At 71.8% G+C, this 57,671-nt stretch carries 42 protein-coding genes and 2 pseudogenes (1 of these 44 running past the window's edge); 18 read left to right on the top strand and 26 right to left on the bottom strand.

Going from position 1 to position 57,671, the window contains the following annotated elements; all coding sequences use genetic code 11:
* Positions 1–197: 197 nt before the first annotated feature.
* Positions 198–986: an enoyl-CoA hydratase/isomerase family protein gene (locus A5481_RS09495; RefSeq protein WP_064503910.1), complete on the bottom strand. Its 789-nt coding sequence runs from the start codon at positions 984–986 to the stop codon at positions 198–200.
* A gap of 141 nt (positions 987–1,127) precedes the next feature.
* Between A5481_RS09495 and A5481_RS09500 the strand changes: the two genes are divergently transcribed.
* Together A5481_RS09500 and A5481_RS09505 are read left to right on the top strand one after the other, a co-directional pair.
* Positions 1,128–1,493 (top strand): DUF3140 domain-containing protein, encoded by a 366-nt coding sequence (locus A5481_RS09500; RefSeq protein ID WP_048437436.1) that lies wholly within the window; start codon positions 1,128–1,130, stop codon positions 1,491–1,493.
* A 378-nt stretch (positions 1,494–1,871) separates the two neighbouring features.
* Positions 1,872–3,083, top strand: a complete 1,212-nt coding sequence (locus tag A5481_RS09505) for a COG3904 family protein (protein ID WP_048437435.1) — start codon at positions 1,872–1,874, stop codon at positions 3,081–3,083.
* Between the two features lie 50 nt (positions 3,084–3,133).
* On the opposite strand, the gene A5481_RS33390 is transcribed toward A5481_RS09505, so the two are convergent.
* From A5481_RS33390 to A5481_RS09525, 4 genes and pseudogenes are all read right to left on the bottom strand, one after another.
* Positions 3,134–3,667, bottom strand: a complete 534-nt coding sequence (locus tag A5481_RS33390; RefSeq protein WP_048437434.1) for a hypothetical protein — start codon at positions 3,665–3,667, stop codon at positions 3,134–3,136.
* Positions 3,668–3,874: 207 nt separating this feature from the next.
* Positions 3,875–4,201, bottom strand: a pseudogene (gene rpsF / locus A5481_RS09515) (30S ribosomal protein S6); the annotation flags it as partial.
* Positions 4,202–4,564: 363 nt separating this feature from the next.
* Positions 4,565–7,699, bottom strand: coding sequence for an efflux RND transporter permease subunit (locus A5481_RS09520; protein WP_048437433.1), 3,135 nt, complete (start codon positions 7,697–7,699; stop codon positions 4,565–4,567).
* Positions 7,700–7,706: 7 nt separating this feature from the next.
* Positions 7,707–9,056 carry an efflux RND transporter periplasmic adaptor subunit gene (locus tag A5481_RS09525; protein ID WP_245239237.1) on the bottom strand — a complete coding sequence of 450 codons (1,350 nt, stop codon included), beginning with the start codon at positions 9,054–9,056 and terminating at the stop codon, positions 7,707–7,709.
* A 151-nt stretch (positions 9,057–9,207) separates the two neighbouring features.
* Here A5481_RS09525 and A5481_RS09530 point away from each other — a divergent pair, with 151 nt between their 5' ends.
* Positions 9,208–9,894, top strand: coding sequence for a response regulator transcription factor (locus tag A5481_RS09530; protein ID WP_064503911.1), 687 nt, complete (start codon positions 9,208–9,210; stop codon positions 9,892–9,894).
* Positions 9,895–9,902: 8 nt separating this feature from the next.
* Positions 9,903–11,330: a sensor histidine kinase gene (locus A5481_RS09535; protein ID WP_082172921.1), complete on the top strand. Its 1,428-nt coding sequence runs from the start codon at positions 9,903–9,905 to the stop codon at positions 11,328–11,330.
* A 181-nt stretch (positions 11,331–11,511) separates the two neighbouring features.
* On the opposite strand, the gene mqo is transcribed toward A5481_RS09535, so the two are convergent.
* The 3 genes from mqo to A5481_RS09550 form a co-directional block, all read right to left on the bottom strand.
* Positions 11,512–13,212: a malate dehydrogenase (quinone) gene (gene mqo, locus A5481_RS09540; protein ID WP_048432017.1), complete on the bottom strand. Its 1,701-nt coding sequence runs from the start codon at positions 13,210–13,212 to the stop codon at positions 11,512–11,514.
* Between the two features lie 351 nt (positions 13,213–13,563).
* Positions 13,564–14,070, bottom strand: coding sequence for a CYTH domain-containing protein (locus A5481_RS09545; protein WP_048432016.1), 507 nt, complete (start codon positions 14,068–14,070; stop codon positions 13,564–13,566).
* Between the two features lie 267 nt (positions 14,071–14,337).
* Positions 14,338–15,696 carry a formimidoylglutamate deiminase gene (locus tag A5481_RS09550; protein WP_048432015.1) on the bottom strand — a complete coding sequence of 453 codons (1,359 nt, stop codon included), beginning with the start codon at positions 15,694–15,696 and terminating at the stop codon, positions 14,338–14,340.
* Between the two features lie 144 nt (positions 15,697–15,840).
* Between A5481_RS09550 and hutI the strand changes: the two genes are divergently transcribed.
* From hutI to hutU, 3 genes are all read left to right on the top strand, one after another.
* Entirely contained in the window at positions 15,841–17,064 is a 1,224-nt protein-coding gene (gene hutI, locus A5481_RS09555; protein ID WP_048432014.1) for an imidazolonepropionase, read from the top strand.
* Complete coding sequence (gene hutH / locus A5481_RS09560; protein ID WP_048432013.1) at positions 17,061–18,596, top strand: histidine ammonia-lyase; 1,536 nt, start codon at positions 17,061–17,063, stop codon at positions 18,594–18,596. The genes hutI and hutH overlap by 4 nt, the downstream gene beginning before the upstream one ends.
* A gap of 78 nt (positions 18,597–18,674) precedes the next feature.
* Complete coding sequence (gene hutU / locus A5481_RS09565) at positions 18,675–20,339, top strand: urocanate hydratase (RefSeq protein WP_048432012.1); 1,665 nt, start codon at positions 18,675–18,677, stop codon at positions 20,337–20,339.
* 1,373 nt (positions 20,340–21,712) lie between these two features.
* Here hutU and A5481_RS09570 read toward each other — a convergent pair.
* Positions 21,713–22,792, bottom strand: coding sequence for a replication initiator protein A (locus A5481_RS09570; RefSeq protein WP_156655616.1), 1,080 nt, complete (start codon positions 22,790–22,792; stop codon positions 21,713–21,715).
* Positions 22,793–23,092: 300 nt separating this feature from the next.
* Between A5481_RS09570 and A5481_RS09575 the strand changes: the two genes are divergently transcribed.
* Together A5481_RS09575 and A5481_RS09580 are read left to right on the top strand one after the other, a co-directional pair.
* Positions 23,093–23,497 (top strand): DUF1236 domain-containing protein, encoded by a 405-nt coding sequence (locus A5481_RS09575; RefSeq protein WP_048434095.1) that lies wholly within the window; start codon positions 23,093–23,095, stop codon positions 23,495–23,497.
* 81 nt (positions 23,498–23,578) lie between these two features.
* Positions 23,579–25,975, top strand: a complete 2,397-nt coding sequence (locus A5481_RS09580) for a PAS domain-containing protein (RefSeq protein ID WP_048434096.1) — start codon at positions 23,579–23,581, stop codon at positions 25,973–25,975.
* A gap of 387 nt (positions 25,976–26,362) precedes the next feature.
* Here A5481_RS09580 and A5481_RS09585 read toward each other — a convergent pair whose 3' ends face one another.
* From A5481_RS09585 to A5481_RS09615, 7 genes are all read right to left on the bottom strand, one after another.
* Positions 26,363–27,997 (bottom strand): porin, encoded by a 1,635-nt coding sequence (locus A5481_RS09585; RefSeq protein ID WP_048434097.1) that lies wholly within the window; start codon positions 27,995–27,997, stop codon positions 26,363–26,365.
* Between the two features lie 1,034 nt (positions 27,998–29,031).
* Positions 29,032–29,220: a CBS domain-containing protein gene (locus A5481_RS09590; RefSeq protein WP_048434098.1), complete on the bottom strand. Its 189-nt coding sequence runs from the start codon at positions 29,218–29,220 to the stop codon at positions 29,032–29,034.
* 234 nt (positions 29,221–29,454) lie between these two features.
* Entirely contained in the window at positions 29,455–31,884 is a 2,430-nt protein-coding gene (locus tag A5481_RS09595; protein ID WP_048434099.1) for a glycosyl hydrolase 2 galactose-binding domain-containing protein, read from the bottom strand.
* A 229-nt stretch (positions 31,885–32,113) separates the two neighbouring features.
* A complete protein-coding gene (locus tag A5481_RS09600; protein WP_048434100.1) occupies positions 32,114–33,103 on the bottom strand; it encodes a DUF1839 family protein in 990 nt (329 codons plus the stop codon).
* 7 nt (positions 33,104–33,110) lie between these two features.
* Positions 33,111–34,079 (bottom strand): amino acid--[acyl-carrier-protein] ligase, encoded by a 969-nt coding sequence (locus tag A5481_RS09605; RefSeq protein WP_082173129.1) that lies wholly within the window; start codon positions 34,077–34,079, stop codon positions 33,111–33,113.
* On the bottom strand, positions 34,079–35,284 hold the full coding sequence (locus tag A5481_RS09610; RefSeq protein WP_048434120.1) for an acyl-CoA dehydrogenase family protein: 1,206 nt from the start codon (positions 35,282–35,284) through the stop codon (positions 34,079–34,081). The genes A5481_RS09605 and A5481_RS09610 overlap by 1 nt, the downstream gene beginning before the upstream one ends.
* Positions 35,285–35,286: 2 nt before the next feature.
* Positions 35,287–35,541, bottom strand: coding sequence for an acyl carrier protein (locus tag A5481_RS09615; RefSeq protein WP_048434101.1), 255 nt, complete (start codon positions 35,539–35,541; stop codon positions 35,287–35,289).
* Between the two features lie 683 nt (positions 35,542–36,224).
* Between A5481_RS09615 and repA the strand changes: the two genes are divergently transcribed.
* From repA to A5481_RS09640, 5 genes are all read left to right on the top strand, one after another.
* The gene (repA, locus tag A5481_RS09620) at positions 36,225–37,421 is read left to right on the top strand and encodes a plasmid partitioning protein RepA (RefSeq protein WP_245238839.1); all 1,197 of its coding nucleotides are present in this window, start codon (positions 36,225–36,227) and stop codon (positions 37,419–37,421) included.
* Complete coding sequence (gene repB, locus A5481_RS09625; protein ID WP_048434103.1) at positions 37,418–38,464, top strand: plasmid partitioning protein RepB; 1,047 nt, start codon at positions 37,418–37,420, stop codon at positions 38,462–38,464. Before repA ends, repB begins: the two co-directional genes overlap by 4 nt.
* A gap of 74 nt (positions 38,465–38,538) precedes the next feature.
* Complete coding sequence (locus A5481_RS09630) at positions 38,539–38,742, top strand: hypothetical protein (RefSeq protein ID WP_048434104.1); 204 nt, start codon at positions 38,539–38,541, stop codon at positions 38,740–38,742.
* 61 nt (positions 38,743–38,803) lie between these two features.
* On the top strand, positions 38,804–39,028 hold the full coding sequence (locus tag A5481_RS09635; RefSeq protein WP_048434121.1) for a DUF551 domain-containing protein: 225 nt from the start codon (positions 38,804–38,806) through the stop codon (positions 39,026–39,028).
* 8 nt (positions 39,029–39,036) lie between these two features.
* Positions 39,037–39,510, top strand: a complete 474-nt coding sequence (locus A5481_RS09640) for an MgtC/SapB family protein (protein WP_048434105.1) — start codon at positions 39,037–39,039, stop codon at positions 39,508–39,510.
* Positions 39,511–39,759: 249 nt separating this feature from the next.
* Here A5481_RS09640 and A5481_RS09645 read toward each other — a convergent pair whose 3' ends face one another.
* The 4 genes from A5481_RS09645 to A5481_RS09660 all read right to left on the bottom strand — a co-directional run bounded on the left by A5481_RS09645 (position 39,760) and on the right by A5481_RS09660 (position 43,856).
* Positions 39,760–42,093, bottom strand: coding sequence for an FdhF/YdeP family oxidoreductase (locus tag A5481_RS09645; protein WP_048434106.1), 2,334 nt, complete (start codon positions 42,091–42,093; stop codon positions 39,760–39,762).
* An 81-nt stretch (positions 42,094–42,174) separates the two neighbouring features.
* Positions 42,175–42,642 (bottom strand): YaiI/YqxD family protein, encoded by a 468-nt coding sequence (locus A5481_RS09650; RefSeq protein ID WP_425339736.1) that lies wholly within the window; start codon positions 42,640–42,642, stop codon positions 42,175–42,177.
* A gap of 5 nt (positions 42,643–42,647) precedes the next feature.
* Positions 42,648–42,839, bottom strand: coding sequence for a hypothetical protein (locus A5481_RS09655; protein ID WP_048434108.1), 192 nt, complete (start codon positions 42,837–42,839; stop codon positions 42,648–42,650).
* A gap of 384 nt (positions 42,840–43,223) precedes the next feature.
* On the bottom strand, positions 43,224–43,856 hold the full coding sequence (locus tag A5481_RS09660; protein ID WP_048434109.1) for a methyltransferase domain-containing protein: 633 nt from the start codon (positions 43,854–43,856) through the stop codon (positions 43,224–43,226).
* Positions 43,857–44,289: 433 nt separating this feature from the next.
* Here A5481_RS09660 and A5481_RS09665 point away from each other — a divergent pair.
* Positions 44,290–44,508, top strand: a pseudogene (locus A5481_RS09665) (heavy metal translocating P-type ATPase); the annotation flags it as partial.
* Positions 44,509–44,627: 119 nt separating this feature from the next.
* Here the strand turns inward: A5481_RS09665 and A5481_RS09670 are convergent.
* Genes A5481_RS09670 through A5481_RS09680 form a run of 3 tightly spaced genes read right to left on the bottom strand, consistent with a single transcriptional unit; the run spans position 44,628 to position 48,172 of the window.
* Complete coding sequence (locus A5481_RS09670; RefSeq protein ID WP_048434111.1) at positions 44,628–45,782, bottom strand: glycosyltransferase family 4 protein; 1,155 nt, start codon at positions 45,780–45,782, stop codon at positions 44,628–44,630.
* A gap of 4 nt (positions 45,783–45,786) precedes the next feature.
* Positions 45,787–46,818, bottom strand: a complete 1,032-nt coding sequence (locus A5481_RS09675) for a glycoside hydrolase family 5 protein (RefSeq protein ID WP_048434112.1) — start codon at positions 46,816–46,818, stop codon at positions 45,787–45,789.
* A 1-nt stretch (position 46,819) separates the two neighbouring features.
* The gene (locus tag A5481_RS09680) at positions 46,820–48,172 is read right to left on the bottom strand and encodes a lipopolysaccharide biosynthesis protein (protein ID WP_048434113.1); all 1,353 of its coding nucleotides are present in this window, start codon (positions 48,170–48,172) and stop codon (positions 46,820–46,822) included.
* Between the two features lie 362 nt (positions 48,173–48,534).
* Here A5481_RS09680 and A5481_RS09685 point away from each other — a divergent pair, with 362 nt between their 5' ends.
* The 3 genes from A5481_RS09685 to A5481_RS09695 all read left to right on the top strand — a co-directional run bounded on the left by A5481_RS09685 (position 48,535) and on the right by A5481_RS09695 (position 52,373).
* Entirely contained in the window at positions 48,535–49,344 is an 810-nt protein-coding gene (locus A5481_RS09685) for a WecB/TagA/CpsF family glycosyltransferase (RefSeq protein WP_048434114.1), read from the top strand.
* Between the two features lie 265 nt (positions 49,345–49,609).
* Positions 49,610–51,481 (top strand): alpha/beta fold hydrolase, encoded by a 1,872-nt coding sequence (locus A5481_RS09690; RefSeq protein WP_156311850.1) that lies wholly within the window; start codon positions 49,610–49,612, stop codon positions 51,479–51,481.
* A gap of 10 nt (positions 51,482–51,491) precedes the next feature.
* Positions 51,492–52,373 carry a glycosyltransferase family 2 protein gene (locus A5481_RS09695; RefSeq protein ID WP_245238842.1) on the top strand — a complete coding sequence of 294 codons (882 nt, stop codon included), beginning with the start codon at positions 51,492–51,494 and terminating at the stop codon, positions 52,371–52,373.
* A gap of 332 nt (positions 52,374–52,705) precedes the next feature.
* On the opposite strand, the gene A5481_RS09700 is transcribed toward A5481_RS09695, so the two are convergent.
* The 3 genes from A5481_RS09700 to A5481_RS09710 form a co-directional block, all read right to left on the bottom strand.
* The gene (locus A5481_RS09700) at positions 52,706–54,577 is read right to left on the bottom strand and encodes a coiled-coil domain-containing protein (RefSeq protein ID WP_048434116.1); all 1,872 of its coding nucleotides are present in this window, start codon (positions 54,575–54,577) and stop codon (positions 52,706–52,708) included.
* A gap of 47 nt (positions 54,578–54,624) precedes the next feature.
* Complete coding sequence (locus A5481_RS09705; protein WP_156311851.1) at positions 54,625–55,524, bottom strand: hypothetical protein; 900 nt, start codon at positions 55,522–55,524, stop codon at positions 54,625–54,627.
* 765 nt (positions 55,525–56,289) lie between these two features.
* Positions 56,290–57,671 carry the 3' portion of an SDR family NAD(P)-dependent oxidoreductase gene (locus A5481_RS09710; protein ID WP_048434118.1) on the bottom strand. 553 nt of this gene lie beyond the right edge of the window, so only the last 1,382 of its 1,935 coding nucleotides appear in the window; the start codon falls outside the window, past its right edge; it ends in the stop codon at positions 56,290–56,292.

Consider the following 57,671-nt stretch of genomic DNA (forward strand, 5'->3'; position numbering starts at 1 on the left):
GTCGTCCGGGAAAGGGGGTCGGCCAACGATGGGCCGCGAGGCCGACCGCAGGGCGACGGAGATCGTGTCGTGCACCGTGGGCGAGGTGGAACGGGAGGAAGATCCTGCTCGCCTCGCCTCGCCCCGACCGACGATCGTCGATCGCATCGGGAGGGGGGCGGATCGGGAGGGAATGCGGGCGGGAACGGCCGGTCCCGTCACCGCCCGGTCCAGCGCGGCGGCCGCTTGCCGAGGAACGCCTCCATGCCCTCGCGGAAATCCGCGCTGGTGTAGCATTGCAGGATCAGGTCGTCCCCGGCCTCGGACGGCGCCGCGTCGCGGACGCGGCGCAGGCCCTCCTTGGTGGCGGCGAGGGTGAGCGGCGCGTGGCCGGCGACCAGGCGGGCGAGGTCGGTCGCCCGCGCCTGCAGGGCCGCGTCGTCCGCCACCACATCGCTCACCAGCCCGATCGCCCGCGCCTCCTCGGCCTCGACCAGACGGGCGGTGAAGATCATCTCCTTGACCCGGGCGGCGCCGACCAGGGCCGAGAGGCGGCGCAGGTTGGCGACCGAGAGGCAGTTGCCGAGGGTGCGGGCGATCGGGAAGCCGAACCGGGCGTCGCGCGTGGCGATGCGCAGGTCGCACGCCGCGGCGATCGCCGCGCCCCCGCCGGTGCAGGCCCCGGCGATCGCCGCGATGGTCGGCTTCCGGCACTGTTCGAGCGCGCCGAGCACCCGGTCCATGAAGCGCTCGTAGCCCAGCGCGTCCTCGGGCGTGGCGAAGGCGCGGAACTGCGCGATGTCGGTGCCGGCCGCGAAGGCGCGCTCCCCCGCCCCCCGGATCACCACCGCGCGGATCGCCGGATCGGCGTCGATGGCGAGGCTGAGATCGTGCAGGCGCTCGTACATCGCGAAGGTCAGGGCGTTGCGTGCCTGCGGCCGGTTGAGGGTGAGGCGGGCGATGCCCTCGGCATCGACCTCGTAGAGCAGCTCGTCGGTGTCGGTCATGGTGCGGAAGTCCGGATGCGGCGTGCGGCCCGGAGCCTAGCGCCTGCCCTGCTTCCCGTCTCCCGGTGACGCACCGTCGCGCACCGGAGCGCGGCGCCCGCCCCGACGTTGATGCGCGACCATCCGGAACGGAGACGACGCATGAGCAAGGCAGCCGAATCGCACGACGAGACGTACGCGGCCTTCCGCGAGGCGGTGAACATGGCGCCGGGCGAGCTGGAAAAATGGCTCGACAGCGAGGAGAGCCGGTCGGTCGGCTGGAGCGACGGCGCCAAGAAGGAGAGCGCGAAGGGGGCCGAATCGGTCGGCCACCATCAGGGGCGCCGGATCGTCGAGATCAAGCACACCAAGAAGGCCGACCTCACCGACGAGGACTACGCCGACATGCGCAAGGTGGTGGGGTACGTGAAGCGCCACCTCGCGCAGGGCGGGCCGGGGGAGGACATGAAGACCTCGCGCTGGCGCTACTCCCTGATGAACTGGGGCCACGATCCGCTGAAGGATTGAGGCAAACCGGCCACAGCGACATGGTGGCGCGGGCGAGAGTTCAAGTTTCTCCCGCGCCGCCCCCCTTTCGAGAACTGTTTTGCGTCACCGGACCCATTGCCGGAACGAACCATGCTCCGGCCCCAGTTCGGCCCGGATCTTGCTCATCCTCGCAGGTACCTCAACGTCTTCGCATCGCCGCGGCGGTGTGGCTGAGTGGGGGTCAAGCAGACACGGCCGGGCACGAGCGGCCGGAAGCGGGCAGCATGGGGGTCCGGGATGGCGGGAGCGGGCGTGCGGCGTGGCCGGGCATGGCGTGCTCGGTCGTGGCGGATTCAGTCTTCGCGGGTTCGATCTTGGCGGGGTCGATCTTGGCGCGGCCGCGCCTGGGGAGCCGGCATGGGCGTCGTGCTGGCCGGCCTCGGTCTCGCCGGGGTGGCGGGCGGCCTCACCCCGGCCCTCGGGGGGCTGTCGCGCGACGTCGCGACGGCGCTCGACCCGGATTCCGACGGGCCGCCGGCCCGCGTCACCCTCGGCCCCGGCGGGCGCGACGTGCGGCTGTGGGGCGATCTCAACGACGGCACCGCCGCGCGCCTGGCGCGCCTGCTGGACGCGAATCCGGGCGTGACCCGGCTGCACCTGACCAGCGACGGCGGCCTCGTCGACGAGGGCGCGGCGATCGGCGCGCTCGTGGCCGAGCGGGGCCTGTCCACCTACGTGCCGGATTACTGCGTCTCGGCCTGCACCCTGGCCTTCGTGCGCGGGCGCGAGCGGATCATCCTGGCCGACAGCCGGCTCGGCTTCCACGCCCCCTACGAGCCGGGCGCGTTCGGCGCCATGATCCAGGTCGATGCGAGCGAGGAGCGCGGCCGCTATCTCGCCGCCGGCCTCGAGCCCGCCTTCGTCGACCAGGCCCTCGCCACCCCCTCCCGAGACATCTGGATGCCCGATGCCGGCCGCCTGCGCGCCGCCGGGGTCGTCACCCGGGTGGTCGATCCGGGCGCGTTGCCGGATTCGACCCTCGACGACGACGACAGCCTGGCCGGCGCCCGGGCGGCGGCCCTGCGCGCCGTCGGCCTGCTCTCCGCCTTCGCGGGCCGCCGGCCGGAGCTGCTCGACGGTATCGCCGCCCGCTACCGCGAGAGCTACCGGCAGGGTCGCAGCGAGAGCGAGGGCCTCGACCTCCTGCGGTCCGAGGCGGCGGGCGCGGTGCGCACGGCCTTCGCGGGCGCCGACGACGCGACCCTCGCCGCCCTCGGCCGCCTCGTCCTCGACGCCATGGCGGCGAGCGACGGCGAGGAGACCTGCCGCGCCATCGGCCGGGACGGCGACTTCGTGACCGCGGCCGAGACGCTGCGCGAGGGCCGGGACGCCGGCCGGATGCGGGCCCTCCTCGACCGGGCGCTCGCCGGGCCGGCGCCGGTCCTGCCCGCGCCCGTCGCATTCCGGCCCGGGCATGGCCGGGGCTGCGCCGATCTGCGCCGGCGCCTCGCCGCGACCCTGGCCAGGGGCGGCGGCCCGCGCCTGCGCGAGGCGCTGCTCGGCCGCGCCGCCCGGCGCCAGGAAGCCTCGGCCCTTCCGGAAGCCCCGGCCCTGCCGGAGGAGCCCTGAGCGTCGAGAAGCGGCGACGGGCCTTCGCCGGCACGATCCGGCGAACGCGATCACGCCGACAACGTGAGAGCGTCGCCGACCACCGGACTGCCCCGATGATCCTCCGCGGCACGCTTACGCCGACCGGGCCGGCCCTCGCGCTCCTCGCCCTGGCGCGCCGTCTCGCGGGTCATGCGGCGGGTGGCCGGCGCGCTCCAGGCGCTGCATGGCGGGCTGGTCGGCGATGACGTGACCTGGATGGCGCTGGGCCTGGCGCTGTTCGCGGTGGGGTGAGCCGGCTCATCCGGCCGGGCGGGCGGCGGCAGGCTTGCACCGTTCGCCGATTTTCCGTTCTCCAGGCCGATCTCGAGCCGCGTCAGGCGATCGGACAGCTTGGCGGACGCCTCCACCACGGCGACCCGGGTCGCCGCCTCGATCTTCGCCACCAAGGCCTCGTCGCGGGCTGCACCGACGGCCCGGTCTTGATCGTCCTGCGTCAACCGCCGCTCGATCGCATCGACGCGGTCGGTCAGCTTCTGAATGTTCGTATCGAGCCGCTTGACCTCGTCGAGGATCAGGACGGCATCCTTCAGGGCACCCAGCACGGTCCTGCTCACGATCCGTCTGCCTCAGGACTGGTGTTCGAGGCGATCGTTGATCGCGCGCAGCTCGTTCAGGATCGCCTCTGAATAGGCATCGAGCTTCGTTTCGGCGTCGTAGATCTCGTGAGGCTCGCGATGCATCGCGGGCTCGGGCGCAGGCTGGCTCTCGGCGCGCACCGGATGGCCGGTCACGGTAGCGTCGAGAGGAGCATCCCGACGCCGGCCGCGCTCGCGGTCCTTGCGCTCGTCGCGATCACGCTTCTGCATCATCGCGGACGGCTCGGACTCGAGCTCCTCGACGCGCACGGTCATGACGCGCAGCACGTCCTCGGAGATGCGCATCTGGCGCTCCATCTCGGCGAGGGCCGCCGGGGGAGCGTCGATGTTGAGGAGGGCGAAGTGCGCCTTGCGGTTCTTGCGGATGCGGTAGGCGAGGGACTTCACGCCCCACATCTCGGTCTTCTCGACCTTGCCGCCGTTCTGCTCGATGACGGACTTGTACGCATCGATGAGCGATTCGACTTTCTCGGTCGGCATATCGCCGGGCACGTTCACCAAGCTGCGATAATGAGTCATTGCGCGAAATCATCAGAACGCCTTGAGCAAATATATATACCTTCATCGACGCATGGCAATGCATCTGCAAAGACATATCCCATAAATCTTTCCGATCTTATACAGGCCATCACATCAATAAATCGCAATATTTTCATCAATCTTCAGACTATAACAAAATCGCCCGCACGAATTCCGATACATAAGTTTCTTGAAAAATTCAGATTTTCATGACATGTTCGATCGACAAATAGGGCATCCGATCGCGAATCACGTTCGCAACCGCGCAGTGATGACGAGGGAACGGCCGGTCCATGGCATCGGACGGTCTGCAAGCCGGTGGCGTCACGCCTCGGACCTTTCCCGCTCCTCGGCCCGCATCGTCCCTCCCCCACCCCCGGACGGCCAGCGCAGCCGGGCCACGTAGGGGTACAGGGCCGGCAGCACCACCAGCGTCAGGAGGGTCGCGGTGACGAGGCCGCCGATGACCACGGTGGCCAGCGGGCGCTGGACCTCGGCGCCGGCGCTGGTCGAGAGCGCCATCGGCAGGAAGCCGAGCGTCGCGACGAGCGCCGTCGTCATCACCGGGCGCAGGCGGCGCTCGGCCGCCTCGGTGGCGGCGGCGCGGGGCGAGAGGCCGGCGCGCTCGAGGTCGCGCAGCAGGCTCATCAGCACCACGCCGTTGAGCACCGCGATGCCGAAGGTGGCGATGAAGCCGATCGCCGCCGAGACCGAGAACGGCAGGCCACGGGCGTAGAGCGCCAGGATGCCGCCCGTCGCCGCCACCGGCACGTTGAGGAAGATCAGGCCGGCGACGCGGATGTCGGAGAACAGCACCACCAGCAGCACCAGGATCGCCGCCAGCGCCGCCGGCACCACCACGGAGAGCCGGGCGGTCGCCTCCTGCAGGTTCTGGAACTGGCCGCTCCAGACCAGCGAGTAGCGCGGCGGCAGGCCGACCTGCGCCGCCACGGCGGCTTGCGCCTCGGCGACGAAACCCTGCACGTCGCGCCCGCGCACGTTGGCCTGGACCGAGATGCGCCGCTGCAGCCGCTCGCGGCTGATCTGGGCCGGGCCGGTGGCGACCTCGACCGAGGCGACGAGGGAGAGCGGCATGCTGCCCGTCCCGGTCCCCCTGCCGCCGCGCCCGACCGGCAGGGCGCGCACGCGCTCGATGTCGGCGCGGTCGGCCGCGGCGAGCCGCACCACGATGTCGGTGATGGCGTTGTCGTCGCGATAGACCTGGCCCGACGGCCGGCCGCCGATCGCCTCGACCACGTCGAGGACGTCGCTGGCGCTGACGCCGTAGCGGGCGGCCGCCGCCCGGTCGATCGTGACCGACAGGGCCGGCATGCCGGCCTGGGCCTCGGCCTTCACGTCGCTCGCGCCCGGCACGGCGGAGACCGCCCGCACGATGGCGTCGGCCTTGTCCTTCAGGACCGCGAGGTCGTCGCCGTAGAGGCTGATCGCGACGTCGCCGCGCACGCCCTCCAGCAGGTCGTCCATCCGCATCTGGATCGGCTGCGAGAAGGCGTAGGCGACCCCCGGCACCTCCCGGCGCAGGCGCTCGCCGAACGCCGCGACGAGGCCGTCCTGGCTCGTCGCCGTGGTCCAGGTCGCGGGGTCCGACAGGGTGATGAAGCTGTCGGTCGATTCCACGCCCATCGGGTCGGTCGGGATCTCGGCGCTGCCGGTGAGCGAGACCACCCGCTTCACCTCCGGGAAGGATGTCAGCACCGACTCGATCCGGCGCATGACGGCGAGCGAGGCGTCGAGGTTGATGCCCGGCAGCTTCTCCGAGGTGACGACGATCGAGCCCTCGGAGAGCTTCGGCAGGAACTCGCCGCCGAGCCGGGTGGCGAGACAACAGCTCCCGGCGAACAGCGCCAGCGTGACGAGACCGGTCGCCCCCGCCCGCCGCTCGGCGCCGAGCAGGACGGGCGTGTAGACCGCCCGCATCCCGCGCACGAGGCGCGTCTCGCGCTCGCCGACCCCGCGACCGGCCAGGACCAGGGCGGCGAGCGCCGGCATCAGGGTCAGGGTGACGAGGAGCGAGCCGGCGAGCGCCAGGATCACGGTCAGCGCCATCGGCCGGAACATCTTGCCGGCCACTCCTTCGAGCGCCAGCACCGGCAGGTAGACCAGGATGATGATCGCCACCGCGACCATCACGGGCTTGGCCACCTCCGCCGCCGCGTCGCGGATGACCGCCCGGGCCGGCCGCTCCGGGTGCTCGCCGCCGGCGCGCAGCACGTTCTCGATCATCACCACCGCGCCGTCGACGATCAGGCCGAAATCGATGGCGCCCAGGCTCATCAGGTTGCCCGACAGGCCGAGCACCCGCATCCCCGCGAAGGCCAGGAGCATCGAGAGCGGGATCGCGGCCGCCACCACGAGGCCGGCCCGCAGGTTGCCGAGCAGCAGGAGCAGCACGACGATCACCAGCACCGCCCCCTCGACGAGGTTGTGGGCCACGGTGCGGATCGTGCGCGCGACGAGGGCGGAGCGGTCGTAATACGGCCGGATCGCGATGCCGGGCGGCAGTTGCGGGCGCAATTCCTCGATCGTCGCCTTCACCCGCTCGACGACGGCGCTGGCATTCTCGCCCTGCTGCATCATGGCGATGCCCACCACGGTCTCGCCGGCAGCGTCGTGGGTCACGGCGCCGAGGCGCACCTTGGGCGCCTCCACCACCTCGCCGAGGCTCGCGACCGTCACCGGCACGCCGCCGGGCTTCGTCGCCACGACGATCCGGGCGATGTCCTCCGGGCCGGTCGCGAGGCCGAGGCCCCGGATCACCTCCTGCTGGTCGTTGTGCTCGAGATAGGCCCCGCCCCGGGCGAGGTTGTTCGCGGACAAGGCCGCGTAGACCCGGCTCAGGGAGACGCCGTAGCGCTGCAGGCTCTCGGCCGAGACCCGGACCTCGTAGGTCGGCAGCTGCCCGCCGTAGATGTTCACGTCGGCGATGCCCGGCGTGAGCTTCAACCGCGGCGCGATCGTCCATTGCAGGATGCGCTTCAGCTCCATCGGCGAGGTGGCCGGCCCGCGCAGCTCGAACTGGTAGATCTCGCCCAACCCCGTCGCCATCGGCCCCATCTGCGGGTCGCCGATGCCGGCCGGCATCATCGCCTTGGCCTGGGGCAGGCGCTGGAAGACCTGGGACCGGGCCTCGGTGATCGGCATCGCCTCGTCGAAGGTGACGTAGACCGCCGAGACGCCGAAGCGCGAGGTCGAGCGGATGCCGGTGAGCCCCGGGGCGCCGGCCATCGCGCTCTCCACGGGAAAGCTCACCAGCCGCTCGACCTCGAGCGGCCCGAGCCCGGGCGAGAGCGTCAGGACCATCACCTGCTTGGGCGAGATGTCCGGCACCGCGTCGATCGACAGGCCCCGCAAGGAGACGATGCCGCCGGCGGCAGCCGCGAGCGCCACGACGAGGACGAGCCAGCGGCGGCGGATCAGGAGGGCGAACCAGGCCGTCATCGCGCCCTCAATCCGTCGCGCCGAGGAGGCTGCGCAGCAGGATCGCCTTGAGGCCGAAGCTGCCTTGCGTCGCCACCGTCTCGCCGACGGCGACACCCTTCGTCACCTCGACCCAGTCGGCCCGCTGCACCCCGAGGGCCAGCGCCCGCTTCTCGAACCGGTCGTCGCCCGTCCGCACGAAGGCGACCGGCCCGTCCTCGGTCTGCTGCACGGCGCTCGCGGGGATCGTCGTGCCCTCCCGCCCGAGATCGGCGGCGATCTCGACCGACACGAACATGTTGGCGCGTAACGACCCGCCCGGATTGGCGATCTCGATGCGGGCCGGCGCGGTGTCGGTGGCGGGGTCGATCGCGGCGTTGACCGAGCGGACCCGGCCCTCGAAGACCGGGTGATCGGGCACCGGGGCCCGGATCGTGGCGGCATCGCCGGCCTTCACCGCAGCGATGTCGCGGCCGTAGAGGTTGGCCAGCACCTGGATCCGCGACGGGTCGGCCACCGTGAAGGCGTCGCGCCCGGTATCGACCACCTCGCCGAGCGTGATGCCGCTCGTCGTCACCACGCCGTCGATCGGCGACACGATGGCGCTGGTGCCGGCCGGCGCCCCGGGCTCGGGGGCGAGCCGCGCATATTGCGCCGAGTACAGGTCGACCCTGGCCTTCGCGGCGAGCGTCGCGGCATGCGCCTTGGCGAGGTCGACCTGGCGGCGGTCGACCTCGGCCTGGGCGACGCCCATCACCTTGAGGAGGTCCTGGCCGCGCTTCAGGTTGAGCCCGGCCACCGTCTCGGTGGCCTGGGCCTCGGCGAGGCTGGCCTGCGCCTCGGCGAGGCCGTTGCGGGCCTCGAGCAGGCCGGCGGCGTCGAGGGTCGCGAGGGTCTGGCCGGCCCGTACGGCATCGCCCGGCTGGACCGCGAGCGCGAGCACCCGCCCGGCGGTGCGGGGCTTGAGATGGGTGACCCGGCGCTCGTCGAAGGCGACCGTGCCGGGCGTGCGCACCGGCAGGACGATGCGGCGGATCTCGGCCGTGCCGAGGCCGAGCCCGATGCGCACCTGACCGGCCGCGTCGAGGGTCACGCGGTTCGGATCGGCCGGGGCCGCCTTCTCCTCGGCCTCCGGGGCGGCGGCGGGCGTCGACAGGCCGAGCGTGGCCAGGACGGGCGCCAGCGCCGCCTCGAGCGTGTCGCGGGACCACCAGCCGGCGCCCGCGAGGCCGGCCAGCACGACGAGGAGCGCGAGGCCGCGCCACGGCGGCCGCCCGCCCGGGCGCGACGGTCGCACGCCCGGCGTCTCGTTCGTCCGCTGCCTCGGACGCGCCTCGCTCTCGGCGACGCGCGCGACGGTCTCGACGGCCAGGAGCACGGCCTCTCTCACCCTGCTGGATTGGAATGATTCCAACACCTAGATGCGGGGCGGGGCCTCGCCATTAAATTCGCGTTCATCCGGCGGTTTCCGCGGGGACGCCGCGGGCGTTCCGCGGCAGAACCCCATGTCGAAGGCCAGAGGTGGAGTCGTGGCTAGACTGCTCTTGATCGAGGACGACGCCGCGACCGCGGAGGAGATCCTGGGCGACCTGCGGGGGCGCGGGCACGACGTCGCCTGGGCGGCGACCGGGCCGGAGGGAGCGGAGCGCGCGCGGGGCGCTCCCGTCGACGCGATCGTCCTCGACCGGATGCTGCCGGGGCTCGACGGCCTGAGCCTGCTGCAGGCCCTGCGCGGTGCCGGCGACCGGACGCCGGCCCTGGTGCTCTCGGCGCTCTCCGACGTCGACGAGCGCATCCGGGGCCTGCGGGCCGGGGGCGACGACTACCTCGCCAAGCCCTTCGTTCTGGCCGAGCTCGCCGCGCGGATCGAGGCGCTCCTGCGCCGCCCGGCCGATACCCGCGAGACGCTCCTGCGGGTCGGCAGCCTGGAGATCGACCTGATCGCCGGGACCGGCCGGCGCGGCAGCCGCGACCTCGACCTGCTGCCGCGCGAACTCACCCTGCTCGAATACCTGATGCGCCGCCCCGGCCAGGTCGTGACCCGGGCGCTGCTGTTCGAGGAGGTGTGGAACTACCGCTTCACCCCGAGATCGAACCTCATCGACGTGCATCTCGGCCGCCTGCGCCGCAAGCTCGAGGCCGCCGGCGAGCCGCCGGTGATCCACAGCGTGCGCGGCATCGGCTTCACGCTCGTTCCCGACGATCCCGCGCCATGACGAGCCGGATGACGGATCTGGTGCGCTCCACCACGTTCCGCTGGGCGCTCGGCATCGCCCTGTGGTCGGCCCTGCTCGCGCTCGCGATGTTCGGCTTCGTCTACTGGCAGACGGCGGCGTTCCTGCGGGAGGAGCTGGCCGAGACGCTGCGGCTCGAGGTGCGGGCCGCCGCCGAGGATCCGGCCGGCGCGGCGGGCCGCGTCGAGACCTGGATCGCCATGGACCGCCACGCCACCCATTACGGCGGCGTGTTCGCGCGCGACGGCGCGCGGCGGGCCGGCAACCTCGTCGCGCGGCCCCCGGGCCTTGCCCGCGACGGCGACGCCGCCCGGGTCGGCGCGACGATCGAGACCACGGACGGCCCGGTCGCCGACGAGATCTGGGCGACGGCGCTGGCGCTCCCCGACGGCGGCACCGTGGTGATCGGCCACGACACCGACGAGATCGACCGGGTGCGCGCGACGACCCTGCGGGCGATGGGCCTCGGGCTGGCGCCGGCCCTCGTGCTGTCGGGCCTCGGCGGCCTGGTGCTGGCGAGCCGGGCGCGCCGGCGCCTCGCCGCGACGGAGGCCGCGCTCGCCGGGATCCGGCGCGGCGACCTGCGCCGGCGCCTGCCGGTCGGTACCCGGGACGACGAGTTCGATCGCCTCGCCCGCGACGTCAACCGGATGCTCGACGAGATCGAGCGCCTGCTGGAGGAGGTCCGCAGCGTCGGCGACGCGGTGGCGCACGACCTGCGCACGCCGCTGACCCGGCTGCGGGCGCGCCTGGAGCGCAGCCGCGAGCAGGCGACGAGCGTCGAGGAACTCCGCGCGGCGATCGACCAGGGCCTCGCCTGGATCGACCAGACCCTCGCGATGGTCACCGCCATCCTGCGCATCGGCGAGATCGAGCACGGCCGCCGCGCCGCCGGCTTCGCGGGCTTCGACCTCGCCACCGTGGTGCGCGAGGCGGCCGAGCTGTTCGCGCCCCTGGCCGAGGATGGCGGGATCTCGCTCGCGGTCGCGGTCGCGGACGGTGCGGTCCCGATCCGGGGCGACCGCGACCTCGTCTTCGAGGCGCTGGCGAATCTCATCGACAACGCGGTGAAGTTCACGCCCCCGGGCGGCACGGTGCGGGTCGGCCTCGCCGAGACCGGGCGCGGCGCCCTCGTCACCGTCGAGGATACCGGCCCGGGGATCCCGCCCCCGGAGCGCGCGCGGGTCTTCCGCCGCTTCTACCGCGCCGAGCCCGCCCGGGGGACGCCCGGCAACGGCCTCGGCCTCGGCCTCGTCGCGGCGATCGCCGGGCTGCACGGCTTTTCCGTCGAGGTCGGGGAGGCGGAGGGCGGCGGCGCCCGGTTCGCGATGCTGTGCCCGCGGGAGGCGGGACCGTCGAGGGATGCTCCTTTCAAGACAAAGGCGCGCGATCCCCTCTCCCGAGTGGGCGAGGGGTAGGGGCGATCGGAGCGCGCGCGAGGGTGCTACGGTTCCGCAGACAGCGCCGAGCGTCGAGCTGCCGGCACGAGGCTCGGCGTTCATACCGAACCGTAGCCCCCTCACCCCCTGGTCCCTCTCCCGAACGGGAGAGGGGAGACCTGCGCCCTGTTCTTGTGCCGGAGAGGTCTTCAGCCGGCCCTCACGGTGCCAGGTCGTGGACCGGCGCCTTGACCGGGGTGTCGGCGCTGTCGAGCACGGTGTCGCTCACCGGGGTGGGCGTGAGCGGGCCGCGATCGATCGCCGGCGGGGTCGGCAGCTGCAGCTGCTCGCTGGTATAGGCCCAACCTTGGGCGACCTTCTCGGGATCGTCGTTCAGCCGCTCGCCGTAGCTCGGGACGATCCGGCGGATCTTCGCCTGCCACTCGGGCGTGGCGACGTTCTTGGCGAAGACCTTCTCCAGCACCTGCAGCATGATCGGCGCCGCCGTCGAGGCGCCCGGCGAGGCGCCGAGCAGGGCCGCGATGCTGCCGTCCTTGGCATTGACGATCTCGGTGCCGAGCTTCAGCACGCCGCCCTTGTCCGCGTCGCGCTTGATGATCTGCACCCGCTGGCCGGCCTGCCACAGGCGCCACTCGCCCTTCCTGGCCTTGGGGAAGTACTCGCGCAGGGCCGCCAGGCGGTCGTCGTCGGAGAGCATCAGCTGGCCGGCCAGGTATTCGACCAGCGGGAACTCGTCGAGCCCGACCTTCATCATCGGCCAGACGTTGCTGGTCGTGGTCGAGGTGAGCAGGTCGAGATACGAGCCCTCCTTCAGGAACTTGGTCGAGAAGGTCGCGAACGGCCCGAACAGGATGACGCGCTTGCCCCCCAGCACCCGGGTGTCGAGGTGGGGCACCGACATCGGCGGCGAGCCGACCGAGGCCTTGCCGTAGGCCTTGGCGAGGTGGAGCGTCGCGACGTCCGGATTCTCGTTGATCAGGAACGAGCCGCCGACCGGGAAGCCGGCATAGTCCTGGCCCTCCGGGATGCCGGAGGCCTGCAGCAGGTGCAGCGCCCCGCCGCCGGCGCCGATGAACACGAACTTCGCGTCGATGGCGCGGCGCGACCCGTCCTTGAGGTTGCGGGCGGTGACCCGCCAGGACCCGTCCGGGTTCTTCGCGATGCCCTGGACCTCGGTCGAGAGGTCGAGGCCGAAGCTCTTCTGGCCCTTCAGGTGGGCGACGTACTGGCGCGTGACCTCGCCCCACTCGACGTCGGTGCCGAGCGGCGACCAGGTGGCGGCGACCTTCTGGTTCGGATCGCGCCCCTCCATCATCAGGGGCACCCACTTCCCGAGCTGCTCGGGATCGGTCGAGAACTCCATCCCGGCAAACAGCGGGCTCGCCTTCAGCGCCTCGTAGCGCTTCCTGAGATAGGCGATGTTGTCGTCACCCCAGACGAAGCTCATATGGGGCGTGTAGTTGATGAAGGACTTCGGATCCTTCAGGACGCCGTTCTTGACCTGCCAGGCCAGGAACTGGCGGGTGACCTGGAACGCCTCGTTGATCTCGACCGCCTTGGCGATCTCGACCTTGCCCTTCTTCTCAGGGGTGTAGTTCAGCTCGGCGAGCGCCGAGTGGCCGGTGCCGGCGTTGTTCCAGCCGTTCGAGCTCTCCATCGCCACCTGGTCGAGGCGCTCGAGCATCCGGATCGACCAGCCGGGCTCGAGCTCGTTCAGCCACACGCCGAGCGTCGCGCTCATGATGCCGCCGCCGATCAGCAGCACGTCGACCTTGTCGGCCCCTTGCGCCAGGACGGGCGCGCCGGGCAGCGCCGCGGCCGCGAGCCCGGCGGCGGCGCCGCCGAGGATCTGGCGCCGGTTCATGCCGGTCGGGCAGGTGGTCGTGTCGTCGGCGCGCATGGCCCAATCCCGTTCTCGTGCGGGCCGGCAGGCGCGCGACGCACCCCCGGCCGTGACAGGCGTCGAAGCGCGAGGCGAGCGGGAGCGCTCGTCGCGAGGCCTTTTTCGGGTGGTTTCCTCGAGGACGGCCGCGGCACCCCGACCGGGATCGGTCGGTTTCCTCGCGACGCATGGCCCCGCTTCCGCGCGCGGACGGGGGAAGAGTCGCCTGCCCGGGATGCGAGGCGGCACGGCGCGGACGAACCGCGGGCCGGCCTCAGTTGGCGGCGGCGACGATGGCCGGTTCGGCTCGATGCTGTTGCGGCCGGCTCATAGACGATGCGCGCGGCCAGGACAATCGCCGCCCCGCCCTCACAGCCGCGCGGCGATCACCTCGGGCAGGGTGACCGGCCGGCCGGCCTCGCGGGCGAGGCGCAGCAGGGTCGACTGGCGGAAGCGCAGGTCCGCCGTGACCTCGCGGCCGATCCAGTCCGGCAGGACGACGTCCTGCGCCTCGTGCTCCAGCTCGATCTCGGCCAGCACCATGCCGGCGAGCGCGCCGCGATACTCGTCCACGACCCAGACCGCGCCGTCATGCGGCACGCAGTGGCGGGTCTTCTCGATCAGGCAGGTCTCGCAGACCAGGTGCAGCATCGCCTCGGCGTCGGCGCGCGGGATCTCGTACTCGAATTCCGGCCGCGCCAGGCCGTCGCGCCGGCCCTTGACGGTCAGCCACGCCGTCTCCTCGTCGAGCCGCACCCGCACCTTGCCGCCGCCGAACTCGCCCACCAACCCGTCGGTGAGGCGGTGCCGGCTCACGGCATGCTCGCGCCACCCCGCATGGGCCACCAGGAACTTCCGCTCGACCTCGTACCGCATCGCCCTCGACCGTCCATGCCCCGCCCGGGGGGACGCGGCCATGACCTTGCGAACGCCCGGCAGGCTCGGCCGTTGCCGGGGCGGCGGGGCTGATAACCGATCGTGCCCGCGAGGACCAGGGCGAAGCCTCCCCCCGGACGGCGGGGAACGGGATGATTCCGCTTGGGTTTTCGGTCCTGCAGCATTTTTGCCGCAGGGTCATGCCTCGGTGACGGCGAGGCGCGAGCCGAGCGGGACGCGGCCCTGCTGCGGGACGGGGCCGTCCCGTCACTCCGCCATCAGGCGCTTCAGCACCCCCGCATACCGGGCCGCCACCGCCGCCCGGGCGACGTGGCGCCCGCCCGCCACGACCTGGCGGCCCGCCACCCAGACCGCGTCCACCGCCCGCGATCCCGCGGCGAAGATCCAGCCGTCGAGGAGGGCATCGCCCCGCCGTTCGATCAGCGCCGGATCCGCCCCGTCGAGGGCGACGCAATCGGCCGGCGCCCCGACGGCGAGGCCGCCCCCGTCCGCCGCGAGCGCCTGCCCGCCGCCGGCGAGCGCGGCGTCGAACAGGGCCCGCCCGGTCGAGGCGCCGGGGGCGGCCAGCACGTTGCGCTGCCGCTGCCCCAGGCGCTGGGCGTATTCGAGCTGGCGCAGCTCGTCGGCGGCGCCGACCAGCACGTTCGAATCGGTGCCGACCCCGTAGCGCCCGCCCGCCGCGACGAAGCCGGGGGCGGGGAAGATGCCGTCGCCGAGGCTCGCCTCGGTCACCGGGCATAGGCCCGCGACGGCGCCGCTCGCGGCGAGGCGCGCCGTCTCGCCCGGATTCATGTGGGTGGCGTGGATCAGGCACCAGCGCGCATCGAGCCCGGCCCGGTCGAGGAGCCAGTCCACCGGCCGCGCGCCGGACCAGCCCACGCATTCCTCCACCTCGCGCACCTGCTCGGCGGCGTGGATGTGGACCGGCCCGCCCGCCGCCAGGGCGACCGCGGCCGAGAGATCGTCCGGCGCCACCGCCCGCAGGCTGTGGGGCGCGACGCCGAGGGTGGCGCCGGGGAGATCGGCCACCGCGGCGCGGGAGGCCTCGACCAGGCGGGCGAACAGGTCGAGGTCGCTGACGAAGCGGCGCTGGCCCTCCGTCGGGGCAGCGCCGCCGAAATTCGACCAGCGGTAGAGCACCGGCAGCAGGGTGAGGCGCAGGCCGGTCAGCGAGGCCGCCGCGGCGATCCGCTCGGCCATCTCGGCGACCTGGGCATAGGGCCGGCCGTCGGGCGCGTGGTGCAGGTAATGGAACTCGCCGACCCGGGTGAAGCCGGATTCGAGCATCTCGACATAGGCCTGCGCCGCCACCGCCTCGGCCTCGTCGGGCGTCATCCGCAGGGCGAAGCGGTACATCGTCTCGCGCCAGGTCCAGAACGTGTCGGCGGAGGGCCCGCGCCGCTCGGCGAGCCCCGCCATGCCGCGCTGGAAGGCGTGGCTGTGGAGGTTGGGCAGGCCCGGCACCAGCACGGCCACCCGCTCGTCCCCCGGTCGCGGCCCGGCACCGGCCTCGACGCCCGAGAACCGCCCCTCCGCCACGGTCAGCCTGACATCGGCCTGCCAGCCCGTCGGCGTCAGGGCGTGGGCGGCGTGCAGCACGGTCATCGGCGCATCTCCTGCAAGGCGTCGGGAGCCAGGAACGGGAGCCAGGGATGGGCGCGAGGCCCGGACGGCCCGCTCCCCTCGCTTCATGTCTATACAAAGCCGCTCTATCATGTCTATACATATAGGCGAATCAGGAGGGCCCGCATGAGCGAGAGTGAAGGACCGCCGCAGGTCTGGCGCAACGTCCGGCTCGCCACCTTCGCGCCCGGTCTTCCCGGCCTCGGTGCGGTGGAGGACGGCGCGCTGGCGCTCCGCGACGGCCGCATCGCCTACGCGGGGGCGGAGGCCGACCTGCCGGGGGCGGCGCTCGCCGGGGCCGAGATCGTCGACGGCGAGGGCCGCTGGATCACCCCGGGGCTGATCGACTGCCACACCCACCTCGTCTGGGCCGGCGACCGGGCGCACGAGTTCGAGCTGCGCCTGCGCGGCGCCTCCTACGAGGAGGTGGCGCGGGCCGGCGGCGGCATCGTCTCGTCGGTCGGCGCCCTGCGCGCCGCGAGCGAGGACGACCTGGTGCGACAGACCCTGCCGCGGCTCGACGCGCTGATGGCGGAGGGCGTCACCACGCTCGAGGTGAAGTCGGGCTACGGCCTCGATCTTTCCAGCGAGCGCAAGGCGCTCGGCGCCGCGCGCCGGCTCGGCGAGCTGCGCCCGGTCGGGATCCGCACCACGTTCCTCGGCGCCCACGCCCTGCCGCCGGAAGCCGGCGGCGACAAGGATGCCTACATCGCGCAGGTCGCCGACACGATGCTGCCGGCGCTCGCCGCGGAAGGGCTCGTCGATGCGGTCGACGCATTCTGCGAGGGCATCGCCTTCTCGCCCGATCAGGTCGCGCGGGTGTTCGACCGGGCGCAGGCCCTCGGGCTTCCGGTGAAGCTCCACGCCGACCAGCTCTCGAATCTCGGCGGCGCGGCGCTCGCCGCCCGCTACCGCGCCCTCTCGGCCGACCACCTGGAGCATACCGACGAGGCCGGGGCGATCGCCATGGCGCGGAGCGGCACCGTCGCGGTGCTCCTGCCCGGCGCCTACTACTTCATCCGCGAGACGACGCTGCCGCCGGTCGACCTGTTCCGCCGCCACGGCGTGCCGCTGGCGGTCGCGACCGACGCCAATCCCGGCACCTCGCCGCTGACCTCGCTGCTGCTCGCCATGAACATGGCGGCGACGCTGTTCCGCCTCACCGTCGAGGAATGCCTGGCCGGGGTCACCCGCGAGGCCGCCCGCGCCCTCGGCCTCCTGCCGGAGGTGGGCACGCTCGAGGCGGGCAAGCGCGCCGACCTCGCGGTGTGGTCGGTCGAGCGGCCGGCCGAGCTCGTCTACCGCATGGGCTTCAACCCGCTCCACGCCCGCATCCGGGGGACACGATGACCGAGACGATCACCCTGGTGCCGGGCGCGGTGCCCCTCGCCCACTGGCGCGCGATCTACCGCGGGGCCCCCGCCGTCCTCGATCCGTCCTGCGCCCCGGCGGTGGCCGAGAGCGCGGCGGCGGTCGCCCGCATCCTCGCCCGGGGCGAGCCGGTCTACGGGATCAATACCGGGTTCGGGAAGCTCGCGAGCGTGCGCATCGACGCCGCCGACCTCGCGACGCTCCAGCGCAACATCGTGCTCTCCCACGCCGCCGGCGTCGGCGAGCCGAGCCCGGTGCCGGTGGTGCGGCTGATGCTGGCGCTCAAGCTCGCGAGCCTGGCTCAAGGCGCGTCCGGCGTGCAGCCCGCCACCCTCGACCTGCTCTCCGCGATGCTCGCCCGCGACGTGATCCCGGTCGTGCCGTGCCAGGGCTCGGTGGGAGCGTCGGGCGATCTCGCGCCGCTCGCCCACATGGCCGCGGTGATGATCGGGGTCGGCGAGGCGACGACGCCGGAGGGCCGGATGCCGGCCGCCGAGGCCCTGGCCTCCGTCGGGCTCTCGCCCGCCGCCCTCGGGCCGAAGGAGGGCCTGGCGCTCCTCAACGGCACCCAGTTCTCGACCGCCAACGCGCTCGCCGGCCTGTTCGAGGCCGAGGGGCTGATGCAGGCGGCGCTCGTCGTGGGTGCGCTCGCGACCGATGCGGCGCGGGGCTCCGACGCGCCGTTCGATCCGCGCATCCACGCATTGCGCCGGCATCGCGGCCAGATCGAGACCGCCTCCGCCCTGCGGGCGCTCATGGCCGGCAGCGCCATCCGGGCTTCGCACCTTGTCGGCGACGAGCGGGTGCAGGATCCCTATTGCCTGCGCTGCCAGCCGCAGGTGATGGGCGCCTGCCTCGACCTCCTGCGCCAGGCCGCCGAGACCCTGGCCACGGAGGCGAACGGCGTCTCCGACAACCCGCTGATCTTCCCCGAGTCCGACGAGGCCCTGTCCGGCGGCAACTTCCACGCCGAGCCGGTGGCCTTCGCGGCCGACACGATCGCCATGGCGCTGTGCGAGATCGGCTCCCTGTCCGAGCGGCGCATCGCCATGCTGGTCGATCCGGCGCTGTCCGGCCTGCCGGCCTTCCTGACGCCGAAGCCGGGGCTGAATTCCGGCTTCATGATCCCGCAGGTGACGGCGGCGGCGCTGGTCTCCGAGAACAAGCAGCGGGCGATGCCGGCGAGCGTCGATTCGATTCCGACCTCGGCCAACCAGGAGGACCACGTCTCGATGGCTGCCCACGGCGCCCGCCGCCTCCTGCCGATGGCCGAGAACGCCGCCGCCGTGGTGGCGATCGAGGCGCTGGCGGCGGCGCAGGGCTGCGACTTCCACGCCCCGCTCACCTCGAGCCCGGCGCTCGAGGCGGTGCGGGCGCGGCTGCGATCGGACGTGCCGCATCTCGACGACGACCGGCACTTCCATCCCGACATCGCGGCCGCGCTCGCGCTGGTGCGCGACGGCAGCCTTGTCGCGGCGGCGGACGGGGTCTCGCTGCCGGTCCTGGGCTGAGATCCGTTCCGGTATTCCGACACCATCGTCTTTCCGAAACGAAGACGTCCCCGAACCTCTTCATCCGGAGTCCCGCCCATGACCCGCATCGACAACGCCCGCACCATCCGCGCGCCCCACGGCTCCACCCTCACCGCCAAGAGCTGGCTGACCGAGGCGCCGCTCCGGATGCTGATGAACAACCTCGATCCCGACGTCGCCGAGCGGCCGGGCGAGCTGGTGGTCTATGGCGGCATCGGCCGGGCGGCGCGGGACTGGGCGAGCTTCGACCGCATCGTCGCGGCGTTGCGCGACCTCGACGACGACCAGACCCTGCTGGTGCAATCGGGCAAGCCGGTGGGCGTGTTCCGCACCCATGCGGATGCCCCGCGGGTTCTGATCGCCAACTCGAATCTCGTGCCGCACTGGGCGACCTGGGAGCATTTCCACGAGCTCGATCGCAAGGGTCTGATGATGTACGGCCAGATGACGGCCGGCTCCTGGATCTACATCGGCAGCCAGGGCATCGTGCAGGGCACCTACGAGACCTTCGTGGAGATGGGGCGCCAGCATTACGCCGGCGACCTGTCCGGCCGCTGGATCCTCACCGCCGGCCTCGGCGGCATGGGCGGTGCGCAGACGCTCGCCGCCACCATGGCGGGAGCCTCGTGCCTCGCCGTCGAGGCGCAGGCCTCGCGCATCGAGTTTCGCCTGCGCACCGGCTACGTCGACGTCCAGGCCCGCGACCTCGACCACGCCCTGGCGCTGATCGCGGAATCCTGCCGGACCAAGACCCCGCGCTCGGTGGCGCTGCTCGGCAACGCCGCGGAGGTGTTCGGCGAGCTCTACGCCCGCGGCGTGCGGCCCGACTGCGTCACCGACCAGACCTCGGCCCACGATCCGGTCAACGGCTACCTGCCGGCGGGCTGGACCGTGGCCGAGTGGGAGGCCAGGCGCGAGAGCGACCCGGCCGCGGTCGCCGCGGCGGCGAAGCGCTCGATGGCGGTGCACGTCCGGGCGATGCTCGATTTCCACCGCGCCGGGGTGCCGGTGGTCGATTACGGCAACAACATCCGGCAGATGGCCCTGGAGGAGGGCGTCGAGGACGCCTTCGCCTTCCCGGGCTTCGTGCCGGCCTATATCCGCCCGCTGTTCTGCCGCGGCATCGGGCCGTTCCGGTGGTGCGCGCTCTCGGGCGACCCGGAGGACATCTACCGCACCGACGCCAAGGTGAAGGAGCTGCTGCCCGACAACCACCACCTCCACCGCTGGCTCGACATGGCGCGGGAGAAGATCCGGTTCCAGGGCCTGCCGGCGCGGATCTGCTGGGTCGGCCTCGGCGACCGCCACCGCCTCGGCCTCGCCTTCAACGAGATGGTGCGCAACGGCGACGTGAAGGCCCCGATCGTCATCGGCCGCGACCACCTCGATTCCGGCTCGGTCGCCTCGCCGAACCGCGAGACGGAGGCCATGCGCGACGGCTCGGACGCGGTCTCGGACTGGCCGCTCCTCAACGCGCTCCTCAACACCGCGTCGGGCGCGACCTGGGTCTCGCTGCACCATGGCGGCGGCGTCGGGATGGGGTTTTCACAGCATGCCGGCATGGTGATCGTCTGCGACGGCAGCGAGGCCGCCGACCGGCGCCTGGAGCGGGTGCTGTGGAACGATCCCGCCACCGGCGTGATGCGCCACGCCGATGCCGGCTACGACGACGCGGTGGCCTGCGCCCGCGAGCATGGGCTGGATCTGCCGAGCCTGGGGTGAGGGCCGGCCTCCACCGCGCACCGGTCCTCCCGTGGGACCGGTCTTGCGGAGGATTTCCTAATCCAGCGCACAACCTCGTCCAGAGGGCCTGTTCGAGCGGGATCGTCTTTCATGAAGCGGGAAACGGCAGGAGATATCCTGACCCCGACCTCATCTTGGGGTGGGAGCGTAGGATATTCCTGGTTATCCGGGTCCAACCGATAGAAAAACCGCTCGAACAGGCGCGGAGGTGGAAGGGCAGGCTGTCACATTCATTCTCAGGATGTGGAATAACGCCCGAACACGTTCTCCGGATGAGGTGAAGGGCTGGAAGAGCCACCCATCACATCGGACAGGCGCCGAGCCCGGACCGTCCGGATGCCGCCCGACGTATTTCGGGAACCGCGCCATGTCCGGCCCCGACCCCCCGCGCCGAGCGTCGGACAGGGCGAAACCGCCCCGGCTTCGACGGGCCGCATCCGATCCCCAGGCCGGCCGTCCCGCGCCCGCTCCGTCCACTGCCGGAATCTTCGGGATTGTGGGGATACTGTCCCGGACCCGGTCCCCGACCGGGTGCTCGTCCCCGCTGTCCCCGATGTACGTCGTCCCGCCGATCCTCGCGGGGACCACCGCCCGCAAAAGCCACTTGTTAGGAGCGACCGTCACCATTCCGCCGTCCGGTCCAGGTCCGACGGCCGTTCCCGGGCAGCGATGGCCGTCGGGGCGTACTTCACGAACGGTTCGCCATACGCCTCGCCCTGGCGAAAACCCGGATCTGCCGCCCTCGCGCATCGTCGCCCGACTCCTTCGGCCGTCGTGAATCCGCTCGTACGATGCGAGGTCCGGCGAGTCGAGAACGTGATCCTCCATCCCGGAGAGTCCCACAGGAAAGCTGATCGGAGTCGAGTCCAGTCGGCTCCTCCCCGTTCGACAGATGCCGTGACGACGTGATTCGTTCCGATGCGTGCCGTGGACTCCTGTGGGTGCCCTGTGGACCCTGTCTCGACTCGCGATTGCGGGTGGCGACTCGGCCGGTGAGCCGTCATCCGCCTTTTCCCCAGAATGCACCGCTTAGAGTGTTACAGGAATCTTTATGGATTTAGGCGCTTCGGCGGCGGCGATTCCTGGAACCCGCCCAAATGCTTAATACCGGGGGGCCGTTCCCGAAGTGCCGAGGATCCGTCCCCGTTGTACCGGCAATCCCGTCCCCGAAGTGCCGTGCCGGCGTTCCCGATCGCACGGTGACCGTTCCCGAAGTGCCGATCCGACCCCCGGGCGTTCCCGAAGTGCCGAGTCCACCCGACTCGTTCACAGGGATTCCGGGGATTTCCCCTCGGGGCCGTCCCCGTTCTCCCCGCTCCGACCCGTACATCGGGAACGGGGCGGCCTGTGGATCAGCGGGCGTCGCGCACGAAGCGCTCGGCGAAGCCCAGGAAGGCGCTCTCGTAGTTCTTCGGCTCGCGGTCGGAATCGCCCTCGAGCCAGTGGTCGAACTCGGTCTTCAGGCCGTAGACGTCCCAGCCCGGATGGGCCTTGCGGCACAAGGCGATCGTCTCGTCCGAGAGGTGGCGGAACAGCGGCAGCTCGGCGGACGCCTTCGGCTTGCGGGTGCGCTTCGGCTTCGGGGCCGGCTCGATCAGCACCGCCTCGGTGGCGAGGTCGCGGCGGATCATCCGCAGGTGCGGCTCGCCGCGCTCCTTCTCCTCGAGCCGCAGCACGAAGCCCGGCAGCTCGTCGGCCTTGGCGATCTTGGCGATCTCGAACTTGAACCGGCGATAGGTGCCCTCGGCCCCCGACTTCTCGAACAGGGTCGGCAGGCTGATGGCGAACCCCCCCTCCCCCGCTCCCCCGGCATGCTTGCGGGCGATGCGGTAGAGCCAGCGCTCGCGCCCGCCGGTGATGCCGAAATAGGCCGGGTCGATGGCGAGCACCCCGCCATCCATCAGCACGCCCTCGTAGAACCAGTCCGACAGGGTGATCGACATGCCGCGGCTGGCATTGGTCTCCTCGTCGATCGTGTCGTCGAAGGCGTCGATCCAGCTGAACTGGCGCTCCTTGCGCTTGGCCTTCTCGGCCCGGATGTTGGTGCGCACCGAGGTCGATTGCAGGCGAAACAGCGCGTCGCGCAGGAGCTTGTACTGCCGCCCGCCGGTCTCGCGGCCGATGCCCTTCAGGAGGTCGTAGGGCATGAAGTTGAGCTTGCGCGGGATGTCGTTGCGGCCGCGCTTCTTCATCTCGCAGATCGTCGAGGCGGCCCAGATCAGGATGTCGGCATCCCAGATCGTCGCCATGCCGTAGGCCTGGTTCGGCAGCACCCGCACCCAGACCGAGCCGTCGGGGCTCGTATAGTCGATCTCCTTCAGGCGCTTCTGCTTGGCGATCGAGAAGAACGGCCGCTCCATCGTCTCCCGCTGGTCGCGGAAGTGCACGAAGGGCACCACCATGTCGATCTGGTCGTTGCGCCGATGGCTCATCGTCACGCCCGTGTTGGTCCCGCAGCCGGCAGCCCCGGCCCTCGCCGCGCCGTGCCCGCCCCTGCCGCCCTGCCGTCCGGAATCCCGTTCATAGGCTCGACGCTACGGCCCGCCCGGCTTCCAAATCGTGGACGCCAATGGGTTTTCGGATGCCGTCCCCGATCCTCTTCAATCGCGGTTAACGTCGATTCCGGGTTGTCCCGCCATCCCCGCCGGCCGGCGGGGCCCCCGATCCGGCCGGAACCGCCGCCGCTTCCCGGCCGTTCTCCCGCCACAGCCAAGCTCGCTCCGGGACCTGCCATGCGCCTCGCCGCCGCCGCCGTTCTTCTCGCCGCCGGACTGACCCCGGCCCACGCCCAGGGCGCCGCCCGGGGCGCCCAGGACGGCGCCGCGCGGGGCGAGGCGATCGCCGGCCCGGTGGGCGCGGTGGTGGGGAGCGCGATCGGGGCCGCCGTCGGCACCGCCAACAGCGTCCTGGGCATCGACCGGCGCGAGCGCTTCCGCATCTACGCCGCCGGCGAGCACCGGCCGTCCTTCCGCACCGAGGGCCCGGTGCGAGTCGGCGCGGTGCTGCCGCCCGAGGGCGTGATCTACTACGACGTGCCGCCGGAATTCGCCCTGAAGGGCTACAACTACACCATCGTCAACGACCACCCGGTCCTGGTCGAGCCCGGCACCCGCCGGATCGTCGAGGTGATCGACTGACGGGGACGGGCGAGCGATCGACGGTGACGCGGGCGCCGGGTTCGGGGTAAGAGCCTGCGGGACAAGAAACCCACACCCGGCATGTCACGAGCCTCCGATCCCCCGCGCGCCGTCCACGATCCCGACCGGCTCGCCGCGCTCGAGGCCCATGCCGTGCTCGATACCCTGCCCGAGCAGGGTTTCGACGACGTCGTGCGGCTCGCCGGCCGCCTGTGCGACACGCCGATCGCGCTGGTGAGCCTCGTCGCCGGCACCCGGCAATGGTTCAAGGCCCGCACCGGCTTTCCCCTGCCCCAGACCGATCTCGGCCGCTCGGTCTGCGCCCATGCCCTCGCGCATCCCGATTCGCTCCTCGTCATCCCGGACCTGACCCAGGATCCCCGCACCCGCGCCAATCCCCTCGTCACCGCCTCGCCCGGCATCCGGTTCTATGCCGGGGCGCCTTTGCGCACGCCGGAGGGGCACGTGCTCGGCACGCTCTGCGTGATCGACTACGTGTCGCGGCCCGGCGGCCTGACCGCGACCGAGGCGGACGACTTGCGGGCGCTGGCGCGCCAGGTGACGGGCCATCTGGCGATGCGCCGGGCGGCCGCCGAGCGCGAGGCGGCCTTGCGGGCGGCGCAGGCCACCGAGGAGCGCTACCGCCTGGCGGCGCGGGCCACCCGCGACGCGATCTGGGACTGGGATTTCGCCACCGACCACGTGCTGTGGAACGAGGCGCTCGAGGCCGCCTACGGCCATCCCCTGGCGGCGGTCGCGCCGACCGGCGCGTGGTGGATCGACCACATCCACCCCGACGACCGCGCCCGGATCGACGCCTCGATCCACGCCGTCATCGACGGCACCGGAACGACCTGGAGCGACGAGTACCGCTTCCGCCGCGCCGACGGCTCCTACGCCGACGTCTTCGACCGCGGCTCGGTGATCCGCGACGCGACGGGCCGCGCGGTCCGGATGATCGGCGCCATGCTCGATCTCAGCGAGCGCAAGCGCGCCGAGGCCGCCCGGCGCGAATCCGAGCGCCGGCTCGACCTCGAGCGCGGCCTGCTCGAATCGGTCTTCCGGCAGGCGCCGGTCGGCATCTCGGTCGCCGGCCTGGGCCCGGGCGCGCCGAACCTCATCAACGCCCGGGCCGAGGAGATCCTCGGCCACGGCCTCGGCGAGCCCGCGCTCGCGCGCTACGATTCCTTCCGCGCCGTGCATGCCGACGGACGCCCCTACGCTCCGGACGACTACCCGTCCTTGCGCGCGCTGCGCGACGGCGCGGTGGTGACCGGCGAGGTGATGCGCTACCGCAACGCCGCGACCGGGGACCTGCGCATGCTCGAGGTCTCGAGCGCGCCGGTGCGCGACGAGGACGGGGCGATCCGGGCGGCGGTCACGGTCTTCCTCGACGTGACCGAGCAGCGCCGGGCCGAGGCGCAGCTGCGCCGCCTCGCCCTCGTCGCCGAGCAGTCGAGCGACCTCATCGCCATCGCGGATGCCGACGGGCGGATCGACTACGTCAACCCGGCCGGTCGCGCCCTGGTGGGGCTGGAGCGCGAGGCGGCGTGGGACGGCCGCCTGACCGACCTCTTCGCGCCCGAGGACCTGCCCTTCGCCGAAGGCACGATCCTGCCGGCGGTCCGGGCCGGCGGAAGCTGGAGCGGCGAGTACCGCCTGCGCCACGTCGCGACCGGGGCCGTGGTGCCGGTGCGCTACAACCTCTTCGCCCTACGGGGGCCGGCAGGAGCCTCGAGCGGGCCCGGCGGGGCCTTGCCTGGGCCCGGCGGGGCCTTGCATTCGCCCGGCGGGGCCTCGCATTCGCCCGGCGGGGGCCTGGAGGGCTTCGCGGCGGTGAGCCACGACATCTCGGCGCGCAAGGCGGCGGAGGCGCAGCAGGAGATCCTCAACCGCGAGCTGAGCCACCGGCTCAAGAACACCTTGGCGATGGTGCAGGCGATCGCCATGCAGACCCTGCGCGACGCCACCGACCCGGCCACCGCCCGCGAGGCGCTGGTGGCCCGGCTGGTGGCGCTCGGCAAGGCGCACGACCTGCTGCTGACCGGCGAGGGCGAGAGCGCCTCCCTGCGCGCGGTGCTCGAAGGGGCGCTGGCGATCCACGACGACGGCCGGTCCGGCCGCTTCCGGCTCGCCGGACCGCCGGTGGCCTGCGGGGCGCGGGCGGCGCTCTCGCTCGCCCTGATGGCGCACGAGCTCGCCACCAACGCGGTCAAGTACGGCGCCCTCAGCGTGCCCGAGGGCTACGTCGCCCTCGACTGGACGATCGCCGACCCGGCCGCGCCGGTCCTCTCCCTGCGCTGGCAGGAGCATGGCGGGCCCCGGGTGACGTCGCCCGCCCGCAGGGGCTTCGGCTCGCGCCTGATCGCCCGGGGGCTCGCCGGCACCGTCGACGGCGAGGTCGCCACGCTCTACCCGCCCGAGGGCGTGGTCTGCACCCTCACCGCTCCCCTGGCGGAGCTCCTGGCCGGGGAGTGACGGCCGCCCGGTCGGCGCGCCCGCTCAAGGTTCTCGATTGCCGCATTTTCTTGCGACGAACCGGTATCGGCCTCGTCGAAAAAGGCTCCGGCCGACCTCGCGGGGAAAGACCCACACTCGCCGGAGGACGGCAAATCCACGCCGCCCACGGCCAGGGTTGAAACGTCGTAGAATCCAAAAAACAACGATGTCATCCGCAAAAGGTGGTGCGGGATCCGATATTCGATGCTAAAACCGTTAGACCTTCTGAGTTTCGAGACCCAGAAGTTTCCTTCACGCGCTCTTCGGGGCGCGTTTTTTTTGACCTATGTTATAGTTTGTCATCAGGGCACGAAAAAAGGGCCACGATGCATGCATCGTGGCCCCCGCTCGAGACTGGCTCGTGGCTTAGAAGTCGCGCTGGACGCGCATGCGGACCTGGAACGTGTCCGCGTAGTTGGTGGTGGGCAGCAGCGCACCGTTGGCGGCCACCGGCAGGCCGGCGGCGTTCACACCGGCCGCGACGCCGCCCGGAGCCTTGTTGGTGTCGATGACACGGCCGTTCTTGATGTCGACGCGGTTGTAGAGACCCTCGACGCCGATATCGAGGTCCTTCACCGGCGACCAGATCAGGCTCGCGCCGGCGACGATCTGGCTCGTGTCGCGCAGGGCGGCACTGAACAGGAAGTTGCCGGGGCTGTTGACCGGGTTGCCGAGGCCGTTGAAGTTCAGGCCGCCGAGCAGGTTGCGGCTGGTCTTGCCGAACGACATCTCGCCGTAGCTGCCGATGATCGCCGACCGCCACTCGGGCGCCCAGTAGTGCAGGTACGAACCGACGACCGTCCAGCTGGTCGACAGCTCCATCTTGCCGGTCAGCGGGTTGACGGCGGCATCGGTGAAGTAGGTCGCGAAGGGCGAGCCCTGGGTGTTGCCGGCGCTGGCGGTGTAGGTGCCGATATACTGGGAGTAGCCGGTATAGATCTGGGCGCCTTCACCGTACGAACCCTGCAGGTACAGGGCGTCGCCCGGGGCGATGAACGGCAGGTTGAACTTCACGCCACCCTGCACGGCCCAGCCGTACTCGGTGTTGACGCGCGGGGTGAGGACCGAGCCGGCCGCGATGGTGGCGCCGCCGAAGGTCAGGACGGTGGCGGCGTTGCCGGCGTTCAGCTCGTGCACGGCGGCCGAGAGCTGGGCCGAGCCCCAGGCGGCGTCGTAGCGCAGGGCGCCGACGAAGTCGGGCATGCGGTTGGTCTGGCGCAGGTCGTAGAACGCCTCGCCGATCGGCACGCCGGCCGCGTTGGTGGCGATGACCGGGCTCAGGTTGGCGGCCGCGGCGGTGAAGACCGCGAACTGGCTCGCCGTGTTGCCGGCGGTGGCGGTGCCGAACAGCGGGTTCTTGCGGAACGTCGGATCTTCGATCGACAGGGTCGCCGAGAAGCCGTCGCCGAAGGTGGCGGTGTAGGCGAGCAGGTTGGTGGAGGCGACGTCCGAGCCCAGCGAGGTGCCGATGATCTCGAAGTCGTGGGCGTAGAAGTCGTAGAACGAGGCCGCGCGACCGGCGGTGAGGCCGGCGAACTGGATGAAGGCCTTGTCGACGTTCACGTATTGCTGGGCGCGGCCGAACGTGTCGACGCCGAGCGCCGGGAAGGCGTTGGCGATGCGCTGCTGCGTGCCCGAGTTCAGGTAGGCGCCGGTGCGGGAGGCGAGCTCGAACCGGACGAAGGCGCGCAGGGTGCCGTAGGCGGTCTGCGTGCGGGCGTCGAGGTTGAGGCGGCCGAGGCCGCGGTAACCCATCAGGTCGCCGTTGTTGCCCGAGCGCGAGTAGCCCTGCGAGTAGCCGGCCTCGAAGCGGGCGCGGCCGGAGACGCGCAGGCAGGTATCGGTGCCCGGGACGAAGAAGAAGCCGGCCCCGTAGGCCGAGCAGACACGAACGAACTCGACAGGCGCCGCCTTCTTGATCGGCAGATCGGCAGCCTGCGCCCCCGCAACGACGGTCAGGCCGGCGGCCGACCCGAGCAGAAGGCTCTTCACGAGCTTCATAGAGACCTCCAAAGATTTCGGACCCGGGGTTGAACGACTGCGGTTCCTCGCCTTGCGGCTGATCTGAAACACGTCGTCCTTGACCCCTGATGGTTCAGGCATCTCCCCGCGGGGGGCGCCTGCCCAACCGCACCGGGTTGCTCCCGATGCAGGCGTAGCATGTGCGAGCCGTCTGTCTTCATCAATACGAGTCGCGTCTCGTTTGGTATAAATGGCCCGGTTTCGAAAGTCGTGTTGCCAAACGGCCACGTTGTCGACGCAGTTGCGGATATTACAATACAAAATCAGTTCGTAAATGCCTTATTTGACCCGGTTCTGCGGAAGACGTGAGTTGTGTTAGCGCATGTGATGATGGGGATACGGTTTGGTGCGCGCACTTGCTGCGTCAACGAAGTCTTCATGACTGAGACGGTTCGAAAAAACGAACGATGAGGCACGCCGTTCATCCCGCGCCCGACGTCACGACGGATCGTCGAGATCACGACGCGCGGGATGAATTCGTAGAAAGATCGTGACGAGATGCGTGTCGCTGGTGTCGCCGGGCGCATTTCACCGGTGATCATCGCGTGGCGGGCCGATCTACAAGGTCACGCGAAGAGCTAACAAGCCGGACGCTTCGGTGCGTCTGGGCCGTGACCGGTCTCGGCTGCGACCGTCAGGGCCCGGAGGGCGGGGTGACGGGGCCGGCCGGCCCTGCCGCGTCGCGCCCGGGCTTTCCATCGCCCTGCGGCGCGCTTCCCGGATGACGGCGGGACTGGGCCCGGCGCGTGTCGCCGCGTCGTGCGGCCCGGTGGTGATTCGGGCGATGAGGGGACCGGTCCGCGGATGCGGGCGGCCGGCGCCGCTACCGCTTGCGGGGCAGGTGGAGCTGCCAAGGTAAGCATCATGCTGGCGATCGTCACGGCGGCGTGCAGGAGGTGCAGGACCAGGGAAGAATCGGGCATGCGGGAATCGGGCCTGGGCGTCGTCCCTGCGGACGGGCCGTGCGCAGCCGGGATCTCGCCATGCAGCAAACAGGCCCCCGGCCGGGGAGCTCAGGACGGCAGCAGCGCTTGCGCGGTCGCGGCCCGGGCCAGGGTGGCGAGCGTGTCGGGCTGCGTCACGATTCCGACGACGCGGCGATCCGGCCCGGTCACGACGACGGCGTGGGTGCGGCCGTCGGCGAGGGCCGGGACCAGCGCCGTGGCGGGCCCGTCGGGCGCCGCGATCCTGGCCGGGGACATCCCTTGCGCGACGTCGTCGGCCCGCCGATCGCCCGAGTCCGACGATCCGGGACAGGCGCGACATCCCCGTCATGCTGGCTCGGGTTCCCTCGGGTCTGCGGGGCGTGACGGCGCGTGCCTCCAGGGAATGAGCTTCGGCTTGCAAGCGGGCGAGGCACCAGGCCCGCCATGACGGCAGCCGATGGCTCGCCCGGTCCGGGGCGGGCGACAGCCGGTGGAGGGCCGTCCGGCCGCTCAGAACCGGATCGCCCCGCTCCCGTTCACCGCCCGCACCGTGCCGCTCGGCCGTCCGCTCGTCCCGACGAGGGCGAGGCGGCGCTCGGCCCCGGGCGCCAGGTGGAACCAGTTGTCCGCCGGGCGCCCCGGCCCGTCGAGCGCGACATGGACGCCGAGGGCGTGCCGCTCCGACGCGACGCGCAGGGCGATGCCGTCCCGCTCCGCGACGAGCGCGGCCGACAGGCCGATCTCGCGCGGCGTCGCGTCCCGGCCGGAAGGGAAGTGGAACGCCTCGGCGAGGAGCGTCCCGTCGGGAGCGCTCAGGCGCAGGTGGGCCAGATTGTGCGCCGCCGGGCCGAAGCGGTAGGCGTTCGCCGCGTCGAAGAAGCGGCCGAGCAGCGCGGCCGAGGTCAGGCTGACGGCCCCGCGGGGGGGAAGCGAGACCGGCCGTTCCGCCCGGGCCGCGACCTTGCCGGCCGCGCTCGCGAAGGTGAGCGCGACGACGAGGTCGAGGGCGGCGGCGGTCTCGTTCAGCAGGTGGGCGCGCAGGCCGTTCAGGCCCTCGTCGGAGAGCACGGCCTGCACCGGCCGGAAGGCGCGCCGGAGGGCGTACCAGGCCGATTTCGGCCGCCCGGCGACGTCGACCACGCCCCAGCCGGCCCCCGGCGCGAGGTCGCGCCAGAGCCAGACCAGCCCGCCGGCGGTGACCGAGCCCGGCCGGCGCCACTCCGCGAAGGTCGCCTCCATCACCTCGGCGGTCGCCGCGCGCCCGAGCGTCAGGTAGCGCGCGGGATCGTCGCGGCGCAAAGCCTCCGGATCGACGCCGTAGAGGGCTCCGACATAGTGGTCGCGCACGCCCTCGAAATCCCAGTCGGCGCCCCGGTCGCGCGGCACGCCGGCGGCCCAGCCGGGCGCGCGCGGATCGGTCAGGCCGGCCTCGGCGAGCGAGGCCGGCTCCGGCACGTTGGCGAAGGCCAGGCACTCGGAGGCGAAGCGCACCTCGGCCCGGCGGGCATCCTCGAACGGCCGGCGATAGGCGCCGACGCCGTAGTAATGGGTCACGCCGGCATCGGTGGAGAACGGCAGGTCGCCGCCCGAGGGCGAGTTCGGCACCACGACGAGGTCGGGCCGGCGCGCGGCCGCCGCCTCGCGCAAGCGCGCCTCCACCGCGGCCGCGCGCCAGACGGAGTCGGGGAATCCCAGCATCGCGGCCTGCTGCTCGACCTCGCTGCCGCCGCCGACGACGCAGAGCGAGGGCGACGCCTGGAGCCGGTCGAGGAGCTGGGCGATCTCGGCGTCGAGCGCCGCCCGGAAGGCCGGATCGTCGGTCGGATAGTCGAAATTGGCCAGCATCAGGTCCTGCCAGACCAGGATGCCGAGCTCGTCGCACAGGTCGTGGAAGGCCTGGCCCTCGTAGAGCATCGTGCCGCCGACCCGCAGCATGGTCATGCCGGCCTCGACGGCGAGGCCCAACAGCGGGGCGTAGGCGTCCCGGTCGCCCGGCAGCCCGACGAGGTCGGCCGGAGTCCAGCAGGCGCCGCGGCAGAAGACCGGCACGCCGTTGACCGCGAGGCTCAGGCCCTCCGCGAAGGGCCGCAGCATCGTCACGGTGCGGAAGCCGACCCGGCCGAGATCGAAAGTTTGGCCCCCGATCTCGACCGCGGCGGCGTGCAGCCGCGGCTCGCCGTGGGTGTGGGGCCACCACAGCGCGACCTCGGGAAGCTCCAGCCGCCCCTCGAACCGGCCGGGCGCGGTCTCGGGCAGCACCGCCTCGCGGCCGTCGCACCGGAGGATCGCCGGGCCGACGGCCTCCGGGATTGTCAGGCGGAGCGTGAGGATCCCGGTCCCGTCCGCGACGGCGCTGCGCAGGTCGATGCCGGTGGGCCGGCCCCCCTCCCCTCTCCGGGTGATCGGCCGGTACGGGCCGACCGCGTCGACGCTGGGGCACCAGCCCGGCATGAAGCCGAGGAGCGTCGTGCGGGCGTGGCGCAGCGATCCCGGCGTGGCGAGCTGAGGCCGCCAGCGCCCGCGCTTGTGCGGCCGGGCGAGATCCTGCGCCAGCGAGCGGAACGCGAGGGCGAGGCTGTGGGTGCCGTCGAGGTCGACCGCGACCTCGTGGGCGAGGAACATCGAGCGGCCGGCGAGCAGGAGCGTTCCGTCGAGCCAGACCTCGCAGAGCGTCGCGAGCCCCTCGAAGCGCAGGATCTCGCGGCCCCGGCCGGTGATCGCCGTGCGGTACCAGACGTCGGAGCCGTGCAGCGGCGTCGGCTCGGCCTCCGACCAGCGCCCGGCCGCGCGCAGCGCCCCCGCGGCGGTGCCGGGCACCGGGGCGGGGATGAAGCCGGTGAGCGCCCCGAGGTCGCCGGGGCCGGCGCAGGCGCCGGGCGCGGTGACGATCATCTCCCACGGCCCGTCGAGGGTCCGGTCGACGTTGCGTAGAAGGGCCATGGCGTCCTTGGAGGCTGTCTCGAGGGCTCGGCGAACCCTCGTATCCTCCACTTCACCCCGGGGCCGCGCAGCGGAACCCGGGATCCATGACCGCTGGCGATTCAGGACAAGGCGGACGGCATTCCGTCTCATCCGGCATCGTCAGCGGTCATGGATCCCGGGTTGTCGCCTGCGGCGAGCCCCGGGATGACGCGAAGGGCTGTCACGGTGTGTCCGGTCGACCGGCGCCTCACCCCGCCGCCAGCGCCCGGTCGAGGGCATCGAACACGGCCGCGTAGCTCGCCTCGGCGGCGGCGAGCCGCTCGGGCAGGCCTGCGAGCTTGCCGCGGGCATAGGCGCGGGCGAGCTGGAACTGGAACGCCTTGGCCTCCTGCGCGAGCCGCGTCGCCGCTTCGGCCGCCGCGCCGAACCGCCCCGCGCCCTCGGCCTCCAGCCATGCGAGGTGGCTGCCGAGCAGCTCGAAATTGGCCCCGAGCTGGCGCGTGGTGTTGAAGGCGTAGGTGTGGAAGGCCGAGAGCGGCCGCTGCACGAAGGCGTCGTCCTTCGCGGCGAGCGCCGCGCGGAAGGCCGTGACCGGGTTGGCCCCCGGCGCCTGGGCCCGGTGCCGGCGCAGCAGCGCGAGCGCCGCTCCGGCGAGCGCCGGACCCGCGAGGCCCGGGCCGCACGGCTTCACGAACTCGGCATAGGGCAGCAGCTCGCCGCGGGCGAAGATCCCGGCGTAATCCTCGCCTTCGAGCGTGAAGCGGCCGGCATTGTGGACGTAGTCGAGCCGTCGCCGCGCGGGGTCGAGGGCCAGGATCGCGATCGTGGTCTTCGAGGCCTCGCGCCGGTAGGTGGTCCCGGCGGTGTCGGGCAGGAAGAAGGCGTTGACCTCGACCAGCACCGGGAGCCCGCGGGCCGCCTGGATCAGGCTGTGGCTCTCCAGGTCCTCGTAGAGCGCGAGCTCGAGGATCTCGAGGCCGTAGAGCGCCTCGAGGTCGGCGGCCTTCGGCTTGAAGAAGGTGAACTGGTCGCCCTCGAAATCCTGGCGCAGGGTGAAGCCCAGCATCGCCTGGGGGCTGAGCCCCCGCAGGTGCAGGAGCTCGATCCAGAGGTCGACGTAGCAGTTCGTCTCCGGCCAGGTCCGGTCGGGGGCGTGGAGCGCGTGCGGGGTGTAGCGGGGGGCCGCGGGCGTCTCCGTCCGCGGCGCCTCGACGACGTGAGCGAGGGCGGCCGACATCGCGGCCTCAGCCGAAGAGCTGGGCGCGGACCTCCGCCGGCCAGGCGTCGAGGTCGAGGCCGTGGTGGCGCAGGAGCGCGAGGGTGATCCGCTCCAGCCCGAACCCGACGCAGGCCGTGTGGGCGGTGGTGCCGTCGGCCTGCTGGATGCCCCAGGTCGTGCCGAAATGGTCCTGGTGGTAGTTGAAGCTGAGGCAGGCGGTCGGCTTGTCCTCGCTGTTGACCGGCACGTTCAGCTCGAACTTCAGCGCCTGGGCGCGCTGGTTGTTGGCCAGCATCTTGCCGGCGCGGCCGAAGAACGGGTCGTTGGCCGGATCGATGGCGAGCGGCAGGCCGAGGTCGCTCATCATCTTGGTGCCGCGGGCCAGCCACAGCTCGCGGAAGGCCAGCACCTGCTCCGGCGTACCCATGCGGACGTATTCGCGCATCCGGAACAGCTGCATCCGGGTCGGCTCCAGCGAGGGCTCGTGCCGGAAGCAGTAGGATTGCAGGTCGAACAGGAGCCCGCCTTCGGGCAGCCGGCCGCGGGCGGCGGCGACCGGATAGAGCGGGTAGCAGGCGGCGGGCGTCAGGACGATGTCGGTGGCGGCTTGGCTGGCGGTCCAGTCCTCGTCGGCATCGAGGCAGGCGAGCAGCCGCGCGTGGTCGGCCTCGTTGCCGCAGAAGCTGTGCACCGTGCCGGCGAGGTGCGGGAAGCCCTTGAGGTAGCCGCTGCGCTCGAAGCTGGAGCGGGCCATGCCGGGCGGGAAGCGCAGGGCCTCGGCGCCGTCGGCCCCGCCGATGCGCGAGACCAGCCGGTCCAGGGCCTCGACCACGCTCTCGAAGGCGCCGGAGCGGCCGTAGAGACCGTCGACCCCGGTGCGGATCAGGAGCCCGCGGTCGAACAGGCGGTCGAGGAACGAGCGCGGCTCGGAGGCCGGCTCGGAGATCGCCTCGTCGGCGACGGGCAGGAGGTCGGAGGAGAGGCTCTGGTCCATCACGCGCTCAGGAGCTTGCCGCTGCCCTTCTGCACCAGCAGGAGGTTGGCGGTGTTGGAGAGGATGCGGTCGTTGCTGATCATCAGCGGCGCCGAGAGGACGTCGCGCAGCTGCCGGCCGAGGCTGAACGGGGTGCCGTTCTTGTAGCCGGCGATGCCGACGACGCCGAGCGCCCGCTGCACGATGTCGACGGCCTGGCCCGAGACGGTGGTCTTGACGTTGTTGAGCATGATCGAGAAGCCGATCGCCCCGAGCGCATCCGGGTCGCCCTTGGCGTCCTCGTAGCGCGCGAGCCCGGCGACGACGGTGCTCTTCATCGCCTGGAGCTCGTTGGCGGCCTCCGCCAGGCGCAGCGCCCCCGGCGGCACCTGGCCGGGCTTCTTGCGCGCCTCGCCCTGCACGAAGGCGCGGGCGCGGTCGACCGCGTAGGCGGCGATCCCGTACCACACGCTGCCCCAGAGCAGGTGCGAGGCGGCGAGCATCGACTGGGCGGCGATCTCCGCGAAGGGCTTCTGCAGCACCTGGACCAGCGGCACGCCCTCGGCCTTGAGCAGGAAGCCGTCGCTGCAGGTGCCGCGCATGCCGAGCGTGTCCCACACGCCGGTGCGCGCGAGGGTGATCTGGTCGCGGAGCAGCGCCACCAGCACCTGGTCGGAGGTCGCGGCCTCGGGGTGGCGGCGGGCGGTGGCGAGGATCAGGTCGGCCTGGGCGCCGTAGGAGATGACGCTCGCCTCCTTGGTCAGGCGGAACGCATCGCCCTCGGCCTCGACCGCGCACAGGCTGTTGCGCAGGTCGCCGCCGATGCCGGCCTCGGTGGTCGAGGAGGCGATCAGCAGCTGCTCGGCCGCGATCCGCTCCATCAGCGTGCAATGCCAGGCGCTGTCGCGGCCGTGGGTCACGAGGCTCGCGAGCTTGATGTGGTGCATCGCGAACACCATCGCGGCGGCCGAGCAGGCGCGCCCGAGGATGGCGCAGATCTCGGCGATCTCGCTCATCGAGGCCCCCTCCCCGCCCAGGGAGCGCGGCACCTGGATGCCGAGCAGGCGCTCGGCCTTGAGGGCGGCGACCGCCTCGGCCGGGAACCGGCCCTCGCGGTCGACCGCGTCGGCGTGGCGGGCGGCGGCCTCCGCGACGCGCCTGCCCCGCGCGTCGAGGGCCTCCGCCGGCGCGGCGACGGGAACCGTCGCCGCGACCTCGACGTGCATGTTCATGCGGCCTCCTGCTGGCGGAGGCCCGCCACGGTGTCCCGGATGATGCGGATGGTCGAGAACGAGCGCCGGCCGAGCGCCGAGTCGGGGAACTCGATCTCGAACCGCTCCTCGAGGGCCAGCATCAGCTGGACCGAGCCGAAGGAATCGAGGCCCTTCTCGAACAGGTCGTCGTCGTCCGACAGCGTGTCGACCACGCCCTTGAGCGACTCGAGCGACTTCAGAACGTCCCGGATGTCGGAGATTTCGACCATGAGGCTCCACCTTCTTTCGTGAGATACGAGTCGCATCTGGCAGATGAGATTGCAATCTCGGGCGTATTTTTTGGTAAATTTTCGGATGTCTATTTGAGGGAAAGAACTGCGCCACTGCGGAGCAGGCGTGTCGATCCGGGTCGATACCGGATACTCAACTCGGAACAGCTTAACGGTTGGCGAAGGGACGCGCCTTCGCCGGGGCCTGGATTCCGTCAAGCTTACGGATTTCCAAGCGGGCGAGGTCCCAAGCGTGGCGAGGTCCCAAGCGTGCGGGCTGGCAGGCGTGCGGAGAATCGTCGTGCGCAAGGCCCGCGTCGCTGCGCGGGCGTCTCGGGTCTCCACGGAGGGGGGACGAACGGAGGGGGTGGGGTCGCGACGCCGATCCGGACCCTAGCGCCGCGCACGCCCGCGATGAAGCGGCCGGCGCCGCCCCATTTCGAGGTAGGCCGCTCGCCCGTCGGGAGGCGCCGCACCCGCGGCCGGGGGATGCGGACGGGAGGTGCGGCCCCCGGCATCGCGGTCCCCTGCCCTGCCGGCGCCCCGAGCCTACGGGGCTTGTGCGAGGCTGGCGCCGGGTCATTCCTGCCGATTGCGAATCGGGGCATTTGCAGGTCAATTGCAGTTTCAGCGCCGAACCGGCGAAATTTCTGCAAACGGGGTCCGCGAGGATGAATCAGCATATGCCGCCGCAACCCCCTGCCCCGGTCGCGCCCGCCGCGATGATCGGCGCCCATGCCGCGACGTTGCGCGCGCAGCTGCAGGCGATCTCCTCCGGGCTGTTCCCGCCCACCGCCGCCAAGGGCCTGCGCCGCTTCACCTCGACCGAGGCCGCCCGGATCATCGGCGTGACGGTGTCGCGGCTGCAGCAGCTCGCCGCCGACGGGCTCGGGCCGCAGCCGGAGGTCTCGGCCAACGGCCGGCGCTCCTACAGCCTCTCCGACATCCACGGCCTGCGCGCCTACCTGGACGAGAACACGCGCGGCGGCCGGCGCTACCAGCCGCGGCGGTCGGCGACCGAGCACCTGCAGGTCGTCGCGGTGGCGAACTTCAAGGGCGGATCGGGCAAGACCACCACCACTGCCCACCTCGCCCAGTCCCTGGTGCTGCGCGGCTACCGGGTGCTCGCCATCGACCTCGACCCCCAGGCCAGCCTCTCGGCCCTGATGGGCGTGCAGCCCGAGCTCGATGTCGGGGCCGACGAGACGCTCTACGGCGCGATCCGCTACGACGACGCCCGGCCGCTCAGCACCGTGGTGCGCCCGACCTACTTCACCGGCCTCGACCTGGTGCCGGCCAACCTCGAGCTGATGGAGTTCGAGCACGAGACCCCGCGGGCGCTGAGCCGGCGCCGGGCCGGCGAACCGCTGTTCTTCGACCGGGTCGCCCACGCGATCGACACGGTGGCGGCGGATTACGACATCGTCGTCATCGATTGCCCGCCCCAGCTCGGCTACCTCACCCTCTCGGCGCTCTGCGCCGCGACCTCGCTGCTCGTCACCGTGCATCCGCAGATGCTCGACGTCGCCTCGATGAGCCAGTTCCTGGCGATGACCGAGGACCTGCTCGGCGTGGTGGCGGAATCCGGCGGGCGGCTGCAATACGACTGGCTGCGCTACCTCGTGACCCGCTACGAGCAGCAGGACGCGCCGCAGACCCGCATCGTCGGCATGCTGCGCACCCTGTTCGAGGACGCGGTGCTGACCGCGCCGATGCTGAAATCCTCGGCGGTCTCCGATGCCGGCCTGTCGAAGCAGACCCTGTACGAGATCGGCCGCGAGAGCGTGACCCGCTCGACCTACGACCGGGCGCTCGAATCCCTCGAGGCGGTCAACGGCGAGATCGAGGGCCTGATCCGCCGCGCCTGGGGCCGGTCATGAGCCGCAAGTCGAACCTCGACGCGCTGTTCGGCGCGCGCCCGGCGCCGCAGCCGGCGGCCCCGCCGCCCGAGCCCGAGGCGTTTGCAGCTGCAAACCCCGAGCCGGCCGAGCCCGAGTTCGCAGCTGCAAACCCGCGCGCGCCGGAGCGCAGCCGCAGCGGCCCGGTGCGGGCGATGAGCAGCACCCTGCGCGGGCTCGCCGCCCGGGCCGACGCCGCCGCCGAGATCGAGGCCGGCACCGTGGTGGTCGAGATCGCCCCCGAGCGGATCGACGATTCCTTCATCGCCGACCGGGTGGCGGACGAGACCGATCCGGGCCTGCCGGCCCTCGTCGAGAGCATCCGCGAGAGCGGCCAGCAGGTCCCGATCCTGGTGCGGCCGCATCCCGACGACCCGGAGCGCTACCAGGTCGCCTACGGTCGCCGTCGCATCCAGGCGGCGCGCCGCCTCGCCCGGCCGGTCCGCGCGGTGGTGCGCCCGCTCTCGGATGCCGAGCTGGTGGTGGCCCAGGGCAAGGAGAACCTGGAGCGGCAGGACCTGAGCTACATCGAGCGCGCCTTCTTCGCGCTCCGGCTCGAGGAGCACGGCTTCGCACGCGCCACGATCACCGCCGCGATGGGCGTCGGCAAGGGCGACCTCTCGACCCTGATCTCGGTCGCCCGCACGGTGCCGCCGGAGATCGTGCGGGCGATCGGCCCGGCGCCGGCGGCGGGCCGCCCGCGCTGGATGCTGCTCGCCGAGCGGATCAGGGCGGCGCGCTCGGGCCGGGTCGCCGCCCTCGTCGCCGATCCGGGCTTCCGGGAAAAGCCCACCAACGAGCGCTTCGCCGCCCTGCTCGACGCGCTGGCGCCGCTCAGCCCGGCCCGGCCGGCGCCGCAGGTCTGGAGCGACGAGGCCGGCCGCGGCATCGCCCGGATCGAGCGCAAGCCGGACCGGGTCGCCGTCACCTTCGACGACCGCGCCGAGCCGGGCCTTGCCGACTACGTCCTCGACCGGCTCCCCGAGATCCTCGCCGCCTACCGGGCCGGCCGCTCGCGGCCCTGACGGCCCCGCGACCCGGGAACCGGAGAGGCGGGCGGGACATGTCTCGGCAGTCCCGCCCGCACCGGAGGCCCGCCATGCGCCGCACCCTGCTGATCCTCGCGCTCCTCGCGCCGACCGCCGTCCTCGCCCAGGGCGCCCCCGGCCAGGGCCGGTCCGACGGGCGCCCCGCCTGCGAGGCCAAGGCCGACCGCAGCGGCATCACCGGCGACAACCGGGCGACCTACCTGCGCGAATGCGAGGCGGGCGAGCGCCTGGTGCGCGGCGATGCCCCGCGCTGACGCGAACGGGCCGGGGCCCGGCGCGTTGGTGGTGCGCGAGGCAACCGTCGCGGAGCATCCGATGACCGATTGGAGGCCCATCGATCGCGCCCCCCAGGATGGGCGCTGGATCATCGCCATTCACCGGGACGAGCCGGACCGGCGCGCCGTGATCCGCTGGGATCCCGGCCGCGCCGGGGACGGCCGGCCCTGGCACGTCGCCACCACCGAGTACGGCTACGCCGCCGACGCATTCACCCACTGGACGCCGTTCCCGGAGCCGCCGGAGCCGGGGCAGGGCACCTGACCGGCCCGATGCTGCCCGACGCCACCGCCCTCGACCTCGGGGAGATCGTCGGGCGCCTCGGCGCCGCGACACTGTGCGGGCTCGCGCCCGGTGCGGAACGGGAATGGCGCGGCAAGGATGCGGGTCTGCGCACCCACACCCTCGTCGCCCTCAGCGCGGCCGTCATCACGGCCGCGGCGCTGAGCCTCTACGTGGTGGTACGCCGGGAGGGCGGCGATGCCGATCCGCTGCGGGTGATCCAGGGCTTGGCCCAGGCGATCGGGTTCATCTCGGCCGGCACGATCCTCGTCGCCCGCCGCAACGTGAAGAACCTCACCACCGCGGCGAGCCTGTGGTTCGCGGCTTCCGCCGGCATCGTCGCCGGGGCCGGGCAGTTCACGCTGCTCGCCGTCGCGATGGGCTTCGGCCTGGCGATCCTGGTCGTGCTGACGCTGCTTCGCCGCCTCGGCCTGGCGCGCGACGAGGATCGGGAGGCGGGCTGAGCGGGAGCGCCGCGCCCCGAAACAGGAGCACCGCCGCGATGGCGTCGCGGCGGTGCTCGCCCTCTTCGAGGGCTTTCCTCCCCAGACCTCGGACCGCTCTCGAGGGCGGCCTGTGTCGTGTCTGTGATCACAGTGGTAGCCGGCGATTCCCCCGTACACAAGCACAATTGTGCGTCATTCGCGGGCAACTGGCACTTTCGTGCTCAGGCACGGGGGTCGCCGGCAGGGGAGGGGGCGTCGGCACCCGCCTCAGATCGGGTGCGCCGAATGGCCCGTCGGCTCGCGCCGATCCCGCTTCGGCCCGCCCGCCTCCGGCCGGATCCGCACCGGCACCGACTTCGCCGCCGGCGTCTTCGACTGGATGTCGTGGTGCGAGAGCGCCATCAGCGGGTTCATCTCGGGATAGTACGCCCCGAGGCACCCGTCCGGGAGCGAGAACGGCGTCACCGTGAGGCCGGTCACGACCCGCTCGATCCCGTCGCCGGCGTCGCTGACCAGGGAGACGACCTGCCCCTCGCCGAGGCCCGCCCGGCGGATCTCGTCGGGGTTCATCAGGAGCACGTCGCGGGTGCCCTCGATCCCGCGCAGGCGGTCGCTGTAGCCGTAGATCGTGGTGTTGAACTGGTCGTTCGACCGCATGGTGATGAGCCGGTAGCGGCCGGGCTCGTCGGCGAACCCGGTCGCCGACATCACCTCCGGCGCGGTGAACTCGGCCTTGCCGCTCTCGGTCTTCCAGACCCGCTCCCGGGCCGAGTTGCCGCGGTAGAACCCGCCCGGGATCCAGAGCCGGTCGTTGAAGTCGTGGAACTCCTCCCGGTAGGTCCTGGCGATCTCGTCGCGGATCAGGCCGTAATCGCCGACCCACTCGTCCCAGCGGACCTTCGGGTTCGGCGCCAGCGTCGCCTTGGCGAGGCCGGCCACGATCGCGACCTCGGATTTCAGGAAGTCGCTCGCCGGGGTGCGGCGTCCCTGCGAGCCGTAGATGCAGCTGAACGTGTCCTCGATGCTCACCGCCTGCGGGCCGCTCGCCTGGCGGTCCTCCTCGGTGCGGCCGAGGCAGGGCAGCAGGTAGGCGATCTCGCCGTTGACGAGGTGCGAGCGGTTGAGCTTGGTCGCGACCTGCACGGTCAGGCGCATCCCGGTCCAGGCCTTCTCCATCCGGTCCTGGTCGGGGATCGCCCGCACGAAGTTGCCGCCGAGGCCGAAGAAGCCCCGCACCTTGCCCGACAGGATGCCCTCGCTCGCCTCGACGGTGTTCAGCCCCTTGTCGCGCGGCGGCGTGAACCCGAACTGCTCGGCGATCCGGTCGAGCGGCACCAGCTCCGGCTTCTCCGAGATGCCGACGGTGCGCTGGCCCTGCACGTTGGAATGGCCCCGCACCGGCGACACGCCGGTGCCGTCGCGCCCGATATTGCCCCTGAGCAGCAGCAGGTTGACGACCATCGCGACGTTCTCGAAGCCGTGGACGTGCTGCGTCAGGCCCATGCCGTAGAAGGCGCAAGTCCGCTCGGCCTCGACGTAGACCTGGCCCGCTGCCTCGATGTCGGCGCGCGAGATCCCGGATTCGCGCTCGATCTCCTCCCAGGGCGTCGCCCGGACCTTCGCCTCGAAGGCGTCCAGCCCGGTCGTGTGTTGGGCGATGAAGTCGACGTCGAGGACGCGGGTGCCCTTCGCCCTGGCGGCGTCGTCGGCGGCAAAGACGTGCTTGCACAGGCCGAGCATCACCGCGATGTCGCCGCCGGGCCGGACCTGATGGTACTGCGCGCTGATCTGCGTCGCCTTGCGGGTCAGCATCTCGACCGGGCTCTGCGGGTTGGTGAAGCTCTCGAGCCCCCGCTCGCGGACCGGATTGAAGGTGATGATCTTCACGCCGCGCTTCGCGGCCTCCTGCAGCGGGTGCAGGAAGCGCGGCGAGTTGGTGCCGGTGTTCTGGCCGAAGAAGAACATCGCGTCGCATTTCGACAGGTCGTCGAACACGACCGTCCCGACGCTGGCGCCGATCACCTTCTTGAGGGCCACCGAGGTCGTCTCGTGGCACATGTTGGAGGAATCGGGCAGGTTGTTGTTGCCGTAGAGCCGGGCGAACAGGGCGTAGAGGTACGAGGTCTCGAGGCTGGCGCGCCCGGAGGAGTAGAACACCACCGATTTCGGATCGAGCTGGCGCAGCTCGGCGCCGATCGCCCTGAACGCCTCGTCCCAGCCGCACGCGACGTAGCGGTCGCCGGTGCGGTCGTAGCGCATCGGGTGGGTGAGGCGGCCCAGCTGCTCGAGGTCGTAGTCGCTCCAGCCGCGCAGCTCGGTCAGCGTGTGCCTGGCGAGGGTTTCGGGCGTGCAGCGCCGCGTGGTCAGCTCCCACAGGGTCGCCTTGGCGCCGTTCTCGCAGAACTCGAAGGGGTGGTAGTTCGCCGGCTTCGCCCAGGAGCACGAGACGCACATGAAGCCTTTCGGCTTGTTCTGGCGAAACAGGGTCTCGGTGGCGAGCGGGGTCGCCCATTCCTTGCCGAACACCTCGGCGATGCCGCGCACCGAGCCCCAGCCGCCGGCCGGGCTGTCGTAGTGGACCGTGTTCTCCTCGACCGACATGCTGGCTCTCCCGTGCGGCAGGCGACGGCTCGCCGCCGACAGGGAACCCGCAGGGATTGGGTAAGTTCGCGGCGGTCCGCCTCAGCCGCCCCGGGCGTTGCGCCGCAGCCGCACCAGGGCCCGGTCGAGGGCGCCGAGGAAGGCGGAGCGGTCCTTCGCCGAGAACGGCTTCGGGCCGCCGGTCACCGCGCCGGCCTCGCGCAGCGACTGCATCAGGTCGCGGGTGGCGAGCGCCATCCCGACGGAGGAATCGGTGAAGGCCTTGCCGGTGGGGCCGAGGACGCTGGCGCCGGCCTTCACGCAGCGGCTCGCCAGCGGCACGTCGGCGGTGACGACGACCGCCTGCGGGCCGGCCCGCTCGGCGATCCAGTCGTCGGCGGCGTCGAACTTGTCCGAGACGATCACCCGCTCGATCCACGGCTCGCGCGGCACCGCGAGGAAGCTGTTGGCCACCACCACCACGTGGGCGCCGTGGCGCCCGGCGACGCGGTAGACCTCGTCCTTCACCGGGCAGGCATCGGCGTCGACGTAGACGGTGATCGCCGCCATGGTCGTCATCGCCCGGGATTGAGGAACAGGCTGTCGAATTCCGGCGGCGCGTAGTCCCGGCCGGTGATGTCGGTGATGACGACGCGATCGTGGCCCTCGGCCTCGAGTTCCTGCGCCTTCTCCAGGGCGCCCTCGGGCGAGGTGCGCTGGTGCGAGAGCGGGCCGTCGGCGGTGTGGGCGGTCACGACGAGATGCATTGTCATCCTGGGTTGCGGGCTGGCGCATTGATCGCACGGACCGGTGCGAGAGGCGAGCGCCCGGACGGGGGAGGGGAGGGCGGCTCCCGCCGCCCCGGCGCGACGCCGGCGCGGCCCGGGGAAGGTCGCGGATGAGGGTTAACGGTGTGTTGACGGGACGGGGCCGTGCGCCCCGGCGAACCCGGCCCGGCCGCGTCCCTCCGGAGCGGTGTAGCCGACCGAGAGCGGGAGAGCCCTCCCGCGCGCCCTCGATCGCGCTGCGGCAGGCGGGATCTCTCGCCAGGGGGGCATCGGCGGTGACGGGTCAGGATCGGGTTGCACTCGAACCCGGGAGACCCCGACGACCGATGCCATGACGAGCGTGCGGATACCGCGCCCGGTTCCTCAATCCGCGGCGCTCCAGCCGACCACCGCCGTCATCGGGTCGCCGGGGCCGCCCTCGGGCCTGAGCGTCCGTCCTTCGATGTGGGCAAAGCCGGCGCGCTCGAGATACAGACCGACGAGCTGGGCGTGTCCCGCACCGTCGAGCTCGTGCCAGATCGTCACCGCCTTGGTCGGGAAGCAGCGGTTCGAGAACGAGATCACCACCGGGGAGCCGGGGCGCAGCACGCGGGCGACCTCGGACAGCACGGCGACGGGCCGCTGCAGGTACTGCACCGCGACGCAGATCAGGGCGGCGTCGAGGCTTGCCGTGTCGAGGGGCAGGTCCGGCGCGGCGTTGAGGTCCTGCACGAAGCGCCGGGTCAGGCGCGGATTGGCGGCGAGTTCCGCGGCGTTCAGGCCGTGGCCGATGACGCTGGCATAGGCGACCTCGTCCGGCAGATGGCTGACCCAGCTCGACATCAGGTCGAGGACGTCGCCCGCCGGGACGACCTCCCGATACAGGTCGGTCACCGCCGCGATCGCCGCGGCGTCGATATGGGTCACGAAGCGGGGTTGCGCGTAGAACAGGGGATCGGGATGGCGATCGATCTTCGCGAATGCGTCCGGCGGCAGCTCCGGCAGATCCTGGTCCATCGTCGGGTGTGCCTCCGAGCCGGGCTTGCGCGCCGACCTCGATCGCCGGCGCGGGAATCGTCGGGTCGAGGACCAGTGTAGGGAGCGCCCGGCGAACTCCCAGTGCGAGTGTTCACGGTGCCGCATCCGTCGCGATCGACGGGCCCGTCATCGGGGCGGCGACCGACGCCCGGCTCGGTGAGCTCACATGCGCCGGGACCCATACGCGCCGGGAGAGGGGCGATGCCTCCGTCACGACGCCTCTCCGCCCCGGCGCGGGACGGAGCGGAGAGGCGCGCCGGCACGGACCGGCTGTCGGCCGTCTCGACCGCCCTCGCGCATCATGCCCGGCCCGCGTCCGACGACGCGCTGCGGGTGACGCGACGCTCCGGGTGAGGCGGCGAAGGCTCCGATCGGCGCGGCGGTCCCGGCACGATCCTCGTCACCGGTCGTCCGCGCCCGCGCCATCGCGCTCCAGAGCGTGCTCGTCGGCCTCGGGCTCTCGCTGTCCGGGATGGTGGCCGCCGTCCTGGGCGCGCTCACGCCGGTGCAGGGGGCGCTCCTGCAGGAGGCGATCGACGTCGCCTTGATCCTGGACGCGATGCGGGTCCTGGCAGGGCCGGGCGGCGCGCACGATGCGGGGGGACGCCTCGACCGGGCCTGCACGTCGTAGGCCGGCATCCCGGGTCCGGACGCCCCGTTTCGCCGTCTCGGCCTCGATCGCCACGGCCTTCGCCCGGGCGGACGCCGAGGCAGCCCGCCGCCTCGCGCCGCCCGGGCGGCCACCCCTTGTCACGCCGCCCGGGCGGCCGCCCCGTGTCCCGCCCCGGCGAGTGCCGCCTCGTAGACGGCGACGTAGCGCGATGCGACGCTCGACCAGCGGTAATCGGACAGGTCCTCGCAGCCCCGCGCGATCTCGCCCCGCTCCAGGCGCGCATGGGCGGTGCGGATGGCCTCGGCGGCGGTCTCGGGCGCGGCGAAATCGGCCAGGCCGATCAAGGGGTGACGCTGCGCAAGCCAAGCGAAGGCGTCGTTCGGATGGGCCACCGGGACGAGTCCGGCGCTCAGCGCCTCGATCAGCGCGATGCCGAAGCCCTCGTATTGCGAGGCCGAGACGAACAGGCTCGATTCGCCGATCAGCGCGCGGACCGCCGGGGCGTCGAGCCCGGTATGCAGGGTGACGGCCCCGGACAGCCCCATCCGGTCGATCTCGGCGGCGAGCGCCTCGGCGGTGACGTCGGAGGGCACCCCGACGATCCGCAGCCGCCAGGCCGGCCCGTCGGCGTTGAGCGCCCGCATGGTCGCGAGCAGGCGGTCGAGGCGCTTGTTGTGGGCGAAGCGGCCGATCGTCAGGAGCGCGCGCCGGGGCTCGGGCGAGGCGGCGCCGGCGAACTTGTCGAGGTCGACGCCGTTCTGGACCACCTCGACGCCGCCCGGCACGATACCGTCGAACAGCTTCGCGTCGCTCTCGCTGCAGGCCACGATCGCCTCGTAGGCCCGCACGCTCATCCGGGTCGGGCCCTCGAACCACAGCTTCTTCAGCCGCGAATGCGCGCTGGTGTGGAAGAAGCCGCCATGGGTCGTCGCCACCATCGGCCGGCGGTGCAGGGGCTTGGCCAGCGCGAAGGCGTCGAAGAAGAAGTCGATGGCGTGGACGTGGACGAGGTCGGCGTCGCCGAGATGCCGGAACGCCGACGGGGCGACCGGATAACGGGACGAGCCGAAGAACGGGATCCGCTCGATCGCGATCCCCTCCAGGACCTCCCGCGCCGGCAGCCGCGCCTCGGGCGCCGAGAACAGCCGGTCGAGGGTCAGCACCCGGACGCGGTGGCCGAGGCGGGCCTGCTCGCGGGCGAGGTTGGCGACGAAATCCTCGAGCCCGCCGCGGTTGGGCAGGAACTGGCGGACCACGTGCAGGATCGACAGGGGCGCGGCGGGAGGCGTCATCGGGTCAGCGCTCGCAGGTCGGCTCGGCCCGGGCGGCGGCCTGGACCGCGGCCACGACCGGGGCGTTGGCTCCGGCGGGATCGAGCTTCAGGGGATAGTCCGGGGCCCACAGATCGCCGGCGGCCCAGGCGGTCCAGCCGACCCATTGCCGGGGATTGCGGTTGAGATGGTCGAGCACCGCGCGCAGCCGCTCCGGGCAGCCCTTGCGGGCCGAGGCGCCGATCTCGCCGAGGAAGGCGCGGCGCTTGGTCTGGGCGAGCCAGCCGGTCAGCCGCTCCACCGCCTGCAGGGCGTCGGCCCCGCGGCTGCACTCGGCGTGGGTGCCGGAGAAATCGGCGTCGAGGTACTGGTGGACCTCGTAGGCGACGTTCTCCCCCGGGTCGACGACCCCGAGCATGATCGCGGCGTTGTTGCCGGTGGGCAGGTCGGCGGTCCAGCTGTGGGCGCCGGTCCAGCCCGAGCCCGGCACCAGCACGAGCTGGGTCGCGCCCGTCTCGCGGATCGCCGCGACCGCCGCGTTGGCCGCCGCGAGCCAGCGGTCGGCCGGGATGTCGTGCGGCTCGTTCATCAGCCCGAACACCACCGAGGCGTCGCCGCGGAAGTGCCGCGCCAGCCGCCGCCAGACGTCGGCGAAGGCCTCCGGCGTGACCATCTCGGAATCGATGCGCGCCTTGCCGTGATAGGCGTAGTTGTGCAGGTCGATCACCGTGCGCATCCCGGCCACGGTCGCGGCCGAGACCGCGGCCTCGAGGCGGCCGAGCTCGTCCGGATCGAGGGGCTGGCGCAGGACCGGCTGCAGCCGCTCCCAGCGGATCGGCAGCCGCATCGCCGTGAGGCCGAGGGCGGCGAAGCGGCCGATCGTCTGGGCCGAGGGGTAGAGGTAGTCGAAGCCGTAGCGCCCCGGCACGGTGCCGAACTCGGCCCCGCTGAGATTGACGCCGCGCAGGCAGGACGGCGCCGCCGCCGCGGGGGCGGGCGGCAGGGCCGGGATCAGGCCGGGGAGGAGCAGGCCGGCGAGGGCGAGGCGGCGGCGCATCCTACTCGGCCGCCTGCGCGCCGACGAGCGCGACCGGCGCCCAGGCCCGGCGGGTGAAGAACGCGGTCGCCCGGCTGTCGACGTTCCAGTGCCGGCGCACCCAGCGGGCGAGCACCAGGTTGATGACCACGGTCCAGCCGACGTTCGCCACCGCGACGCCGAGGATGCCGAAGGGCACCGCCACGAGGCAGAGCAGGACCGCGTAGACGGAGAACAGCACCGCGTTCGCCACCAGGATGTAGCGCTCGCCGCCGCCGATCGTCAGCAGCGAGGCGCCGGGGCCGAAGAACGCCATCACCACCGAGGACAGGCTGAGCACCGCCAGCACGTCGGTATGGGCGGCGAAGTCGGGCTTGAACAGCGCGAGGGCGAACGGCGCCCCGACCGCCATCGCCACGGCGCCCGCCGAGGAGATCGCGAAGCTCGCCAGCGACAGCCGGCCGACGAGGCGCTGGGCGCCCTCGCGGTCGCCGGCCTGGAAGTGGCTGGCGATCATCGGCATGCTGACGGTGTCGATCGCCGCGCTCGGCAGGTTGACCAGCATGGCGTAGCGCAGGGCGACGAAGTAGAAGGCCGCCTGCTCCATGCCGAGCAACGCGCCGACGATCACGGTCTCGAGGAAGGCTGTCCCCGCCACCATCACGTTGTTGGCGGTGAACAGCAGGCTCTCGCCGCGCCAGGCCGGCGCCGCCTCCGGATGGCGCAGGCCCCCGCGCCAGGACTCCCAGCCGTGATGCGCGGCGAGGTGGCGGATCTGGTAGAGCGTCGCCGCGAGGAGCAGCCCGAGCACGATCTCCATCGCGGCGGTCGCGCCGGTGAGGAGGCCGGCGAGCGAGGCGCCCCAGAGCATCGCCGAGCAGGCGCCGCGCCAGATCACCTCCCGCGGCAGCAGCGCGAGCCAGATCCGGCCGTGGATGCGGAAATAGCTCTGCAGGTACTCCGAGAGCGCGAACACCGCCGCGAAGGCGCAGGCGAGGTGGAGCCGGTGATAGGGGTCGGGCAGGGCGTCCTCGGCGACGAAGACCGCCGCGCACAGGGCCAGCATCAGGGCGACCGCGCCCGTGAGCCAGCCGAGATTGTAGCGCACCAGCGCGGCATTGTGGGCCGAGACGCCGTCCTGTGCGCGGTAGTGCTTCAGCACCAGGTTCTGCTGGCCGAGCGCCGCGATCAGCCCGAGCCCGCTGCCGAGGGTGAACAGGAAGACGTAGACGCCGTACTCGTAGGTCGTGAGCAGCCGGCTCGCCACGAGCAGCATCACGAAGCCGAGCACCGCGCTGGCGATCCGCGCCACGAAGGCCGAGGCGAATTGCTGCGAGCGGCCCGATCGGCGCAGCCGCGCCACGAGTGTCAGCATCGTGTCCGTCGCCTCTCGGTGAGCGTCAGGAATCGGCGCGCGCCGCGCCCGCCTCGTCGGCATGGGGTAGCAGCGATCCCCTATCGGGCCTTTAACGCGAACCCGCGCCTTGCCGGGATTATCGCAGAAGCATCGCAGCTTCAGGCCTAAGACGACAAGCTTAGCCATTCACCGCGGCGGCGATGCCGTCTTGTCGGAATGCGCCAAAGGCCGCGTTAACCTTGTGGGGAATTAAGGCTGCATCTCGGCCCCGGCCGGGTGCATTCACATCGGCAGGGGCGCGGCCCGCCGGGACTTCTTTACCGGTGACGGTGATGGTCTTGCCTCGACACGGATCATCCACCCTCCTCGGGAGCCATCCCATGCCTGACCGCGCCCTCGATACGGCGCCCGGAGCTGCGAGCGTCGACCGGCTCGAGCTCGAGGGCGTCGGCGTCTGCGATCTCACCCGCGACGAGCTGTTCGGGCGCCTGCGCGACGCGCTCGACGGGCGCGCGCAGGTCTGCCTCGGCTTCTGCAACGCCAACATGCTGCTCAAGGCCCTCTGCACCCCGGCCTACGCGGCGGCGTTGCGCAGCTTCGTCCTCGTCAGCGACGGGCTCGGCATCGACCTGTGCTCGCTCCTGTTCCGCGGGCGCTTCTTCCGCCAGAACCTCAACGGCACCGACCTGATCCCGGCCTTCCTGGCCGCCGAGACGCGCACGCGCACCCTGTTCCTGCTCGGGGCGAAGCCCGGCATCGCCGAGGCGGCGGCGCGCAACCTGGCGCTCCTCTATCCCCAGCACCGGATCGTCGGCGTCCGGCACGGCTATTTCGGGCCCGGGGAGACCGGCGCCGTGCTGGCCGAGATCAACGCCGCCGCCCCGGACATCCTCCTCGTCGCCCTCGGCAATCCGGCCCAGGAGACCTTCATCGCCGAGAACGCGCACCGGCTCGACGCGCGCCTGCTGATGGGGGTCGGCGCGCTCCTCGACTACGCCGCCGGGGCGGCGACCCGCGCGCCCGCGGCGTTCCGCCTGGTACGGCTCGAATGGCTGTTCCGTCTCCTGCGCGAGCCGCGCCGCCTCGGGCGCCGCTACACGGTCGACATCGTGGTCTTCGTCGCCATGATCCTGCGCCTGCGGCTGGCGAGCCTGATGCGCGCCCGGCCGGTCCGCGTCGCCCGCTCGTGAGCGGCGGGCCGCGACCGTCGAAGGTTTCCGTTCGACCGATGGACCGATGCCGCAGGGGATGCCTCCCTATCGCCCGCGACATCATCCCGAGGCGGTAGCCGATCCGCGATCGACTACCGCCTGAGGGTGAGGTCGAAAACGGGAAAGATCTTTGGTTCAAGCCGCACGGGCTCTTAGACAATGCGGCAAAGATGACGACACAGACTGGCATGCTGCGGCGGCGCATTCGCGCGCCGCGCCCGACGAGACGGAAGGACCTGTGCAGATGCTGACCGACGGCGCGGGCGCGATGCCCGAGGCAGGGTTCGCGCCCGGGGCGGGCGTGCGGCCCGCCGCGACGGAGCCGGTCCCGGTGACGCTCGGCGATGCGTTCGGCTGGTACAGCCCGGGCCCGCGCCGGCGCGGCGTGCTCCTGTGCGGCACCTTCGGGTTCGAGCAATGGTGCGCCTACCGCTCCTGGCGCGAGCTCGCCGGGACGATCGCCGCCGAAGGCTGCCCCACCCTGCGCTTCGATTATCCCGGCCAGGGCGATTCCCGCGATCCGGCCGGCCCCGAGATCCCGGCGGCCCTCGCGGCGATCCGGGCCGGCATCGCCTTCCTGCGCGAGGAGGCGGGGGCCGAGGAGATCGTCGTGGTGGGCCTGCGGCTCGGCGCCACCCTGGCGGCGCTCGCGGGCGCGGATATCGACCGGCTGGTGCTGCTGGCGCCGTTTCCCACCGGCAAGGCCTATCGCCGCGAGATGGCGATGCAGTCGCGGCTCATCGACGTGATGCCCGATCGCTCGCCGATGCCGCAGGAGCCCGACTCGCTGATGGTCGGCAGCTTCCTTCTCGGGCCGCAGACCCTCGCGGACCTCGCCCGGCTCGACCTCCCGGCGGCCGAGCGCGCCCCGGCGCCGCGGATCCTGCTGCTGGGGCCCAAGGTCGACGCGCTCGCCGGGCGCTACCGGGCGCTCGGGAGCGAGGTCGAGGCCGGCCCGTTCCCCGACCTGACCCAGCTCGTCTCCGACCCGCTCTTCTCCCGCACGCCCGACCAGACCTTCGCGCTGGTGCGCGACTTCGCGGTGGCCGGGGCCCCGGAGCCCGCCGCGTCCCGCCCGCTCGCCGATGCGATCCGGCACGGCAACGGCCGGGAAGGCGAGAACTCGCAAGGAGCGGGCTGGCAAGGGGAGGGCTGGCGGGAGGAGGTGTCGCGGTTCGGCCCCGGCCTCGTCGGCATCCTGTGCCGGCCTTGCGGCGCCTGGAGCGGCGACACCGTGCTGGTGGTCAATTCGGGCCGCAACCCGCGGGCCGGGCACGGCCGGCAGACGACGCGGCTCGCCCGGCGGCTCGCCGGGGCCGGCATCGCCTCGTTCCGCTTCGACCTGCGCGGCATCGGCGACAGCGTCCCGCGGCCGGACGGCTCGCTGCCGCTCTACGCGGCGGATTCGGTCGCCGACGTCACCGCGGCGGTCGACCACCTCGTCGCCCTGGGGCACCCGCCCGGCGTGGTCCTGGGCAATTGCAGCGGCGCCTACCAGGCGTTCCAGGCCCTCGGCCGCGATGCCCGCCTGCGCGCCGCGGTGCTGGTCAACCTGTACTGCTTCGACCTGAAGCCCGGCACCGACGTCGAGACGATGGTGCGCGACACCTTCCGCCACAGCCAGGGCTACATGGCCCGCGCCCGCCAGGGCCGGTTCTGGCGCCGGATCCTCACCGGCGACCTCAGCCTTTCGAAGGTGGCCCGCGCCCTCCTGCGCGACGGCGCGGCCCGCCTCGACCGCTGGACCGCCCGGATGCCGTGGCGGACCCTGAGCCGCACCGGCGTCGCCGGCCGGGTCGCCGCCCTGCGCCGCCGCGGCGCCCGGATCTGCCTGGTCTACAGCGCCGACGACCTCGGCATCCCGGCGGTGCAGGCGCATTTCGGCACCTCGGCGGCGGGAATCGCCCGCCGCCTCGGCTATCCGGTCACGATCCTCGACGGCAGCGACCACAACCTCAGCCGGCCGGCCGACCAGGACCGCGTCTTCGCGATCCTCGTGCGGGTGGTGCGCGAGGCGCGGACCGCCGACCGGCCGAACGCCGTCCCCGAACCGGCGGCCCCGCATCCGGTCCGGACCCCGGGCGGGCCGTCCCTGCTCCTGTCGCGCAGCGGCTGAGGACCCGTCGATGAGACCCGAGGCCGCCATGTCCTCCGCCACGCCCTCCGTTCCCGTCCTCTCCCTGCTGGTCTGCACGAAAGGCCGCTCGGCGCAGCTCGAACGGCTGTTCGACTCCCTCCTCGGGCAGACCCGCCCGGACTTCGAGGTGGTGCTCGTCGACCAGAACGAGCCCGGCACCCTCGAGCCGATCGTGGCGCGCTACCGCGACCGGCTCGCGATCGACCACGTCCGCTCGGCGCCGGGCCTGTCGCGGGCCCGCAACGTCGGCCTCGCGCGCTGCCGGGCCGACCTCGTCGCCTTCCCGGACGACGATTGCTGGTACCCGGACACCCTCGTCGCCGAGGTGGTGTGGCTGTTCGCGGCCCATCGGGAGGCCGATGCGGTGACCGGGCGCACCCTCGACGCGACGGGGCGCGAATCCCTCGGCGCCTTCCTGGCCGCCGACCAGGCGGTGGACCGGCGCAACGTGTGGTTCGCCGGCAATTCGAACGGCCTGTTCGTGCGCCGCGCCGCCGCCCGGGCGGTCGGCGGCTTCGACGAGAACCTCGGCGTCGGCGCCGCGACCCCGTTCCGCTCCGGCGAGGAGACCGATTTCCTGCTGCGGCTCCTCGGGCAGGGGAGGGGGGTGATCTTCCGCCACGGCCTCGCCGTCCACCACGACCAAGTCGCCGAGGCCGGCCGCCACCGGCGCGCCGCCGACTATGCCCGCGGCTTCGGCCGGGTGCTGCGGCTCCATCGCTACGGCCTGCCCTACCTCGCCTTCCGCCTCGCCCGCTTCACCGCGAGCGGCGGCCGCGCCCTGCTGCGCCGGGATACCGGTACGGCGCGCGACAAGGCGCTGTGGGCGATCGGGACGGTGGCGGGGTATTGCGCGACGGCCCCGGACTGAATCGTGGAGCTTCTATATGCTGAAGCATTGTCGAAAAACTTCACCGTGAAAATCCAAGAGCTTGTCAGGATCGACATTTTATTTGAGAAAATCCCGGACGACAGTTGTGATTTGCCTGTCATCCCTGATCGTTGATTGTTCAATCATGTCGAAGCCTGCGAGTTGCTGCGCGTTCATGTCGTCCTCCCACTGGTCTCGGCTGGTTCGGTCCGCCGGCCGCGCGGCCGGGGAGGGCGTCGCAGGGTGAGCCGTTCGACGCCCGCGTCCCGGCGTCGAGGAGGTGTCGGGGGCGGGCGCGCTCGGATCGCGCGCCCTGGATCGCGGGTCTCGGCTCAAGCGCTCTTGGCATTCTCCTCGCGGTACTTGCCGAGAGCGACGATCTTCGCGTCGGAGGTGGCCTCCCTGTCCGCGACGATGGTCGTGATCTTGTCGGCCGCCGTGCTCAGATAGGCGGCCAGCCGGTCACCCGTGATGTAGTCGCCGCTCAGCTTGTTCAGCTTCGACCAGCCGTCGGCGAAGCTCTTGCAGAACCGGTCGGAGACGATCGCCACCGCGTACCATTGCGCGGTCTGCCGGATGAAGAACTCGTCGACGGACTTGATGAGGTGCTCGAGGCGGCTCTTGCGGATCGTCTCCATCTCGACCGCGGTGTCGATGGCGGCGACCTGGCTGCCGGCCTGCTCGGCGATGCCGTCCATGAAATCGGCAAACGACTTGAAGAAGAAGGCGATTTCCTCGACGATCTCCTTCATGCGGGCGAGCGCGCTGAGGCTCATGTTCAGCGACTTGATCGTGAGATGGATCGTCTCCTCCTTGCTTCGGGTGCCCTTGAGCAGGGCGGTGATCTTCACGAGCTCGGCGGACTGGGTGCGGCGCTCCTTCTCGTAGGCCTCGGCCTTGTCGACCATCCGCATCTGCATGTCGCGCAGGCTCGCGGCCTGCTGCTGCTGCTCGTCCGTGAGCTTGCCGAGTCCCTTGTCGAGGGCGTTGAACGAATCCTGCAGGCTGGAGACGACCGTCGCCTGCTTCTCGACCGCCGCTTCCTGGGCCTTGAGGTCGTCCGCCTTGGCCTTGACGCGCTTGTCCATCTCGGACAGCTCGACGGCCTTGCTGGGGGCCGCGCCGGCCGAGCCCGCCTCGACGGCGAGCTTCTTGCGCGATTCCTCGAGACCTGTGAGCTCGGCCTTCAGCGCCTGCTTCTTCTCCTCGCCCTTCTTCAGCTCCGCCTTCTCCTCGGCCAGCTTCGTCTGCGTGCGGGCGGATTCGTCGGACCTGTCCCGGCCGGCGCCGGGCGTCGGTCCGCCCTGGCCGCCCTGGCCGCCCGCTTGTCCGCCCTGGGCGCCGGCCTGCCCGCCGAGGGCGCTGCCGAGCGAGGAGGCGATCATGGTGGTCGGGCCGCCGGCCGCCATCGCGATGGCGGGGACGGCGCTCGAGATCATCTGAGCCCCGACCCGGACGATCGACATGACGAAGGCGCGCTGCTCGGCGGTGGACGCCCGCTGCTCGTACTCGCGCGCCTTGCGCTCGAACTGCTCGACCTGGGTCTTGAGGTCGTTCACGAGCGATTCGATGTAGTCCCGCTTGGCCGTCGCCTGGTTGATCTCGTCCTCGAGCGCCTTCTTGTCGGTGAGCCGCGCCCCGAGAACCACCTGGCTCTTGGCCGTGGCATCCGCGGTCTCGGCGATGACCTCTTCGTAGGACCTTGCTATGACCAGCAGCTTGTCGCGAATGTCGATGGCCTTGCTCTTGATGTCTTTCGTAGTCGCGATCAGGTCCTTGCCGAGAAATTTCTTGATCTCGGCTTGATCCTTGTCGCGACGAATGTCGTCCCATTCCGGGAACGTATCGTAGAGCAGTTGGCTGATGGAGGTCGCGACGATTCCCGCCCGGCTCATCGTCGAATCGCTGCTCTTCTGAATCGTGATCAGCTTGTTCATCAACGCGCTGATCTTGACGCGGATGTCGCCCTCTTCCTGTGGCGTCGTGTTGTAGGCGATATAGAGCAGATCGACGGCGTTGTCCGTGTCCCGCTTGGCCAGTTCGACGTTGTATCGTCCCTGGATCTTCTGCACGTAGGAGCCGACGATGCCGGCATTCGACTCCGGCAGCACGATGCTTTCTTTCGAGCGGATCGCATCGACCTCGGCCTTGATCGCCGAATCGAGCTGAGCATTCTGGCTTTGGAATTCGACAACATCAGCCATCGTTCATCACCCTCGGTCTGTGTCGTGAAATCTGCCGGTGAGGCAGGTCAACGCGAGCATCGCTGCTTCACGTCCTCGGGCATGCCGTCCTCGGTCTTGGCGACGAAGTCCGCGATGCCGGAGCTGAAGGCGTCGAGCTCTCTCGAGAGAGTATTGACCCGACGCAAGCGCGCATCCTCGGGATCGACAGCGTGCGCGTCCTTGAGGGTTTCCTCGACGCTGCCGATCAGGAGGTCGTAATTCTGCATCTTGGCGTTGATGACCGCGCTGGCCGCCTGGGCCCGCGAAATTCCACCCTCGATGTCCTGGACGGATCGCCGGTTCGCCTCGGCTTCCTCCTGCGCCTGCGACAGGCTGCTGCGGTTCCGGGCGAGCTGGTCATGCGCCTCGTGCAGGCCGTGCTCCGCGTTCCGCAGGCGCTCGGCCTCGGCGTGGAAATCGGCTTCGGCGTTCCGCATCCAGCCTGCGGCCCTGACGAAGGCCTCGCCCTCGTTGCAGACCCAGGGAAACAGGAACAGGACTGCCCTGCAGATCCTCAGTCTCTCCGCCTGCTCGTTCTGCTCGGACCGGGCGCGCTCGTAATCCTGCCTCTTGGATTCGACGTTCGATCGCTCGGCGTCGACCAGGTTCTCGAACCCCCTTTGTCTCACTTCTCCCTGCGTGATCTCGGTCGCGAGGGTGTCGCGACGCTGCAGCACGGATGCGAGCGCCGATTGCTGCTCGGCGCTGCGGGCTTGCTGCTCGGCGACGTAGCGGCCGAAGCATGCCAGCCGGTCCGAGAGCGATCCGCGATCGGCTTCCGCCCGGGTGAGCTTCGCCCGGAGGGTGGCGATTTGCTCCTCGGACAGCACCGCCGCGCTGACATTCGCGAGCGGCAAGCAGATCGTTATTCCCACTCCCAGGAAAAAAATGATTCTTCCCAATGATGTCGATTTTGCTGCACTCAAGCAAAAATCTCCTATTCTTGACCGGGATTGATGCAAGCGAACAACATTTGATGAGATACGAATATCGATAATGGAAAACAGTTTTCCATGTAAATTTTCTTTCAAAACAACAACATAAAATCGGTCTGATTTATTGATGTCAGCGGATTGACACTGAATATAGACGTCTCATCGGTGCGTCAAGCGCGAGAAATGTTCGTATTTGTCTCACGATATGCATTGATACGCAGGGGAAGATTTTTAAGACGCAGAAGCAAATTCGTGCCCATCGGCACCGCGAAGGCCGGCAGGCGCTCTTGGGCGCCGCGACGTCCCAGAGCTGGGACGTCGCGGGCGTCACGGGATCTGCGGGTCGGAGGAGGCTGCCGCACTCGGGGCGAGGCCGACGGGGCGGCGCCGCGACTGCCGGCGCGGGGCGTCCGGCGCTGCGCGCCACGGTCCTCGGGGTCAGGCGCCGGGTCTCGCCCCGGGCGCTGCGGGGTCGGTGGCAGGCGGTGTCGGCCGTGCAGGCTCCGGCCCACGACCAGGGGTCACGCGACGCGGCTGCGATCGAGCGTCGGGCGGGGTCCTCGGTCCGTCGAGCGACGATGCGGCGCGATCGACGAACCGGAAAGGGCGCCGTTCCGGGCCCTCGATCCCCGCGCGCCTTCGCATCGGCGCCAGGCTAAGGAGACCTCGCGGGCCTGGAGCGTTTCCCGACCAGGCGAATGCGGAACAATCAAAGACCGAGAGCGGCGCCCGATTGCACCGTGAGCGGGCGCCGCTCTAGCCCGCCCGGGAGAGGGCCGGCGCCTCGGAGCCTGCCCGCAGCAGGAAGTCCGGGATCGCCTCCCCGAACACCGCGTCCGCCGTCGCCCGGTCGTCGGCCGCGACCGCCGCCGCCAGCCGGTCGAGCCAGCCCTGAAGCTGGGGACGGTCGGCGAAGATCGGCTTGGCCGCCATCACGCCGTCGATCCCCTCCAAGTTCACCATCGGCTCGTCGCGGGCGAACAGGATCTCGTTCAGCCGCTCGCCCGGGCGGGCGCCGGTGACAACCACGTCGATGTCCTCGCCGGGCTCGAAGCCGGCGAGCCGGATCATCCGCTCGGCGAGGTCGCGGATGCGCACCGGCTGGCCCATCTTGAGCACGTAGACGGCGGCGCGCTGGTCGCCGGCATTCGCGTCGCGCGCCTCGCGGTCGGCGTGGGAGGCGGCGGTCAGCACGAGGTCGGCGGCCTCGCGCACCGTCATGAAGTAGCGCACCATGTCGGGGTGGGTCAGCGTCACGGGACCGCCGCGGGCGATCTGCGCCTTGAACACCGGCACCACCGAGCCGACCGAGCCCAGCACGTTGCCGAAGCGCACCGCGACCAGGCGGGTGTCGTCGGGGGTGCGGCCGGCATCGAGGGCCTGGGCGTACATCTCGGCGAAGCGCTTGGTGACGCCGAGCTGCGAGACCGGCTCGATCGCCTTGTCGGTCGAGATCATCACGAGCGCCCGCGCGCCGGAAGCCAGCGTCGCGTCGGCGACGTTGACCGAGCCGAACACGTTGGTCTTGATGCCCTCGCTCCAGTCGCGCTCCAGGTAGGGCACCTGCTTCAGCGCGGCGGCGTGGAAGACGTAGTCGGGCCGGAAGTCCGCCAGCACCCGAAGGAGCCGGTCGCGGTCGCGGATGTCGGCGATGACGCCGGACACCGCGGCGTGGCCGGAGAGCCCGGGCCGGCTCAGCACCCCGTGCAGGGCGGGCTCGGAACTCTCCAGCACCAGCACGGCGCTCGCCCCGAAGGCCACCGCCCGGGCGCAGATCTCGGAGCCGATCGAGCCGCCCCCACCCGTGACGACGACCCGTCGCCCGGTCAGGAAATGCGCGAGCCGCGGCGTGTCGATCGCGACGGTCGGGCGCAGCAGCAGGTCCTCGATCTCGATCGGGGCGAGCTCGGCCCCGCGCCCGGCATCGCCGAGGCTCGTGACGCGCGCGAGCGGCAGGCCGAGGCGGCGCGCCCGCGCGATCAGCGCCTCGGGCTCGGCCTCGGGGGCGAGCGCGCTCGGCGTCGCGACGAGGCGGCGGATCGGCACGCCGCGGGCGGCCAGGCCGGCCACCACCTCCTCGAGGTCGGAGACGGCGCCGAGCACGGGCACGCCGCGCATGGTCTGGCCCTGTTCCTCGG

The organism is Methylobacterium platani (assembly GCF_001653715.1).
In the GTDB taxonomy this organism is placed as follows: domain Bacteria; phylum Pseudomonadota; class Alphaproteobacteria; order Rhizobiales; family Beijerinckiaceae; genus Methylobacterium; species Methylobacterium platani.

Bases quoted from the DNA above. Each gene is read 5' to 3' on its own strand.
- A5481_RS09635 (WP_048434121.1), top strand. From the start codon at position 38,804: ATGACCGATTGGAGGCCCATCGATCGCGCCCCCCAGGATGGGCGCTGG.
- mqo (WP_048432017.1), bottom strand. From the start codon at position 13,212: ATGCGCGCCGACGACACGACCACCTGCCCGACCGGCATGAACCGGCGC.
- A5481_RS09505 (WP_048437435.1), top strand. From the start codon at position 1,872: ATGGGCGTCGTGCTGGCCGGCCTCGGTCTCGCCGGGGTGGCGGGCGGC.
- A5481_RS09610 (WP_048434120.1), bottom strand. From the start codon at position 35,284: ATGCACGTCGAGGTCGCGGCGACGGTTCCCGTCGCCGCGCCGGCGGAG.
- A5481_RS09550 (WP_048432015.1), bottom strand. From the start codon at position 15,696: ATGACCGTGCTGCACGCCGCCCACGCCCTGACGCCGACGGGCTGGCAG.
- A5481_RS09495 (WP_064503910.1), bottom strand. From the start codon at position 986: ATGACCGACACCGACGAGCTGCTCTACGAGGTCGATGCCGAGGGCATC.
- A5481_RS09645 (WP_048434106.1), bottom strand. From the start codon at position 42,093: ATGTCGGTCGAGGAGAACACGGTCCACTACGACAGCCCGGCCGGCGGC.
- A5481_RS09630 (WP_048434104.1), top strand. From the start codon at position 38,539: ATGCGCCGCACCCTGCTGATCCTCGCGCTCCTCGCGCCGACCGCCGTC.
- A5481_RS09535 (WP_082172921.1), top strand. From the start codon at position 9,903: ATGACGGATCTGGTGCGCTCCACCACGTTCCGCTGGGCGCTCGGCATC.
- A5481_RS09675 (WP_048434112.1), bottom strand. From the start codon at position 46,818: ATGCGCCGCCGCCTCGCCCTCGCCGGCCTGCTCCTCCCCGGCCTGATC.
- A5481_RS09680 (WP_048434113.1), bottom strand. From the start codon at position 48,172: ATGCTGACACTCGTGGCGCGGCTGCGCCGATCGGGCCGCTCGCAGCAA.
- A5481_RS09690 (WP_156311850.1), top strand. From the start codon at position 49,610: ATGCTGACCGACGGCGCGGGCGCGATGCCCGAGGCAGGGTTCGCGCCC.
- A5481_RS09650 (WP_425339736.1), bottom strand. From the start codon at position 42,642: ATGGCGGCGATCACCGTCTACGTCGACGCCGATGCCTGCCCGGTGAAG.
- A5481_RS09660 (WP_048434109.1), bottom strand. From the start codon at position 43,856: ATGGACCAGGATCTGCCGGAGCTGCCGCCGGACGCATTCGCGAAGATC.
- A5481_RS09695 (WP_245238842.1), top strand. From the start codon at position 51,492: ATGAGACCCGAGGCCGCCATGTCCTCCGCCACGCCCTCCGTTCCCGTC.
- hutU (WP_048432012.1), top strand. From the start codon at position 18,675: ATGACCCGCATCGACAACGCCCGCACCATCCGCGCGCCCCACGGCTCC.
- repB (WP_048434103.1), top strand. From the start codon at position 37,418: ATGAGCCGCAAGTCGAACCTCGACGCGCTGTTCGGCGCGCGCCCGGCG.
- A5481_RS09585 (WP_048434097.1), bottom strand. From the start codon at position 27,997: ATGAAGCTCGTGAAGAGCCTTCTGCTCGGGTCGGCCGCCGGCCTGACC.
- A5481_RS09575 (WP_048434095.1), top strand. From the start codon at position 23,093: ATGCGCCTCGCCGCCGCCGCCGTTCTTCTCGCCGCCGGACTGACCCCG.
- A5481_RS09590 (WP_048434098.1), bottom strand. From the start codon at position 29,220: ATGTCCCCGGCCAGGATCGCGGCGCCCGACGGGCCCGCCACGGCGCTG.
- repA (WP_245238839.1), top strand. From the start codon at position 36,225: ATGCCGCCGCAACCCCCTGCCCCGGTCGCGCCCGCCGCGATGATCGGC.
- A5481_RS09520 (WP_048437433.1), bottom strand. From the start codon at position 7,699: ATGACGGCCTGGTTCGCCCTCCTGATCCGCCGCCGCTGGCTCGTCCTC.
- A5481_RS09640 (WP_048434105.1), top strand. From the start codon at position 39,037: ATGCTGCCCGACGCCACCGCCCTCGACCTCGGGGAGATCGTCGGGCGC.
- A5481_RS09595 (WP_048434099.1), bottom strand. From the start codon at position 31,884: ATGGCCCTTCTACGCAACGTCGACCGGACCCTCGACGGGCCGTGGGAG.
- A5481_RS09570 (WP_156655616.1), bottom strand. From the start codon at position 22,792: ATGAGCCATCGGCGCAACGACCAGATCGACATGGTGGTGCCCTTCGTG.
- A5481_RS09655 (WP_048434108.1), bottom strand. From the start codon at position 42,839: ATGCATCTCGTCGTGACCGCCCACACCGCCGACGGCCCGCTCTCGCAC.
- A5481_RS09685 (WP_048434114.1), top strand. From the start codon at position 48,535: ATGCCTGACCGCGCCCTCGATACGGCGCCCGGAGCTGCGAGCGTCGAC.
- A5481_RS09545 (WP_048432016.1), bottom strand. From the start codon at position 14,070: ATGCGGTACGAGGTCGAGCGGAAGTTCCTGGTGGCCCATGCGGGGTGG.
- A5481_RS09700 (WP_048434116.1), bottom strand. From the start codon at position 54,577: ATGGCTGATGTTGTCGAATTCCAAAGCCAGAATGCTCAGCTCGATTCG.
- A5481_RS09580 (WP_048434096.1), top strand. From the start codon at position 23,579: ATGTCACGAGCCTCCGATCCCCCGCGCGCCGTCCACGATCCCGACCGG.
- A5481_RS09615 (WP_048434101.1), bottom strand. From the start codon at position 35,541: ATGGTCGAAATCTCCGACATCCGGGACGTTCTGAAGTCGCTCGAGTCG.
- hutI (WP_048432014.1), top strand. From the start codon at position 15,841: ATGAGCGAGAGTGAAGGACCGCCGCAGGTCTGGCGCAACGTCCGGCTC.
- A5481_RS09500 (WP_048437436.1), top strand. From the start codon at position 1,128: ATGAGCAAGGCAGCCGAATCGCACGACGAGACGTACGCGGCCTTCCGC.
- A5481_RS09670 (WP_048434111.1), bottom strand. From the start codon at position 45,782: ATGACGCCTCCCGCCGCGCCCCTGTCGATCCTGCACGTGGTCCGCCAG.
- A5481_RS09600 (WP_048434100.1), bottom strand. From the start codon at position 33,103: ATGTCGGCCGCCCTCGCTCACGTCGTCGAGGCGCCGCGGACGGAGACG.
- hutH (WP_048432013.1), top strand. From the start codon at position 17,061: ATGACCGAGACGATCACCCTGGTGCCGGGCGCGGTGCCCCTCGCCCAC.
- A5481_RS09605 (WP_082173129.1), bottom strand. From the start codon at position 34,079: ATGGACCAGAGCCTCTCCTCCGACCTCCTGCCCGTCGCCGACGAGGCG.